Below are 56,745 nucleotides of genomic sequence, written 5' to 3' on the forward strand. Positions count from 1 at the left end.
CGTCGGCATAGGTTTGACCCTTGGTCGAGACTTCGCGCCGTTCACCCAGGTCGATCGCGAAAAATCGACGCACGAGTGCTCGTGCGCGGCGCCGATTCCGAGTTCACCGGGGCCGCGCCCCGGATCGGATCAGGACAGGTCGACCTGCACGACCTTGGCCGCGCCGACGGACTCGGCGATCGCGGCCTGGACGTCGGCGGGCACCTCGCGGGCCACGCGCAGCACCACGGTGGCGCCTTCCTTGTCGACGTCCTGGGTCAGCTGCGCGGCCAGGATGTCGACCTCGGCCTCGCCGAGCTTGGTGCCGATCTTGCCCAGCGCGCCCGGCCGGTCGTCGTAGTTCAGGATGGCCAGGTTGAGGCCCTCGGCGCGCATGTCGTAGTTGCGCCCGTTGACGTTGACGATCTTCTCCACCAGCTGCGGCTCGGTCAGCGTGCCCGCCACGTTCAGGGTGCTGCCGTCGCCGAACACGGCGCGCAGGTCGACGACGCTGCGGTGGCTCGGGCTCTCCGTCGCGGTGGTGACCTCGGCGGTGATGCCCCGCTCCTTGGCCAGCGCGGGCGCGTTGACGAAGGTGACCTGGTCCTCCACCAGCGCGGAGAAGATGCCGCGCAGCGCGGACAGCTCCAGTACGCCGACCTCTTGCGCGGCCAGCTCGCCGCGCACCTGCACCTCCACGCTGACCGGCAGCTCGTTGGACAGCGCGCCGAGCAGGGCGCCCTGCTTGCGGACGATGTCCAGCCAGGGGGCGACCTCTTCGCCGACGGCGCCACCGGTGACGTTCACCGCGCCGGGCACGAACTCACCGGCGAGCGCCAGCAGCACCGACTTGGCGACGTCGGTGCCCGCGCGGTCCTGCGCCTCGGAGGTGGAGGCGCCCAGGTGCGGGGTCACCACGACCTGCGGCAGGTCGAACAGCGGGCTGTCGGTGCACGGCTCGGTCTCGAACACGTCCAGGCCCGCGGCGCGCACGTGGCCGGACTTGATGGCCTCGGCCAGGGCGGCCTCGTCGACCAGGCCACCGCGCGCGGCGTTGACGATGATCACGCCGGGCTTGGTCTTGGCGATGGCCTCCTTGCCGATGATGCCCTTGGTCTCCGGGGTCTTCGGCAGGTGGATCGAGATCAGATCGGCACGCTCGAGCAGTTCGTCCAGGCTGAGCAGCTCGATGCCGAGCTGCGCGGCGCGCGCGGGCGACACGTAGGGGTCGTAGGCGACGATCTTGGTCTCGAAGGCGGCCAGTCGCGCGGCGAACAGCTGACCGATGCGGCCGAGGCCGACGACGCCGACGGTCTTGTCGAAGATCTCGACGCCGTTGAACTTGCTGCGCTGCCAGGTGTGCTCACGCAGAGTGGCGTCCGCGGCCGGGATCTGGCGGGCGGCGGACAGCAAGAGGGTGACCGCGTGCTCGGCGGCGGTGTGGATGTTCGAGGTGGGCGCGTTCACGACCATGACGCCGCGCTCGGTGGCGGCGGGAACGTCGACGTTGTCCAGGCCGACGCCCGCGCGAGCGACGATCTTCAGGTTCTTCCCGGCTTCCAGGACCTCGGCGTCGACCGTGGTCGCCGACCGCACGAGCAGCGCGTCGGCCTCGGGCACCGCGGCCAGCAGGGCCGGGCGGTCCGGTCCGTCCACCCACCGGACCTCGACACCGTCACCGAGCGCGTCGACGGTCGACTGGGCGAGCTTGTCGGCGATCAGAACTACAGGACGGCCTGCTTGGCTCACGTGGAGTACTCCTGGGGAATGGGGTCGGCAATTACCGCCGACCAGCTTAGTGCGCGCGATTTCCGACCCGGCTACCACCTGGTGGGCGGCCGTCGTCAGTCCCGACGCTGGCAAAAATATGCAGACCGGTCTACAGTCACCGCATGGGCGTCAAAGGCACCGAGACTCGCGGCAAACTCGTCGACGCGGCGCGCACGCTGGTGGAGCGGCACGGTTACTACGGCGCCGGGCTCAACCAGATCCTGGCGGCCAGCGGGGCGCCGCGCGGATCGTTGTACTTCCATTTCCCCGGCGGCAAGGACGAATTGGTCGCGACGGCGGTCGCCCAAGCGGGCAAGGAGATCGCCGCGCTGATCGACGCCATCGAGCCCGGCGATGCCGCCGAGGCCGCGAGCAGGCTGCTCCGAGCGTTCGGCGACCGGCTGGAAGCATCCGGCTGGCAACAAGGCTGCCCGGTCGCCACCGTCGCCCTGGACGTCGCGGCGGCGAACGACCCGATCCAGGCCGAGTGCGCCGCCGCCTACGCCGCTTGGGAGCAGGCGCTGCGGATCCGGCTGCGGGCCGACGGCCGCGACGACGCGGACGATCTGGCGGCAGCGGTGCTCGCGATGGTCGAGGGCGCACTGCTGCTGGCACGTGCGCAGCGAAGCCGTGAACCCTTGGAACGGGTCGAACGCACACTGCGCGCCATGATCTGAGGCCGAATCCGCCGATACCGCAAGAAGTTTTCCATATCCACAGAATATGTAGACCGGTCTAGTAAGGAGGACGTCATGTCCCACAGCATCGTTTTCGGAGCCGCCGGGTTCCTCGGCCGCAATGCGGTCGCCCGCCTGCTCCAGCAGGGGCATTCCGTCGCCGCCGCATTGCGTGCGGGCAGTGCGGAGCGGCTCACCAGTTGGCTGCGCAGACAAGGCGTGGACGAGAGCGGGTTGGAGATCCTCACCTGTGACGTGACCGCGCCGGACCTCGGCCTGCCCGCCGAGTTCGATTCGTCCGGCGTGCGCGACGTGTACAACTGCGCGGCCCGCTTCGCCTTCGGGCTCGCCCCCGAGGACGCGTACGCGGTGAACGTCACCGGGGCGCTGCGGGTGTTGGAATGGGCCGCCGCCCTCCCCGAGTTGCGACGCGTCGTGCACATCACCGGGTACCGGATCACCGTGGAGGAATCCGAGGAGCAGCACTACGAGAACGGCGCGTACGGCGCGTCGAAGTTCGAATCGGATCCGCTGCTGCGTCGCCGGGCGGCGGAACTCGGCGTCGCGCTGACCATCGCGAACCCGAGCAGCGTCATCGGTCCCGGTCAATACATCGGGCTGGCGAGCGTCGTCGAGGATCTGTGGAACGGGCGGCTCCCGGCTCTCCCCGGCGGGCCCGAGACCTTCGTGCCCATCGTGGATCTGGGCTACTTCACGGATTTCTTGATCAGCCTGCCCACGCTGCCCGATACCGCGGGCCGGTCCTACACGGTTCTGGATGATCGGACTCCCATGCTGCCGAAGCTTGTTCGGCTACTGGCGGATCACCTGGGCGTCCGTGCGCCCCGGTTCTCGATTCCGGTCGGCGTCATCTCGAAGCTTCCGCCCGCACTCACCGGCGCCGACCCGGAGACGCTCAGCTTCATCGCCGACGACCGCTACGACACATCGGCGGCGCTGGAAGTGGCGCGCCGAGCCGGGCTCACCATGCCGCCGACCGAGGCGACCCTCCTGGGCTGGGCCGACCATCTCGTGGCCACCCGGTTCGGCGCGGTGGCCGATGACCCGACAGCCGGTTTCGCCCACGGTGTCTGGGTCGGCGGCGAGCGCGTCCGCCCCGCTTACGTCCTGGTGCACGGCCTTCCGTTGGACGGCGAGTCGTGGAACGAGGTGCGCGCGGAGCTGGACGGGCCCAGCCTGGTCGTGGACCTGCCCGGCCTCGGGCGTTCGGCGCCCGGGGATCGTGACGCGGTGCTGCCGGGATTGCTCGCTTCGGTGCACACGCGCCCCGTTCTGGTCGGCCACTCGCTCGGCTGCGGCCCGGTGCTGCGGTACGCGGCGCAGCATCCCGACCGAGTCTCCGGCGTGGTGCTGGTCGCGCCCGCCTTCTTGCAGCCGCGGTCGGGCCGGCTGCTGCGCTCGCCACTCGCGACCGCGGCGATGCGCCGGATCTCGGCGGCGGCCTTGTCGAAACGGCTCGGCGTGCCCGAGAGCGACGCCATCGCGAGCGCGGCGGCGAACCTGCGCAGGCCGGGCGTCGCGGGTCGAACGGTCGGCGCGTTACGCGAGGCGAGCGCTCCCGCGCGGCGTGCAGAGTTGCGAACTCTGCTGGAACGGATCGACGTGCCGGTGCGGATCATCGCCGGTTCCGACGACCCGATCACCGCTCCGACCGCGCGAGAGCGGATTTCGATCGAAGGCGCGGGCCACTACCCGCAACTGACCCACCCGGCCCAGGTGGCGGCAGAACTCAGCCGGATCTCCGCCGTCGCGGCGCAAGGCTGATCTCCGACTCCGGCGTCGAGGGCACGGGGCCACACCCACCGCTGACCACGCGGCACGAGGCCGATCCCGACCGCCGACATCCCGGCCGCGCGGCCGATCCCGCCCGTTGCGGGGCGCGGCTTGTCGACGCGCGGCACACGCGGCCGCACTGTGCTTCGACCTTCCCGGCATCGGCGCGGACCTCATCGCGGCGGAACCCGACCACCCCGGCTCGTCCCAACCGCACACAGCGGCGGGCCCCCACACCACCAGGTGCGGGGGCCCGCTCGGTCACGCCATCGGTCGGCGTGCGACCCGGTCGACTCTGCTCGACCGTTACGTCGGTCAGCGGCCGCCGAAGGAACCCGTCCACAGGGTGTCGACAAGACCGTGCAGCGCGGCGCCAAGGGTGCCGAAAAGACCGTTCAGGGCAGCGCTACCGGTGTCGATGATAACGGGGATCATGGAAATACCTCTTCCTCGAAACTTATCCAGTCGAACTGGCTGACACGGGGCATGTCGGCGCCGGATCGGCGACAGTTACAGAATTCGAATGTTTGGTAATGCAGACCACATATCAATCGAAATGTGACTCACGACACTCATCCCCTTGCGAATGAGCTGGGAATCTATACGTTTGTCCAGGTCAAGACACCGAAAGCGCTAGAAGATTTCCCTCGCTAATAGAAGTCGAATGCGACATTCCAGAAAAACTTCGTACGAATCTCGCACCGCATCCGGAAAAGAGGCTGCCGAGTGATTCGAGCCACTTCGACGAACTCGGCAATAGAGATACCAAATAACTTTCGAATACGTCGAAGCGGTAGACGGAGAAATGCTCGGCTCCACGTCGGCGGCCCTGTTCCCGATTCTCCGGGCGCCGCGGCGGCAGACCGTCAGGATGCCCCGACAGTGACCGATCGCACATCTTCGGACGGCTTGGTGGCCGCGACGGCGCGGGAGAACGCGCGCACCCGCGGTGTCTCGCGATACCGGCGCCACACCAATCCGAGCCGGGACTCGGCGATCCCGGTGACCGGCACGAAGGCCACCGGCCGTCTGCGGTGGGAATCCGCGGTGGGATGACACAGCAACATCGCTCCGCGGCCGGCCGCCACCGCGGCGAGACCTTCTTCCAACGTGCCGACCTCGGGCCCGGAGCGCACCCTTCGACCGCCCGGCGTGACGTCGAGCGCCTGAGCTCTGCGCCAATACTCCGGCGCGGGCGCGCGCACTCCTATCAGTGGAAGATCGGCGAGTTCCTCTACCGACAGTTCGGCCCGGCCCGCAAGCGGGTGGGCACTGGCCAGCGCGAGCGTCTGCGGCTGCCCCACGAACACCGAGCCGAGCACGAGATCTCCCTCGCCCATCGGCAGCAGCACGACGGCGGCGTCGACCTCGTCGCGCCGCACCGCACCGAACGGGTCGGCCAGCGGTATTTCGACCAGCTCGGCCGAGCAGTCCGGGTGCCACTGCTGGAACAACTCGACCGCGGCCATCAGGTGATCGTTGCCCGCGCCTTGGAATCCGATGCGCAAGATCCCGTCCGCACCCCGGGCGGCGGCGCGAGCATCGTCGACCGTCGCGCGCAACGCGGCATAGGCGGGCCGCAGCGCGGCGAGGAAATCCGCGCCGAGCGGGGTCAACCGGACGGTGCGACTGGTCCGTTCCACGAGCTGTCCGCCGATGCGCCGCTCCAGCGAGCGCAGTAGCTGGCTCACCCGGCTCTGCGACACATACAGCCGAGCACCGGCCCGCCCGAAGTGCAGTTCCTCGGCGAGCGCGAGAAACGCTTCCAGTTCACGGACCTCCAGCCCACTCATCTGCCTCCCTTCCACGGTCGATGAGTCCAGCTCATAGAACTATGAGACCTTCGCCGTTGTTTCCCCATACCGCGAGCCTTTTGTCTGGAAGACATGACACAGGTTCGAGAAGTCGTTGCTTCGCAGCCGGTTTCGTCGCTACGCGGTTGGCTCGGAGTCGGCGCGGTGGCAGCGGGCACGTTCACGGTGGTCACCGCCGAGATGTTGCCGGTCGGACTGCTCACTCCGATCGGCTCGGCGCTGCGAGTGAGCGAAGGCCGCGCCGGTCTCGCGTTGACGGTGACAGGCCTGGTCGCCGCGCTGGCCGCGCCCTTGGTCACCGCGACGCTGCGCCGAGTCGAGCGCAAGGTGGTGCTGTGCGGATTGCTGGCGCTGCTCGCGCTGGGCAATCTCGGCGCGGCCGCCGCCCCCACCTTCGGCGTGCTGATCGGGGCGCGGGTGCTGGTCGGCGTCGGCATGGGCGGGGTGTGGGCGATCGCGGCGAGCCTGGCCGCGCGGCTGGTGCCCGCGCGATCGGTCGCCGCCGCGACCTCGCTGGTCTTCTCCGGCGTCGCGGTCGCGTCGGTGCTCGGCATTCCGGCGGGAACTTTCTTGGGTGCGCTCGCCGGGTGGCGGATCGCGTTCGTGGCCGCGGCCTGCCTGGCAGTACTGGTGCTCGCGGCTCTGGCGGTGCTGCTGCCGCGTCTGCCCGCGACGGAAACCTCGGCATTGCGTGGCGTGTTGCGACTTTCGCGGCAGCCCGGCTTGCGAATCGCCTTGCTCGTTGTCGCATTCCTGGTAACCGGCCACTTCACCGCCTACACCTATGTGCGGCCTGCGCTCGAGGGAGCGACCGGCGTCGATGCGGAAACGCTCGGTGCGCTGTTGCTCATCTACGGGATCGCCGGTGTCGCAGGCAATTTCGGCGCGGGAGCCGCTGCGGCGCGGGCACCGCGGAAGACCTTGACAGCGATCGGCTCGATTCTCGCCGCGACCACGATCGCCTTGCCCGTGCTGGGCGCCTCCCTGCCGGGGGCTGTCGTGCTGATGATCGTGTGGGGCGTGTCCTACGGCGGGGTCTCGGTGAGCACGCAAAGCTGGGTCTTCGCCGCGGCGCCGCAGGCGAAGGAAGGCGCGTCCGCGCTGTTCGCGGGTGTTTTCAATGCCGCCATCGCGCTGGGGTCGCTGACCGGCGGTCTGGCGGCGGACGCGATCGGCGTGGCCGCCGCCATGTGGCTGGGCGGGACGCTCGCGCTCATGGCCGTGCCGGTCGCCGCGCTCGGAAGGGACGTCCACCCGTCCTGAACGACGAAAACGCAGCTGCGACAACCTCGCTGCGGCACCTACCATCGCTCCATGTCTCTGCGCGCGATACCGGATTCGATGGACCCGACGGTGGTCGGGTCCATCGATCGCGAGCTGGACCGGGTGGAGCTGGACCACGGGGTGTCGATCCGGTTGGCGATCGAAAGCGGTAGCCGCGCGTGGGGCTTTCCGTCTCCCGATTCGGACTACGACTGTCGGTTCGTCTACGTCGCCGCGCTGGAGACCTACCTGTCCCCGTGGCGCACCCGCGACGTGGTGGAGACGCCGCTCACGGATCTGCTCGACGTGAACGGCTGGGATCTGGCCAAAGCGCTGCGCTTGCTGGTGCAGGGCAACGCCGTGCTGATCGAATGGCTGATGTCGCCGATCGTGTACCGCGGCGACCCGCCGTTTCGCGACCGATTGCGCGCGCTGGCCGATGAGGTCGCCGACCGTGACAGGGTCGCCCGGCACTATCTGCACCTGGGCGCCAAGCAGTGGGAGCTGTTCGAGCGCACCGGATCGCTGAAGAAGGTGTTCTACGCGCTGCGTCCGGCGATGGCACTACGCTCGCTGCGCGAGCGTCCCGGGGCGGCGGTGGCGCCGATGCATCTGCCCACACTGTTGCGGCAGTGCGAGCTGCCCGCGGAGTTGTCGGCGGCGGTAACCGAGCTGACCGACCTCAAATCACGAACCCGCGAGATGGGCAGCGGTTCGGTGCCCGCGCCGATCTCCGCGTTCATCGCCGCCGAATTCGCCTGTGCGGAGGATGTTTTCGTTAAATCTCGGGGCCAGGACATCACTCGGGCCAGGGCGATGACCGCGGAGTTCTTCCGCTCCGAGGCACTGGCGGGCTGACGCCTACGAGGCGACTTTCCGATCGTCCTCGGCGACGGCGTCGGCGTAAGCCTGGGCGAGTCGCTGCGTGGCGGTCGGACGGTCCGGATCCGGGCGCGGGATGCCGAGGTGGCCCTCGCGCAATTCGTCCATGAAATCCGCCCATAGCCGCGGACCGCCCGCCTCGAGCAATTCGGCGCGAACCCGGAGACGCTTGGTGGTCGGGCGGTGCCGCAGACCCCACGCGCCGAGCTGCGCCATGATCGGCACCAATTGGATGGCCGCTTCGGTGAGCCGGTATTCGGCCTTCTGGCCGGGCCTGGTGTCCGCACGGCTGAGCAGCCCGGCGGCCACCAGGCGCTTGAGCCGGTCGGACAGGATGTTGGAGGCGATGCCCTCCTCCGATCCGGCCAGCAGTTCGCGGAAGTGCCGCCGGTTGCCGAACATCACGTCACGCAGCACCAGCAGCGTCCACCGATCGCCGATCACCTCGATCGTCGCGTTGATCGGGCATCCCGAACGTCCCTCCTCGCGCATCCGGCACTCCTGTCGGTCGTCAACTACTGCTTGCAATATACAACCAGTTGGACGTACGCTGCCGCATAACCGATTGCGAATTGCAATCACTTAGTGGGAATGAGTGGGCCATGCCGAAGCTGCGCGTACACAACCTGGCGATCTCCCTGGACGGCTATGTCGCCGGTCCGAACCAAGGGCCGGACAATCCGCTGGGCGAAGGCGGCACGCGACTGCACGAGTGGGTCTTCGCGACCCCTTACGCCAACCCGGAGGCCACGAACGATCCCGGCGTCGACGATGAGCATCTGGCCGCGGGCGATCGCGGCATCGGCGCGACCATCATGGGACGCAATATGTTCGGTCCGATTCGCGGAGCATGGCCGAACCACGAATGGACGGGTTGGTGGGGCGACAATCCGCCGTACCACCACGACGTCTTCGTCCTGACGCACCATCCACGCCCATCGTTCGGGATGGAGGGCGGGACCACCTTCCACTTCGTGGACGAAACCCCCGAGGCGGTGCTGCACCGCGCGTTCGACGCGGCGAACGGCCAAGACGTGCGCTTGGGCGGCGGTTGCTCCACGGTGCGGCAGTTCCTGCGGACGCGGCTGGTGGACGAGTTGCATTTGGCCGTCGTCCCGATCCTGCTCGGCGCGGGCGAGCGCCTCTACGACGATCTGGGCGAACTGCCCGGCTACCAGGTCGCCTCGGTGACCCACTCACCCGCCGTCACCCATGTCACCTTCACCCGCTCCGAGGCGTAAGGACCCTCCGAACAAGCGGAAAGGCCCCACACCGTCCCGGTGCGGGGCCTTTCGAAAGTCAAGTCGCGATCAGAGAACGCGGACGTCCTGGGCCTGCGGACCCTTCTGTCCCTGGCCGATCTCGAACTCCACGCGCTGCCCCTCATCGAGGGACCGGAAACCCGAGCCGCTCACAGCCGAGTAGTGCACGAAGACGTCGGGCCCTCCGCCGTCTTGTGCGATGAAGCCGAAGCCCTTCTCGCTGTTGAACCACTTCACAATGCCTTGAGCCATTTCATACTTTCTGTAGACGAGCCAGGTGGTGTTATCGAGATGCCCTGGTCTCGTAGATCAACGATGCCATGATCCGACGAATTACTCACGTTTCGCACCACCAACTGTGAGCTAACGCTCACGAGGACGCTCGGCTCGGTCGTGCGCGAGTGCACTCGTAATGCTCGCTCAGGGGCGGGCTGGTCTGTCACCTCCCACGCTCGGTCGGGTCCCGATCACGCGACATCGCCGGGGCCCGCCCGTCGGGTACCCGTACTTTTCGCCGGATAACGCCCGTCACCCTCCCTGACGAGCATGCTCCACCGACCTGCGCCAGGCAGCGTGGAGCTTCTTTGCGACGCGGCTCGAAACCGATACGGATTCGCTACCAGTTATCTTGTGCCGCAGCGTATTTCAGCGTACCACGCCTAGACTCCTACTTCAGCCTAGGTCCGTCGCCCATCGGGCGCACTGTTCATTAAGTTCTGTTCACGGCCGGAGGTAGCGCACCTGGCGCGGTTTCGCCTCGTCGTAGGCGGCGCGGCCCGGCAGCTGCTCGGGCACGCCGACCTCCCACCAGGCGCCCGCGTCGGTCCACGACGACGGCCGCGTCCGCACAACCAGCACGGCGGGGCGCTGCTCGGCCATCGCCGTCGCCCGCGCCCGCAGGTACGCGTCACGAAATTCGTCCAGGTCGGCGGCGGTGAAAGCGGCACACCCCAGAGCGGCGGCATGGGCGGCGAAATCGACTCGCGGCGGTTGTTCCCGCGTGGTGCGGCAATCGGCATAGAAGTTGTTGAACGGCTCGCCGCCCTGCCCCTCTTGCAGCCTCGCGATCACGGCATAGCCGTCGTTGTCGCAGACCACCGCGACGAACGGATGCCCGGCGAAGGCTGCCGAGAACAACTCCGAGTTCAGCATCAGATACGAGCCGTCGCCGAGCAGCGTCGTCACCACGCCGTCGGTGCGCGCCATGGCCGCGCCCCACGCGCCCGCCAGCTCGTAGCCCATGCAGGAGAAGCCGTATTCCACGTCCATGGTCGGCGCGCCACCGGTCGCCCGCCAGCCGCCGACGAGTTCACCGGGCAGGCCGCCGGAGGCCGTCAGCACATAGTCGCTCGGCCCGCTCAGGTCGTTCACGGCGCCGACCACCTGGGCGTAGCTCGGCGCGCCCGGGGTCGGCGCGCGCAATTCATCGATGTGCGCGTCCCAGGCGCCCCGCTGCTCGGCGGCTCGCGCGGTCCACTCGGCGTCGACTCGCCACTTCCCCATCCGCCCGGCCAGCTCGCACACCGTGGCCTCGGCGTCGCCGACCACCGCTAGCGCGCCGTGCTTGACGGCGTCGAAGCGTGCCACGTTGATGGTGACCAGGCGAACGTCCGGTGCGAAGACCGTCCAGGACGCGGTGGTGAAGTCCTGCAACCGGGTGCCGACCGCGAGGACCAGGTCGGCGTCGGCCGCCATCGCGTTCGCCGACGCCGAGCCGGTGATGCCGAGCGGTCCCGCGTACAGCGGATGCTCGTGCGGCACCAGGGTGCGGCCCGCGGTGGTCTCCACGATCGGAATGCCGTGCTTCTCGGCGAATTCCAGCAGGATGCGTCCCGCGCCCGAATACCGGACGCCGCCGCCGAGGATCAGCAGCGGACGGTGCGCGGCGCGCAGTGCGGCGACGGCTTCGGCGAGTGCCCGGTGGTCGGGACGTGGCCGGGTGAGACGGTGCAGCACCGGCTCGAAAAGCGTGTCAGGGAAGTCGTAGGTCTCGGCCTGGACATCCTGTGGAAGCGCCAGGACGACCGGGCCGGCGTCGGCCGGGTCGGTGAGCACCCCGGCCACCTGGGGCAAAGTGGCGATCAACTGTTCCGGGCGTGTGACGCGGTCGAAGTAGCGGCTCACCGCGCGGAACGCGTCGTTCACGGTGACGGTCGGGTCGCCGAAGTGCTCGACCTGTTGCAGAACCGGGTCCGGCGCGCGTCCGGTGAAGGTGTCGCCAGGAAGGAGGAGGAGCGGGAGGCGATTCGCGTGTGCGACGCCCGCCGCCGTCACCATGTTGAGCGCGCCGGGACCGATCGATGAGGTGGCGACACCGACCTGACGCCGATGAGTGGCCTTCGCATAGCCGACGGCGGCCAGCGCCATCCCCTCTTCGGCGTGCCCGCGCCAGACGGGGAGTTCGGCGCGCCGCTCGTGCAGCGCGGTGCCGAGGCCGAGCACGTTTCCGTGGCCGAAGATCGCGAAGACGGCGGGGAACAACGGCGCCTCGCGGCCGTCGAGTGTCTCCGAGCGCTGGGCGATCAACCAGGCCACCAGCGCCTGCGCCGTGGTGAGCTTCATCCGATCCGTCCTTCGTGGGAAGTGACCGGGCAGCGCGGATCGATCGGCTCGGCGTCCCAGCGCGCCCGCACCCAGCTGTGCGCGGGGTCGTCGCAGAACGCCATCGATCGCTCGGGCGCCGGACCGGCCAGCACGTTGAGGTAGTACATGGGGTAACCAGGCGCGGCGATGCACGGGCCGTGATAACCGCGCGGGATCAGGAAGACGTCACCGTCGCGGGCCACGACGTTCTCGTTCACCGTGCCGTCGGCGGTGTACGTGCGGTGCATACCGAATCCCTCGCGGGACGGGGTGATGCCGTCCCGTCCGGCGATGCGGAAGTAGTAGATCTCCTCGTTGACGACCTCGCAGGCGCTGGCCTCGTCGTGCTTGTGCGGCGGATAGGATGACCAGTTGCCGTCCGGGGTGATCAACTCGCAGGCGTTGAGCTTGTCCGCGTGTTCCCACACACCGGGTATGCCGAAGTTGGTCACCTGACGCGTCGCGCTTCCCGCGCCTCGGATTTCGACCGGCACCTCCTCGGCAGGGCCGTATCTCGGCTCGAGCCGCTTCCCGCATCGCGCCATCGGCAGTGCTACCTCGAGGTCGCCGCCCTCGGCCACGAGTTCCAGTTCGGCGTCGCGCGGGACGTAGGCGAAATCCGTCACTCGGGTGAAGACCGATTCCCGGCCGGTCAGCGCGTAGGTCTCGCCGTCGACGCGTACCGTGCACGCCCCTGACAGCGGCAGGACGAACGCCTCGAACTCCCCCGTCCGAACTGTCCGCGACTCGCCCGCGTCGATCCGCAGCACCCGCAGCCCGGCATAGGTCCATCCGGCGTCGTCGGGAGTCAGCAGGATCGGGTCACCGTCATGACGCAGCGTTCCTTCCGGACGATGCAGTGTCATCGCACCTCCTCCATGCTCGATCCAGAACCGGCAACTCGGTCGCCTCGCCGGGCGAACACATTCGGCCGACCCCTTCGCCGACGACCGTGCCAGTGGTCGGAGACTGTGCCCGTGCTGTACACGGCAGGAACGACGGGAACCGCTCGGATCGGCTCTGTCGGTGAGCGATCGCCGCCGTCTGTGGCACATCGCGAGGCCGGTACCCAGATGCTGTCCCGCCTCATCGGGCTTCTTTCAGCAAGCGGGCGGCGGTTTCGACCGCCCTGGCGACGTCGCCGTCCGGTGGGTACAGCAGGGTGCGGCCGACGACGAGACCGCGAACAACGTCGTGGCCGAGCGCCCCGCCCCACAGCGCTCGATCCACCGCCGGATCTCCGGACGGTGCACCGCCCAGCACGAGAACCGGCAGTGTGGTGGCGTCCAGTACCGAAATATCCTGCGGTGCGGGGATCTTCAGCCAGGTGTAGGCCGAGGTGACACCGAGTCCGGAGGCCACCGTGATCGCCCGCGACAGCGAGACCGCGTCCTTGCTCATCACCAGCGCATCGGAGCCGTCCCGGTGATACGGAAGCGGCTCGACCATCGCCATCAGCTCGTGCGCCGCTAGCTCCGAGACCGCCTCCGCGCAAGCTTGCAGCGTCGGCACGGTGCCCGCGTCGGAGTCGACCAGGCGCAGCAGCATTTTGCCGCCGTCGAGCCGGAACCGCGCGATGGAGTCCGCGTCGTATCCGGTGAAGCGGTCGTCGATCTCCCACTCCGCGCCCGCCAGCCCACCGCGGTTCATCGAACCGATCACGACCTTGTCGTCCAGCGCGTCCAGCAGCAACAGTTCCTCGACCACGTCCGGCGAGCCGAGCACGCCGTCGACATCCGGGTCGGCCAGGGCGATCAGCAGCCGTTCCAGCAACGCGCGCCGATCCGCCATGGCCGTGCGATCCGCGCCGACGCCCAGCGCCCCGCGGGCCGGGTGGTCGGCGGCGACGAGGAACAAGGTCTGCTTGCCCGCCAACAAGTCGGCGCGGCGTACTCGTTTGGCGTAGGCCCGTTCGACCGCGGCGGGGTCCGTCGCGCGCACGTGCAGTAACTCACGCCAGCGTTCGTCGGTCACATGCATGACGGTTACTCCTTCCCGCACTCAGTGCTCAGCCGCGGTCCGCGGCTCGATCACAGATCGGTCCGCGCGCCGCTTCTCGATTGCCGGCCCAGCTCAACCGCACAGCTGAGTCTCCATCGGTCCGGATGCCCCTGATTTCCGGCCCGGCTCGACCACACAGCTGCTCCCCATACGGTGCGGCTGGCCCGGAATTCCAGCCCGGCTCCACAACACGGCCGCTCCCCATACGGTGCGGCTGCCCCGGAATTCCAGCCCGGCTCCACAACACGGCCGCTCCCCATTCGGTGCGGCTGCCTGGCAGATGCTCGATCTCCGGGTCCGTGTGCCATCGCATCCGCCGCACGCCGGGCAAGAAGCGGCCGATGCGCCCATCGTGTCGGCGTTGGTGTCGGTGCACGCGAGGCCGATCCGAAAGCAGACCATGGATCGGATAGCGGCACTTGCGCTTCGCGGGCCACCGAGCTGCCGGAGCCCGTAGCTGCGCTCCGTCCCGACGGGCATCCGTCGCACACACGCGCAGTGACTCGCCCGAGAGCCGTCGGCCACCGGCACGACAGCCGCTTCGCCCCGCCCTCGCGACTTCAGCCGCACAGCAGTTCCTCGATCTCCGCGCCCGTGGGCATCGCGTCGGCGCAGGCCAGGCGCGCGGCGACCAGAGCGCCCGCCGCGTTGGCGTAGGTGGCGATGCGGCGCGGGTCCCAGTCCGAGAGCAGTCCGTGGATCAGCGCCCCGCCGAATCCGTCACCCGCGCCGAGCCCGCACACCACGTCCACGCGGCACGGCGGCACCGTCCAACGTTCCTCGCCGGTGGCCACCAGCACGCCGTCGCCGCCTTGCTTGATCACCGCGAGGCGCACTCCGCGGGCGAGCAACCGATCGGCCGCCGCGTGCGGGTCAGCGGTGCCTACCGCCATCTCTACCTCGGCGCGGTTTCCGACCACTACGTTCACGTGGTCGACCATCCACCCGATCTCGGTCCGCGCGGTCTGGACATCCGGCCAGAACATCGGCCGGTAGTCCAGGTCGAGCACCGTATGCCCGCGTCGTGCACGCCGCAGCAATATGTCCCGCTGCGTGCCGCGCCCCGGCTCCGCGCTCACTCCGGTGCCGGTGACCCACAGCAGGGGCACGGCATCCACGGCTTCCCAGGGCACTTCGTCCGGAGTGATGGTCAGGTCCGGCGCGATCGGCGCGCGGTAGAACAGCAGTGGCGGATCGGACGGCGGCGTGAGCTCGCAGAAGACCACGGGCGTCTGGAGGCCCGGCGCGGTCGTCACATAACGGGACGAGACGCCGAAGTCCTCCAGCGCCGTGCGCACGAAGTCGCCGAAGCCATCGGGGCCCACCTTGGTCAGCACCGCCGTACGGCGACCGAGCCGGGCGGCGGCCACGGCGACGTTGGTCGCGGTGCCGCCCAAGAATTTCGAGAAGCTGCGCACCTGTGCCAAGGCGACGCCGCTTTGTTCGGGATACAGGTCCACCCCGACCCGGCCGATGGTCAACGCCTCCAGCTCGGTCACGAATTCGCCTCCTCGTTCACGGTGTCACCACGCGTCGCAGTTCGTGCTGCAACGCCTCCAGTTCCGCCCCGCCCGCCATCTGGCGGGTCAGTTCCGGCAGGTCGATCTCCGATTTCTCGTACGAGCCGAGCATCGCGCCCCGCTTCAGCAGCAGGAATCGGTCGCCGACCGGATAGGCGTGGTGCGGGTTGTGCGTGATGAGCACGACGCCGAGCCCGCGTTCGCGCGCCCGCACGACGTACTGCAACACCACCCCCGCCTGCTTCACGCCCAACGCGGCGGTCGGCTCGTCGAGAATCAGCACCTTCGCGCCGTAGTGCACGGCCCGCGCGATGGCGACGCACTGCCGCTGCCCACCCGACAGCGTGCCGACCGGCTGTTCCATGTCGCGGATCTCGATACCCATATCCGCCAACGCCGTTCGCGCGATCGCGCAACCTTTCTTGCGGTCCAGCAGCCGGAACGGGCCGAATCCGAATGTCGGCTCCGAGCCCAGCACGAAGTTGCGCCACACGCTCATCAACGGCACCACCGCGAGATCCTGGTACACCGTGGCGATGCCGCGATCCAACGCCTCGCGCGGTGAGGCGAACCGCACCGATTCGCCCTCGACGCGCAGTTCGCCTCGGTCGTGCCGGTGCACTCCGGCGAGGATCTTGATCAGCGTGGATTTGCCCGCGCCGTTGTCGCCGAGCACGCAGGTCACCTCGCCCGCGTTCACCACCGTCGACACCTCGCGCAGGGCGACGACGCCGCCGTAGCTCTTGCCGAGGTCCACGGCCTCGATGAGGGAAGTCATCGGCGCACCCTTTCGGCTCGTTTCTGGAATCGGTTGTTGACCAGCACCGCAGCCAGCAGCAGCACACCGAGGAACAGCATGAACCAGTCGCTGTCCCAGCGGGCGAACACGATGCCTTGGCGCGCCATGCCGAAGATCAGCGCGCCGATCGCGGCCCCCACCGCCGAACCGAAGCCACCGGTGAGCAGGCACCCGCCGACGACGGCGGCGATGATGTAGTGCAGCTCCAGCCCGACGCCCTGGTTGGCCTGCACGCTCGCGAACCGCAGGATGTTGCAGGAGCCGACCACCCAGCCGGCGAACGCCGTGCCCATGAACAGCAGGATCTTGGTGCGATCCGCGGGCACGCCCACCGCGCGGGCGCTGGGCAGCGCGCCGCCGACGGCGAAGATCCAGTTGCCGAACCTCGTGCGGACCAGAACTATCGCGGCGATCGCGGTGAGCACGACCCACCAGACCACCGACGCCTGGAGGTGCGCTTCCCCGATATCGAGTGTCGAGGCGAACACCCAGCCCGCCGACTGGTAGCCGTCCGCGCCGCGCACCCCCGATACTTGCACCGTGTCGGTGACCAGCCGTGTCACGCCGAGATTCAGGCCCTGAAGGGCGAGGAACGTACCCAGGGTGACGATGAAGCTGGGCAGGCCGGTCCGCATCACCACCCAGCCGTTGAACGCGCCGACGACCAGCGCGAACACCAGCGAAGCGAGCAGCGCGAACCACACGTTCCAGCCGGCGTGCACCGCGAGCAGGGCGGTGACCAACGCCGTGGAGGCGGTCATCACGCCCGCCGACAAGTCGAACTCGCCGCCGATCATCAGCAGGGCCACGGCCACCGCCATGATGCCCAGCGTGGAGGCGTCGTCCAGCCAGGTCGCGACGCCGAGCGGACTCAGGAACCGGTCGGTGACGACGGAGAAGAAGACGAACACCAGCAGCGCGCCCAGCGCCGCGCCGATCTCCGGCCGCACGGCCAGGCGTTGCAGCGGTGAGCGGCCCGCGTCTTGGGTCCGGTCGGGTGTCTTTGTGGCAACGGTCATTTCATCCACCTCATCGCGTGCCCTGCGCGACGAGCGCGGCGACGGCGTCCACATTGCTCTTGTCGACGAAACCGGGTCCGGTCTGCACCGGAGCGCCGCCTCCGGCGGTGTTCAGATTCGTCCGGTACAGCTTCAGCAGCACGATCGGCAGATAGCCTTGCTCGTACTGTTGCTGATCCACCGCGAACAGCAGCTTCCCGGCCCGGATCGCTTCCACCACATCGGAATTCAGGTCGAAGGTGGCGACGGTCGCGGCCGAACCGGCTTCCCGCACCGCGTCCACGGCTCGCGCGGCGACTTGCGAGTTCAACGTCAGAACCGCGTCGATGGAGCGGTCGGCCTCCAGCGCTCCTTTGATCCGTGATTGCGCGTCGGTCGGATTGTTGATGTCCACCTGGAGCGTGGTGGCATTGCCGAAGGCCTTGGTCGCGCCCGCGCAGCGCTCGTTCGCGCCGATATTGCCCGCTTCGTGGATGACGCACAGCATCTTCGTGCGCCGCGCCTCGGCGAGCCGTCTGCCCGCGGCCTGCCCGGCCAGCGACTCGCTTTGGCCCACATGGACGAACGCGCCGAACTTCGCGCTCTCGGACTCGCCCGAATTGATGGTCACCACCGGAATGCCAGCGGCGACAGCCTTTTCCACCGACGGCCGCAGCGCCTCGGGATTGGCCATCGAGACGACGAGCCCGTCGACGCCCTGCGCCACCGCGTTGTCGATCAGCTTCGCCTGCTGGCCCGGATCACCGGAAGCGTTGTACTCCACCCGGATTCCGAGGTCCTTGCCCGCCGCTTCCGCACCGTTCTTGACCACATTCCAGAACGCGTCGCCAGGGCTGCCGTGGGTCACCACCGCGACGGATTCCACCGTCCCAGCGGCCATCGGTGTTTGCGAGGGCGCGGGCGCGTCGGCGCCGGGGCCGGTGCACGCGGCCAGGAGCGCGGCCGTGGCGATCCACGGCAGCAGGCGGCTCGAACGCCGCCCCCTCGCGGTGAGGCCGCGCTGTGGTGTCGGAGACATCGTCGCTTCCTTCAGATTCCCGCGGCGGCGAGCGCGATGTCCGCGAGGTGGCGCAGGCTGCGCCCGGTGTCGTCGCTCGCCTGCCGCGCCGACTCGCCCGGCCGCAGCGCGGTGTCCTGCTCCAGCACGTACCAGCCCCGGTAGCCCGCGGCCCGCGCGGTGTGCACGAGTGCCGCGATGTCGACCTCGCCCTCGCCCAGCGGCACATACAGCCCACGGCACACGGCCGAGCTGTAGTCCAGCTTTCCGGCACGGACCTGATCGGCCAGCGCGCCGCGCACGTCTTTGAGATGGATGTGCCCGATCCGCTCCGCGTGCCGTCGCGCGAGCCGGACCGGGTCGGTGCCGCCGATGAGCAGATGCCCGGTGTCCAGGCAGATGTCGAGATCGGAATCGGCGAGGAACCGCTCGACCTCGGCCTCGCTCTCCACATGGGTGCCGACATGCGGGTGCAGCACCGTGCGCAGGCCGTGCGCGGCGGCGACGTCCCGGATCGCGGTGGCCGTGTCGACCAAGGCGCTCCACTCGGAGCCGTCCAGTTGCGGGCGCGCGTCGTACCCGTCGAAACCGGTCGCGGCGGCGAGGACGAGGACTTCAGCGCCCGCGGCGGCCAGCTGGGCGGCGGTGTCCTCGGCGCGGGCGATGGCGTCCTGCCGGTCGCGGTGCAGCACGGCGGCGAGGAATCCGCCGACGGCGGTGAGTCCGAAGGTCTCCAGTAACCGGCGCAGCTCACCTGGGTCGCGTGGCAGATAGCCGGGAGGACCGAGTTCCGTCGCGGTCAGGCCGAGTGCGGCCATCTCCGCCAAGACGGTGTGCGCGTCGAGCATGTGGCCCCAACCGGGGACCTCGCATACTCCCCAGGAGATCGGCGCGGCCGCGATGCGCAGCGGGTAGAGGGATTCGGTCATCGGTGCTCTCCGACCTTCGACGTCGAGGTGAACCGCTCTATTGGAGCGCTCCAACTATGTAACGCAGGTCATAGGGTGTCAAGAGTCGTCAGCGCGTCGCCAAAACGCAGTTACCAGGCGATATTCGGCTGTGAGCGCCTCGCCCGAACCGATACGCTACTCGTGACGTCCCATTAGAGCGCTCTATTGATCAGCCCGCGCGCAGCTTGTATCGTCCGAGCCGAAAAGGCCTGCGAACGCGGAACGGAGGCGACATGGCACGACCGACCATGGAAGACGTCGCCGCCCGCGCCGGCGTCTCCCGCGCCCTCGTCTCGCTGGTCATGCGCAACTCCCCGAAGGTCAGCGAGCACCGTCGCCGCGCCGTGCTCGACGCGGCGAAAGACCTCGGCTACCAACCGCACATCATGGCGCGCTCGCTGGCCAGCCGGACCTCCAACATCGTCGGCGTCATGGTCTCCGACCTGCGCAACGCCTTCTTCGCCGACGTCGTCGAAGGGATGGACGCCGCCGCCCAGGCCGCCGGCCTCGAACTGATCCTCAACACCGGCCGACGCACCGCCGCCCGCGAGCGCACCGCGCTGGAGAGCCTGCTCTCCTTCCGTCCCGGAGGGATCATCCTGCTGTCGCCGATCCTGCCCGCCGCCGCTATTCGCGCAGCGGCGCAGCAGGCTCCGCTGGTGCTGGTATCCCGCACGTCCACCGTCACCGAGATCGACACGGTCAACGACAACGGCGAGGTCGGCACCGGATTGGCCGTCGACCACCTGGTCATGCTCGGACATCGGCGCATCGTGCACCTCGACGGCGGCGGCGCTTTCACCTCGGCCCCACGCCGCAAGGGCTACCGCGCCGCCATGCAGCGCCACGGCCTGGAGCCGATGGTCGTGCCGAGCGAGCACACCGACTCCGCGGGCATGGCCGCGGTGCGCAAACTGCTGAACCTGTTCTCCCACGACAACTTCCCCACCGCCCTGGTCTGCGGCAACGACTTCAACGCCGTGGGGGCGATGTCCGCGCTGGAGGAAGCGGGCCTGCGGGTGCCAGAGGACGTCTCGGTGGTCGGCTACGACAACACCTCGCTTGCCGCGCTGCGTCACGTCGCGCTGACCACCATCGACCAGCCCCGCATCCAGATGGGCCGCCTAGCGATCGACGCGCTCACCGAACGACTCCGCGACGGCCGCACCACCCCAGCGCGCCGCCGGGTGGAACCGTCACTCGTCGTCCGCTCCACCACAGCCGCCCCACGCTGAACCACCGGCGCCCGCCAACACACGTCGCGTCCATATATAAGGAGAGCCGATGTCACCCCACCGACCCGTCACGCTGGGCCTCGCCGGAACCGGCCGCATCGGGACCTCACACGCCGAGACCCTGAAGAAACTCCCGAAAGTCGCCACCGTCGTGGTCGCCGACGCCGACGCCGACCGCGCCCGCACCACCGCCGCCGTCCTCGGCGTCGAATTCGCCCCCGACCTCGACACCCTCTTCGCCGCCGACCTCGACGGCCTGATCATCGCCACCGCCACCGACTCCCACCCGGAACTCATCATCCGCGCCGTCGACGCGGGGATCCCCGTCTTCTGCGAGAAGCCCGTGGCGGCCGACATCACCGGCACGCTCGCCGTCATCGACCACACCCGCAACTCCTCGGTTCCCGTCCAGATCGGCTTCCAACGGCGGTTCGACGCCGGTTATCGGGCGGCGCGCGAAGCGATCCGCTCCGGCAAGCTGGGGTGGCTGCATACCTTGCGGGCGACCACACTCGATCCGGCCCCGCCGCCCGCCGAGTACATTCCGCGGTCGGGTGGGATCTTCCGCGACTGCGGGGTGCATGATTTCGACATCATTCGGTGGGTGACGGGGCGGGAGATCGTCGAGGTGTATGCGCTCGGGGCGAACCGGGGCGCGGCGTTCTTCGCCGAAGCGGATGACGTCGACACGGCGGCGGTGGTGCTGCGTCTGGATGATGGGACGCTGGCCACCGTATCGCTGACCCGGTACAACGGGGCCGGGTACGACGTTCGGCTGGAGGCGTTGGGGTCCAAAGGGAACGCGATTGTCGGCTTGGACGACCGCGCGCCGCTGACTTCCGTCGAACTCGACCACAGCCCCTCCCCCTATCCTCCCTATGCCGGGTTCATGGAACGGTTCCGTCCGGCGTATGCGGAGGAACTGGCAACGTTCGTCGAGGTTGCGACCGGGCGGCTCGACAATCCCTGCACTTCGGCGGATGCCCTGGAGGCGTTCTATGTTGCCGAGGCGTGCGAGCTGTCGCGGCGACAGGGTCGGGCTGTCGAAACAGCAGAAGTAGGGCGCTGAGAGAAAACCGAGGTTGCTGGAATCGAGATTCCGATTCAGTGATCATGTTGTCGGCGGAAACTCGTATGGGCATCGTGGAGTTACACGATGGGCTCGCGCTCGTCCCGCGGGCACACCTGAGCGGCACTGGGTGAGTCAGCTCAACAGCCGGGCCATTTCATCCATAACCGGGGAGTCGGCGAACGGCCGGTCTTCTCCGATCAAACGCCAACCCCATGCCTCGTATGCGGCGCGGGCCGGGTTGCCGACTCGCACCAGCAGGTAGGCCAGTGGTTCCGGCCGCCGCGTCAGCAAGGCGTCGTGGATGGTCCTCGCGAAACCTCGACCTTGGTAGTCGGGATGTACGGCGAACTCGCGAAAGATGTAGACCGGCGCGCCCTCCGTCTCAGCGAGCAATTCCGGGTAGACCCGAACTGCTTTCTTCCACACTGCTTGTGGTCGGCTGTAGGGAGTGCCGAAGGCATAGCCGATCATCCGACCGTCTGTCCGTCCTGCGACCAGCTCGAAGCCTGCTATCGGTGCGTACATCTCTTCGAGACGTTTCCAGAATCGCACTGGGCTGTACCACGGGTTGTCTTGCTGCTCCCGATGGGAGTCGAAGTACAGGGCCTTGAGTTCGTCTTCGAGTTCGAGTGCCTCAGCGGCGTCGTAGTGGGCGAGATCGAGCAGGCGCGAGGTCATGACCCGATGGCCTTCTCACGACAAAAGGCGTCGTCCCGCAGTAGTTCGTGGAGTTCCAGAGCGCTGCGCATGCGCCGCTGACCCTTCGGTACGGCCGCGAGGACTTGTTCCCCCAAACCCATGACAAACCGCGTCCGGTGCTCGATCGGCAAACCCGCCAAGGTGGTAGTTGCATGACCAGCACCCTCAGTTGGGTCTCCTGCCGAGACCAAGCAGATGGCACGCTGCAACTCGATCTGGACCGGCCCGCGCCGACTATTCGGCGGATACAGGTTGAGCGCCGCCGCCTGCGCCTCTTCTGCCCGGCGGCTATCGCCGAGATGGGAGTACACGAAGCTTTCGGTGAATTTGACTCGTTCTTCCGGATATGCCCAGCAGTGCCAGCCGTGATCCTTGGTCATGGAAGACGGCAGATCGGCGAATGTCTCCCGTAGATCGTTCAATGCCGACTCCGCCTCGTCCGCGCGACCCAACAAAGCGAAGGACTGGGCCCGCGCAGCAAGCAGGCTGGGTCTCCCGACTGCCGGACCGTCCGCGATCAGGGGATCGCATTTGCCGATCTCCTCGATGATGGCTTCAGGATCCAGTCCGTCATAGATCCCCCGGATGGCTTTGCGTCCCCGCACGAACATGATGGTGTGGGGATCGCCTGAGCAGTCTGCGGCGTAGCGAGCCGTGCGCCACCACCGTGCCCCTTCGCGTCGGCGGCCGAGGTCTCCGATGGATTGGGCCATGTACTGGCTCAAAAGAGCGCCTATCTTGTACAGCTCGCGGCGCTGGCTAGCGCTCCGCGATAGACCGAGCGCCACCTCGAGGCCCAGGACATCCACCAACAGCATCTCTTGCAACTCGGTGGACGTATGGGTGACGTATGCGGCTCCGTATTCGCGGACTGTCTCGTTCCAGTCCTCCAGATCGATCGGAACACCCTCTGACATGGCGCGATTCAGCCCGTGCCGAGCCGACTCCAATCCGAAGGCCATACCGACACCGGCGGCTGACGTGCTGAGCAGAAAGGTTCGGCGTTGCACGTCGTCAACCTCTTTCCCCGCGCTCGGCAGGAATATCGGTGGATCGTCCGACTCCATGGTATCGCCGCCGATTCCGCCCTCGACCGGGCGAAAACCGAGTTCGGCGTCGGTCGCGACGCCGAGTACGGCCCTCAGCCCGGCGCGGTAGTCCGCGTTCGGCCAGTGGAAGACGCCGCGCTCCAACTTCCCGATGTAGTTGCCCGACAGTTGAACAGCCCGATCTGTTCGTCGATAGACCCAGGCGTTCACCGCGTCGGCGAGCTCTGCGCGAGACAACGGATGCCCCGTGACTTCGGACTTCGTTCGTGCTCGTGCCGCTCTGAGCTGGTGATTCGGTTCAGACAAGCCCCGTCCCCCTCGTTCGGTAACCCGCAGCCAAATCATTGCATCCGCCCCGAGCATCCAGCCCCGAACCAGCCCGACCTCCCCCGATTCTCCCTTGTCCCTCCCTCAAACAGGCGTTCCCGCAATACACCGCCGAGGCGGAATCTGGCCACAGCACTCGACGCGGACTCTTCCGCACCGGGTGCCCGTCTTCGATCGACTGAAGTGAGAGGCCCAACAATGCAATTCGTCTACAGACATGCGGCAGGTAGTGCGACGCGCCAAGCACCATCCGTGCGCGATATACCCGCAGACACATTGATGTCCAGGTGCCGGTTTTATCGGGAGGTCTGCGGCCTGCCCGCACGCGTGCAGCCGCAACTCCGCCAGCTCTTCATCCCCTCTGGCAGCGTCGGGGGAATCACCGTCCCCGCCGAACTCGGCGCAGCCATCAAGGTCCACATGCATAGGCAGGGCGTTCGCCTCGGCCCGATCGTCTCGCACCCCCGATCGAAGCGATGGACGTTCCTCGTCCTGCCGGACGTGCCCGACGACGTGGCTCTATTCGGAGAATTGTTCCGTCTGAACGCCTCCGTCGCCCGTCTCGGCGCACAGATCGCACTCCCATCACCCACCGACCGACCTGGGTTCCGGGTGTGGGTACAACCACCCCGCGACCACTACCGCCCGTCAGGGCTAGACATCGTCGAAGCCATCCGCGCATGTGCCCGGCCCGGTCCGCGTCGAGGACGATAGGGGTAGCCACAGCATGGACACCGCCGAGCGCGACTGCGCGACCACCACTTGTCCCTCGGCCGCAACTGAGGAAGAGAGAATGCGCGGGCGCTTGAACGCTTATCGACACGTAGGAGCGGTCGTGGTCCGAGATCCAGACGGCCCCGTCGATGTACGTGTATTCATCGACGGCGTGGAGGCCTCTATCACCGAATTCACGATCGATGCAGGCGCAGGGTGGTGCTGGGCAGACTGGACGCGCTGCCGAAACCAAAACCTTGCGGCCGCGTTCGCATCGGCAAGACAAGCCTTGCTAGCCGTGTATGCCGACCCGCCAGGAGGCAGCTATATCGCCGATCGCGGCGATGCGCAGTGGCTCGATGGCATCAACAATAGCGACAACCGATGAGGACCAACGATGACTTGGGATCGACTGACGATCGGCAGTTGGGTCAGCACGAGTGAAGGATGCCCTGTCAGAACCGTCATAAGTGAAGGCAGCGACTGTGTGACATTCGTGCTCGGGACGTCAGGCAACGAATTCGAACTTACGATGGACCGCTCAACCCTTGCGGAGGTGCTTCACCTCGGCTCAGCGGCGTTGATCGCGTTGGTGCCAGCCAGCCGTTAGTGGCGAAAGTCGACTATCGGTGCAGAATCGTGCGTGCAATGCTGTCGATCTCTTGCAGTAGCTTTGCTGGATCGGCGCCGAGATCGAGAGCGCGGCAGTGGATAGTGATGCCGGAGCGCACTAATTCGTGAGTCTTGACCGGTCCATTGCCCTTCGCATAGATTAAATGGCCTTCATTGAGTCCGAGCGTCGCACAGTATGCGAGCATCTGATAGATGTCCTCTTCAGGAAATCGTTTGGCCTTCTCAACCTTATACTTCGCATCGATCACTGCGACCGGCCGATTACTCGCGTCGTACCAGACCAAGTCCGGCCTTATATGAATTGTTTCCGCCAGATCCATCCAGATCCGGGCCTGGGTAACCGCGCGCCCGCCATATCGGCGCATAGCCGTACTCAACGCATTTGTCACGAAATTTTCATAGATAATACCCATATCGAACATGAACCCCGTGACAGCCAAGCTTCCGCGACACTGGTCGAAGGAGCTGTTGTCGAGGATGACTTCAGACAACCGGAGCACATCGTGGTACCTGGCGTTCAGCCTTGTCGGACGCCAGACTGGACGGGGAGCGTTTCTCCGAGGAAGGAGCACATCATTCATCTGGTACCGGATACGGCTGAGTTTGTACCGAGCCTCTGCGCTGATCTGCGGCAGAACACTCAAAGTCGACGCAGCCGCCAGAACGATTCTGTTCTCGGCAATATCCGTAGTAAAGTCGTCGTACTCGATCGCGACCGGCAAAGGCAAGCCGTGCCGTCGGGTAATCTGCTCGTTGAAATCTATGCGGCCCCGAACCAGTTGCAGCGACTCACCTTTCTTCTGGTAGCCCTGCAGCAGGCCACCCTCCAAGGCGCGAGACGCCAAACGCACAAAGGACTCGGAGACCGCCGGAAAAAGGCCATCCACCTTGTCCAGATGTATCACTTCCTCACGCCATATTTTCGGGTTAGAGCAGTACCCTATGAAAAAGAGCAGTCGCCTCAGCTCGGCCACCTTCGGCCGTACGTCGATTTGAACCGAACCAACCCGTATAGAACCCACATTCCTACCGGGCTTGAGCGTGTATCGCCCTCGAGCGCTGAAGACGTTGAGGAATTTTGCCTGTTTCAGGGCATCGAATTCTCCCGGCGCGAGGTCGACAGTCTTTGACGCCCCGAACTCGATCAGCTCGATCAATGATTCAATACGGTCCACCTACGCGACACCGTTGAGGTCTACCATCGCGCGCTCAGCGATGGATGCCAACGAATAAACCTCCTGGACGTCGAGGTTCGAATCGCCGAAGTGATACTCCTGAAGTAGAGGGATTATCGAAGTCCGCCACGTCAGATCCATACCTCTCTTGGTGATCGCCTCAGGACGCATGAAATATGAGGGCCCGATCTTGAAGTCTTCGTCTTCAATGGTGTCGTTCAGCATATCGACAAGATCGGCGACCATCGTACTGTGCCCTTTCGCCTTGAGCCAGTTCCGCAGGATGCTGCGAGTTGGCTCGTCGGAGGGATGGAGCGACGTGAATGCGAACCGTCGCCGCATGGCCGAGTCCACCAACGCAATGGACCTGTCCGCCGTATTCATTGTGCCGATGATGACTATGTTCCGCGGCAACGAAAAGGATTCTTTACCATCAGAGTACAACAGGTCGATGCACTCGTTTCGGTATTCGAGGAGGTAGTACAGCTCACCGAATATTTTAGCTAGGTTTCCGCGATTGATCTCATCGATGATCAACGTGTACACCTCTTCGGGATTATCTCGTGCTTCTTTCGCCAACTGACGTAAAGGGCCCTTATGGAGGTGATACGCCAGTTGACCGTCTTTCGACTGGACTGGCCGGAACCCCTCGAAGAAGTCCTCATACGAGTACGCTGGATGGAACTGAACAATCTTGACGTTATCCTTGCCGGATAGATGCTCCGCCAGTGCTTTGGCGAGGTAAGTCTTACCAGTTCCGGGTGGCCCGTAGAAGATCAGCTGCGGCCTATCGCGGAGAAGATCGATGCACTCCTGTAGCCAAGCCTTCGGCACGAACAGTTGTTCGGCCAACTCGTCGGTCGCGTCCGCGAAAGCTGGTTTGACATTCGACTGTCCGACCTGGTTGCGCTTCGGCCGCCACGTAAGGCCGAAAGCGTCAGAAAAAATGTTCATCAACTCAGCGGCGTTCTCGAGAGTGAGTTGCAGCGACTGGCTGCTCTTAGGGTGAGACTCGCGCTGGTCGGAACCGAACGTGGACAGGTGAACCAGAGGCGTGTCGTCGAAGTCCTTGATCACCTTGTATTGGCACGAGACAGAGTTCTCGAGCTTGTGAGGTCGGATCTCCTGTTGGCTCGGTACGATCTCGCGGATACGCGCCATCAGTCAGAACTCCTGTCCGAGCGGCGATACGGAATTATCGATGTTATGTGGCCCAGGCGTCCTGCCAGGCTCGATTCGGGTCTGTCCCGGCGCGCCGCTCGAGTCGGTAGGCAGTTCTCAACCGAGCTGACGACGCGAGACTGTCCCTGCGCTGCCCTCCCCGACCTAGCCATGGCGACCAGAATAGCGCCGTACACCGACACTTTCGCCGAGGCTAGGTCTTTCACCGGCCGAGGTATTGCCCGTGCCCTGCACGACGAACTGCTCGAGGGTCGGTCGCAACGGCGCGCAACTCTGCTGGTACGGCCGGACAACAACCGGGCGTATGACAACTATCGGCGGTGGGTGGTATCGCGTCGGCACACTGCGCCCGGATTGGCCCGACGCGCCGCGATTCGATGTTCTGATGCGCGATCTTCAACAGGCTCACGTGGACCAGAAGGGTGCTGCTGCACGTTGAGGAAGAGCTGCGGCTCAGCGCTTCCATGCAGCGATTCCTGTCCGCCGTGGCCGAGCGGGGTCCGACTCACCCTGCCGGGATCGCGGCGATGCGGCGACGGCGCACCCACCCACGGACGCCGATGGCCAGCGGTACCAGGACGGTGAGAAACCCTGACACCGGCTCGAATACGAGGCCGAACGCGGTGAGCACGGCGATCGCGGTGAGGATCGGCGCTGGTACGTAGCCGCGGGTTCGTTCCGTCTCGATCACGGCGATGCCGAAGCCGACGGCGGCGACTCCGAACGCGGTGAACCAGAAGGCGAGTTCGGTCTCCTCGCGACCGGTCGCCCAGATGACGCCGCCGAGCGCGGTATGTGCCGATCCGATGAATGTGAGAAGACTGCCCGTGATCGGAAACGGAGTTTTTGAATCCATATTCCGAAACATTGCCTTAGGCTGTCCACCATGGCAAGACCCCGGCGCTTCACCGATGAGCAGATCCTCGACGCCGCACGCGACTTGCTGGCCGATCCGGCGACGACCAGGCCGACCATCGCCGCGATCAGTGCCGCTTCCGGCGTCCACACCGGATCGATCTACGTGCGCTTCGCTTCCCGCGAAGAGTTGCTCGCACGACTGTGGCTGCGCTCGATCCAGCGCTTCCATATCGGATTCGTCGCCGCGCTGTCGGGAGCCGACCCACTGCTCGCCGCCGCGATGCACCTGCCGCGATATTGCCGCGAGCATCCCACCGAAGCTCGTGCGATGAAGATGTTCCGGCGCGAGGAACTGCTCGAAGTGGGCTCTGCCGAGTTGCGTGCGGATATCGCAGGAGTCAACGACCGGATGAACGACGCACTGCGTGCCGCCGTCGCGGCGGAATGCGGCGAGGCCGACGAGCATCACATGGCGATCGCGGTGGCTGCCGTCAAGGCGATTCCCTACGGGCTCGTCCGCGAATACATCGCGAACGCGGTGGCCATTCCGGACTGGGTCGACGACGTCACCGCTACCGCGACAGCCGCCGTTATCCACAAGCTGCGCCGGACTGGTGTTCAAGTAGGCGGCCGCAGCGCTGGTGGTAGTTGAGCAGGGCTTGGTGTTGTCGGCGACGCGCCAGCCGACCGAGCCCAGATGTGGTCAGCGGGACGGAGCGGTGGCAGTACCAGCCAGCTGAGCAGGCCAGATAAGACACCGTCGCAGCGGCCGACTCACGCTGGTAACAAACGCGCGATGACCTCGGTCAACTGCTTGACGTTTCGGCACTCGTGCATCGTGACGTTCGCCGCGTACACGTGGGCGGCGGAATCCCCCGTCGACCATGACCGAGACGGCTCGGGATTCAGCCAGTAGGTGTGCTTCGCCCGGTCGGCAATGGTCTGCACCGCAGCGAGATTCGGGTCCGTGCGGTTCGTGCGGCCGTCACCGAGGATGAGGACGGACGTACGCGGACCGAGGGCGTCGGCGTAGTTGTCGAGGAATCCTTGAAAGGCCTCGCCGTAGTTCGAACTACCGAAGCGAGCGACTTTCGTGGAGCGGATGATTCGGGCGGCGGTGCCGGGGGTCGGCGGTTCGCCGGGGGTGAAGAAGTGGGTGATCTCGTCGCAGGTGTCGACGAAGCCGAAGCTGCGGACCTTGCTGAACTGGTCTTGCAGGGCCTGGATCAGCTGAAGGGTGAATTCGGCGAAACCGGTGACCGAGCCGGAGATGTCGGCGAGGACGACCAGGTCGGGGCGGCCGTGTTTGCGGGCGCGCAGGACCGGGTCGATGGGGACGCCTCCGGTGGCCATGGAGCGGCGCAGGGTGCGGCGTAGGTCGATCTGGCCGCGGACGGCTTTGCGGCGGCGGACGGCGAGGCGGGTGGCGAGTTTGCGGGCCAAAGGGTGGACCAGGCGACGCATTTCGGCGAGGTCCTGTTCGCGGGCGCCGAGGAAATCGATCTGGTCGGTGCTGGATTCGACGCCGCGGCGGGCGATGTATTCGGTGCCGCGCAGCTGTGCGGAGCGCAGGCGGGCCTCGGTTTGGACGGCGGTGCGGAAAGCGGCGAGGCGGCGGTTGGCCTCGATGGTGTGGACGGTGGTGTCGAGCTGGGAGGAGCCGTTCATGCCCGCCACGACGCGATCGATGAGTTCGTCCGGGCGTAGGGCTTTCATGGTCAGGTAAGAGGACCAGCCCGCGCCGGATGCGGTGGTGATCGGCGCGGTGGACTGCCCGGCGCCCGCGCCGCCGTAGCCGCCGAGTTCGGTCAGCGCCTGGCGGGCCAGTTCGGCGACCGACTCCGAATCGTCCTGTGCCAGTGTGGCAACGAGACGATCTCGCAGCGCTTCGATGGATTCGGGCGTCGACGGATCGACGGACTGTGGCTGTTGGGCGGTAAGGAAATACAGGTCGAAGAGTTGATCGAACACGGCGCGTTGACCATTGCGGCGCAGCAGGCAGGCGGCCATGCCGGAGCGCAAGCGATTGCGATCATCGATTCCGAGGGCGATCATCGCCTCAGCCGCGTCGATGGTTTCACTCGGCCCCGCGTTGATGCCGTGATCCCGCAGCAGCCCGACGAATTCAACGAGCCGATCGGTCATCGATCCGGTACCCATCTCACCGGCGCGGCTTTCAGCGATGCTCATAACGCCCCAGCCCGGCACTGGGCGCGATGACCGGCCTTGGCCGATAGGCGGTCAGCGGTCGGATGGAACCCCACCTCACCGCCCACCTTGCTCGGCATCCAGATCGAGTCCGAGCCGCTCGATCGCCACGCGGTGGTCGGATTGATATTTCAACAGCACACCGAGCGTCGAGCGGACGACACCACCGGATAGATTGCGCGCACCCAGAGCGACCAGCGTCTTCGCCCAATCGACGGTTTCGGCGATCGACGGCGCTTTGCGCAACGAGAGCTGGCGCAACGCACCGACCACGCGGACCACCGGCTCTCCCAGCGCCTCGTCCAGCTCCGGAACCTTCATCCGCACGATCGCCCGCTCCAATTCCGCCGTCGGGTAATCGATGTGCAGGTACAGGCAGCGCCGCTTGAGCGCTTCGGACAGCTCGCGGTTGGCATTGGAGGTCACGAACACGAACGGCTTGCGCACCGCGGTGACGGTGCCGAGTTCGGGGATGCTCACCTGGTAGTCGCCGAGCACCTCGAGCAGCAGGCCTTCCAACTCCACATCGGCTTTGTCGAGTTCATCGATGGGCAGCACCGTGGAGCGCTGGTTACGGATGGCGGCCAGTAGCGGGCGCGCGAGGAGGAACTCTTCGGTGAAGACATGGTCGCGGGTGCTGTCCCAGCCTTCGTCGTCCGAGGCGGTGATGCGCAGCAGCTGCTTGGCGTGGTTCCACTCGTAGAGGGCGCGGGCCTCGTCGATACCTTCGTAACACTGCAGCCGCACCAGGTCGGACGTGGTCGCCGCGGCGACGGCCTTGGCCAGCTCGGTCTTGCCGACGCCCGCCGGGCCCTCGATCAGCAGGGGCTTGCCGAGGTGGCCCGCGAGGAACACGGCGGTGGCGATATCGAGGGACGGGAGGTACCCGGCCTCGGTGAGACGCCCGGTCACCTCGTCCACCGACGCGAAGAACTTACTCATCGGTAACTAGTCTAGACCGGGCGCTTGGGCCTCAGCTCGGCGCAGGTATGCGGAAATGGCTCGGCTCGGCGTCGGACGGCACGGCGCTCGCCACAGTGAACGGCTCGACCAGCGAGCGCAGTTCGATGAGGTGCCTGGCGTGCGCGTCCAGCGCGCGATCCTCCTCGGAGACCGGCTCCCACTGCGGCACCGGCCGTGCTTTGCCCTCGCCGTCAAGCGCGACGACCACGGCGAGACCGTGCGCGGCGAGCGCGGGCTCGTCGGAGTGGGCGTCGGTGGAGGTCACGTGCACGCTGACGTGCATGCTGCGCGGGCCGGTGTGGATCAGCCGCGCGGTGACCTCGACGACATGGCCGATGACGATCGGCCGGTAGAAACGGATGCCGCCGAAGTACGAAGTGATGACCCGCTGCCCGGCCCAGTCCGCACCGCAGACGTAGGCCGCTTCATCGATCCACCGCATCGTGCGGCCGCCGTGCACCTTGCCGCCCCAGTTGATGTCCGACGGCGCGGCCAGGAACCGCAGTGTGGCGCTCGGCGCGGTGCCCGCCGACGTGTAGCGCTGCGCGGCCATCGCCTCCTCGATCAGCTTGCGCACCGAGACCCGGGCTCGCGCCTGGCGGTGCCGCTGCAATTCCAGCAGCGTGGCGGGATTCCATTGCGGCACTTCCACGGTGCGCCGGTCGTCGTCCACGGCGACGAAGATCGTCAGGCATTGCGCCGACTGCACCGGCTGCACCCTGGTGGGATCGGTCGAATAGACGGTGACCAGGATGTGCATGCTGGTGCGCCCGGTGTGGACCAGATTCGCATGCAATTCGACCAGCTCACCGATCGCGATCGGCCGGTCGAGATGGATATTGCCGACGTAGGCGGTGACGCAGTAGCGACCGCTCCACTGGGCCGCCGCCGCGTAGGCGACCTTGTCGATCCATTCCAGGAGTTTGCCGCCGTCGACCGATCCGACGATGCCCGCGTCGTCGGGCTTCACGAGAAATCGGTGGATCGCCTCGGGTCGGCGGCCGGCCGAGGTCGGGACGGTCACGGTGCGGTCGAGCTTTGTCGAGTGGGCCACGGTGCGGAATCCGTTCGGACAGGGAATCTCCGGGTGTACATTTCTCCGACCTCGTTGTCCGGAAGAACCCTAGGCCCCAGCCGCCGTACGAGCGAGTAACCAGACGGTCGCTACAACGGATGCCTTACCGCGCGGCGGCGGGAGAGCGATCCGCACGGCGCTAAACGGACCCGGGCAACGACCCGGCCCGCCTCAGACCGGGCTCAGACGAACGATCACATACCCGTTCGCCATGGCTCGCCGCAGATCGTCGCGATCGACCGTCCCGTCCGGCTCCAGCTCGATACCCGCGTAGCGCCCGTGGATCGGATTCGCCGACACCACGACCGGAGCGAGCGCGGCGAGCCGGGCCTCGTCGGCGATCACTTCGGCCCTGGCCTGGATCTCGCTGCCGCGCAGCCGAACACGCACGGCTTCACCGTCGCGGAGATTGCGCCGCCATCCGGCCGTCGTGCCGACGAGCAGCGCTCCGTCATGGTCGGCATATCCGACCGGATTGGTGTACTCGCACCCCGATTTCCGCCCGAGCACCGTGACCAGCAGCAACCTGCCGCTGAGCAACCGATGCAGCGGAGACCGGAGCAACGACCTGACGACGGCGTCCCCGGTGCGCTGGATACGCGATTGGGACGGTCGCGCCGAAGCCTGGGTGGACATATCGGTCACCTCCGAGAGATTTACTGAGTATCTACTCAGAAAATACGACCGCGTCGGGCATACTGCAAGGGGTGACGAACGAAAGATCGGAGGATTCGTGACGGCATCCGGCCGGGTCGAAGGCCGCCGCCGTGGGCGTCCCTCGACGGGCGTCCGCGACGCGGTGATCGCCGCCGCGGAGCGAATCCTCGCCGAGGAGGGTGTGGCGCGGCTGTCCACGAAAGGGGTCGCCGACCGCGCCGGGGTCGCCGAGTCGAGCATCTTCTATCACTTCCGCGACCGGACCGGGCTGTTGCAGGCGGTGGTCCAACGGCATCTGCGACCGGTCAAGGACGTCCTCGGCGACATCGACGCGCACCGAGACCTGCGCGCCGATCTCGTCGCCTTGATGGAAGCGCTGGAAGATTTCTTCGTCGCCACGATCCCCGTCGCCGCCGCGATCCAATCCGACGCCGAACTGCGCGCGCGGTACCTCGACCGCGCCCAGGAGACGGACATCGGTCCGCACCGCGCGGTGGACGCGATGCAAGCGCGGCTCGCGGCCGCGCAGCTCTCCGCCTCGAGCGCCGTAAATCTGCGCGCGGCAGCGCTGCTGCTGGTGGGCGCGGCGCATCAGCGCGCGCTGCAACGCCACCTGAGCCCAGCGAGCGCGTTCACGTCACTGCCGTCGCCTGCGGACATAGTGGACACGGTGCTGCCGCTGTTCGGTTGATCCAGGGTGCGGCGATAGGGGAACTCCCTAATACCGCGGTTCGATTTGCCCCGCAGGGGAGAGAACACCCGTGACCTTCGGCGGCGAGTGCGCAAGAGTGTAGCTATGCAGTCGCTGTGCCGTCGGTAAGCGCGACCGCGAAGCAGTGACCGTAGATCCAAGATCTGTCTGCGGGGGTGGGCCGTGGGCGGACCCCGCAACGGGGGATGGCGGGCGGAGACGCTCGCCGCAGACCGAAAGGATTTACGTTGTTCTCGTCAATCAGCGCACGCCGTATCTTTCGCGTGGCCGTCGCCGGTGCGATCGCCGCGATTCCGTTGACCGCGCTGGCGATGCCCGCCTCCGCCACCCCGAGCACACCCGGGGTCACTCCGGCTTACAACCAGTGCGCCTTCGGCCCGTTCCAGGACTGGAGTTGCAACAACAACGTCTTGGTCGACAAACCGCACTACGGCGCACCACCTTATGGCCGCGGTCCTGGCTGGGGCCAGGGTGGTGGATGGGGCGGCGGAGGCTGGAACCAGGGCTGGGGCGACGGAGGCTGGAACCAAGGCTGGGGCGGAGGCTGGAACCAGGGCTGGGGCCAGGGCGGGGGCTGGGGCCAAGGCGGCGGCTGGGGTCAGGGTTTCCCGGGCACAGGCTCGTTCGGCAGCAGTTAGAAACTCCGCGAAAGACGCCGGTGGCCCGCTCCGGAACTCCGGAGCGGGCCACCGCGCGAATCGGCCTGGCTATCAGGCGGTCTCGGTGATCGGGCGATCGACCCAGCTCATCAGGCCGCGCAGCTTGGCGCCGGTGACCTCGATCGGGTGCTCGGCGTTCTTCTTGCGCAGCGCCTCGAGCTCTTTGTTGCCGCCCTCGACGTTGGCGACCAGACGCTTGACGAAGCTGCCGTCCTGGATGTCCTTGAGGATGTCCTGCATGCGCTTCTTGGTGTCGGCGTCGATGACCCGCGGGCCCGACAGGTAGCCGCCGAACTCGGCGGTGTCGGAGACCGAGTAGTTCATCCGCGCGATGCCGCCCTCGTACATCAGGTCGACGATCAGCTTCAGCTCGTGCAGCACCTCGAAGTAGGCCATCTCCGGCGCGTAACCGGCCTCGACCATGACCTCGAAACCGGTCTTCACCAGTTCCTCGGTGCCGCCGCACAGCACGGCCTGCTCACCGAACAGGTCGGTCTCGGTCTCTTCCTTGAAGGTGGTCTTGATGACGCCCGCGCGGGTGCCGCCGATGCCCTTGGCGTAGGACAGCGCCAGCGCCTGGCCCTCGCCCTTCGGGTCCTGGTCGATCGCGATCAGCGCGGGAACGCCCTTGCCGTCGACGAACTGACGACGCACCAGGTGGCCCGGGCCCTTCGGGGCGACCATGCCGATGGTGACGTTGGCGGGCGGCTTGATCAGGCCGAAGTGGATGTTGAGGCCGTGGCCGAAGAACAGCGCGTCGCCGTCCTTCAGGTTCGGCTCGATGTCGTTGGTGAAGATCGACGCCTGCGCGGTGTCGGGCGCGAGCACCATGATGACGTCCGCCCACTCCGAGACCTCGGCGGGCGTGCCGACGGTCAGGCCCGCCTCCTCGGCCTTCGGACGCGACTTCGAACCCTCGGCCAGACCGACGCGGACCTCGACGCCCGAGTCGCGCAGGCTCAGCGAGTGCGCGTGACCCTGGCTGCCGTAGCCGATGACAGCGACCTTGCGGCCCTGGATGATCGACAGGTCGGCATCGTCGTCGTAGAACATCTCGACTGCCACTGTGGTTCCTTCCGGGATCATCCCCGCGCGAGGCGGGGCACACCGGCTTGCGCCGGTGCGGATTTACGTTGTTCTGGATCGGATCACCCCCGCAGCCGCGGGAGGGGATCATTCCCGCGTGAGCGGGGAGGCGGCACGCCAACCGTCGATCGCAGAAAGACTAGCGTGTGGCCGCCGCTGTGCGGTCGGCCCCATCGGTATGCCGCTCGTCAGCTCATCGGGTGGCGGTGATGGACTTCGGTCCACGCCCCACCGCGACGACACCGGACTGCACGATCTCCCGGATGCCGTACGGTTCGAGCATCCGCAGCAGCGCGTCGAGCTTGGACCGGGTTCCGGTCGCCTCGACGGTGAGCGCGTCCGGCGACACGTCGATGACCTTCGCGCGGAACAGCCCCACGGCCTCGATCACCTGGGTCCGCACGCTGGCGTCGGCGCGCACCTTCACCAGGATCAGTTCGCGGGCCACCGAGCTGTCGGAATCCTGCTCCACGATCTTGATGACGTTCACCAGCTTGTTGAGCTGCTTGGTGACCTGCTCCAGCGGCAGGTCTTCGACGGTGACGACGATGGTCATGCGCGAGATCTCGGGGAGCTCGGTGCCACCGACCGCCAGCGACTCGATGTTGAAGCCGCGGCGGGAGAACAGCGCCGCGACCCGTGCCAGCACGCCCGGTTTGTCCTCGACGAGAACGCTGAGGGTATGCGTGGTACTCATCCGTTGTTCACCTTGTTCTGTTCGTGCGACATCGCCGTGTGGATGACCGCGGGCTCGGAGGCCTGCTCGTCGTCGTCGAACAGCGGGCGGATGCCGCGAGCGGCCATGATCTCGTCGTTGCTGGTGCCCGCGGCGACCATCGGCCACACCTGGGCGTCCTTGCCGACGATGAAGTCGATCACCACGGGACGGTCGTTGATGGACTGCGCCTCGCGGATCGCGGCCTCCACGTCCTCCTCGCGCTCCACCCGGATGCCGTGGCAGCCGAGGGCTTCGGCGAGCTTCACGAAGTCGGGGATGCGCAGGGTGTGCGTGCCCAGGTCGGTGTTGGAGTAACGCTCCTGGTAGAACAGCGTCTGCCACTGGCGCACCATGCCGAGGTTGCCGTTGTTGATCAGCGCGACCTTGATCGGGACGCCCTCGACGGCGCAGGTGGCCAGCTCCTGGTTGGTCATCTGGAAGCAGCCGTCACCGTCGACCGCCCACACCTCTTTGTCCGGCGCGCCCATCTTGGCGCCCATGGCCGCCGGGACGGCGTAGCCCATGGTGCCCAGGCCACCGGAGTTCAGCCAGGTGCGCGGCTTCTCGTACTTGATGAACTGGGCAGCCCACATCTGGTGCTGGCCGACGCCCGCGCAGTAGATCGCGTCGGGTCCGGCCAGGCGGCCGAGCGCCTCGATGACGAACTCCGGCGACAGCGAACCGTCCGCGGGCGGGGTCCAGCCCAGCGGGTAGGCGTCGCGCACGCCGTCGAGGTAGGTCCACCAGTCGGTCAGCGCCAGCGGCAGCGCGTCGCCCGCCGAAGGGTCGGCCTTCAGTGTCTCGATGAGCTCGACGATCACCTCGCGGCAGTCGCCCACGATCGGGACGTCGGCGTGGCGGTTCTTGCCGATCTCGGCCGGGTCGATGTCGGCGTGGATGACCTTGGCGCCGGGCGCGAAGGAGTCCAGCTGACCGGTGACGCGGTCGTCGAACCGCGCGCCCAGGGTGATCAGCAGATCCGACCGCTGCAACGCGGCGACCGCGCCCACGGTGCCGTGCATGCCGGGCATGCCCATGTTCAGGCGGTGGCTGTCGGGGAACGCGCCGCGCGCCATCAGCGTGGTGACCACGGGGATGCCGGTGAGCTCGGCCAGTTGCAGCAGCTCGGCAGAGGCGTCGGCCTTGATCACGCCGCCGCCGACGTAGAGCACGGGAGCCTTGGCTTCCATGATCATCCGCGCGGCCTCGCGCACCTGCTTGCCGTGCGGCTTGGTGACCGGACGGTAGCCGGGCAGCCGCATCTCCGGCGGCCAGGTGAAGGTGGTCTGCGCCTGCAGCACGTCCTTCGGGATGTCGACCAGCACGGCGCCGGGACGGCCCGAGGCGGCGAGGTAGAACGCTTCCGCGATGATGCGCGGGATGTCGACGCCCTCGGTGATCAGGAAGTTGTGCTTGGTGATCGGCATGGTGATGCCGGAGATATCGGCTTCCTGGAACGCGTCGGTGCCGATCAGGCCGCGGCCGACCTGGCCGGTGATGGCGACGATCGGGACGGAGTCCATCTGCGCGTCGGCGATCGGGGTGACCAGGTTCGTCGCGCCGGGGCCGGATGTGGCCATACACACACCGACCTTGCCGGTCGCCTGGGCGTAACCGGTGGCGGCGTGGCCCGCGCCCTGCTCGTGGCGGACGAGCACATGGCGCACCTTGGTGGAATCGAAAAGCGGGTCGTAGACGGGAAGGATCGCGCCGCCCGGAATGCCGAATACGGTGTCGACGCCGAGCTCCTCGAGCGACCGGATGACCGACTGCGCGCCGGTGACCCGCTCGGGCGGGAGCTGGCGGCGGTTGGCCGCGGACGTCGCGTTGGCAGCGGGCGTGGCCTGCTGATTCGCCGAAGGCGCTGGCCTACGGGCCGAAGGCCCGGGCCGTGCGGTAGGTGCGCTCACCGTCTTCGTTCCTTACTGGTTGTGGTTCCGACCCCGGATGTTGTGTCAGCGGTGTCTTGCGCTTCGCCATGCCGGACATTAGTCCGAACATAAAAAAGCCCCCGACAGCGCAGGGCTGATCGAGGGTGGCGCGTCGCAACGCGAGCTGACGTATTCGACTCAGTGTGTCAGGCTCAACGCTGGACGCGCCGGCCGATTACGAGCAACTCGTTTCGATTCACGCGCACGACGTTAAGCGGGTGTGAACCGAAGAGTCAAACAGATGACCCCGTGTGTCCCATTATGTGGGAGAGTGCGGTTGCTTGTGTCCGTTCATCAGGATGCGAGGATGGTGGTGTGTCATCACCGCATCAGTCCGTGCCACCGTCTGAATCGTCCCACACACCCGCGGGGACGACGGATACGGGTGGCGCCTCGGACGCCCATGTGATCCGCATCCCACGGCTGGCGTTCCTGGGCGTATTCATCCTGCTGATGTGCGTGTTCTTCCCCTTCGTCGGCTGGCCCGCCGGACTGTGGTGGCTGCTGCTGATCCCCGTCGCGGTGCTGGCTTGGGTGCTGCGGACGCAGACCGGCGTCTCGGACGCGGGGCTGGATTTGCGGACGCTGTTCGGCTCCCGCCACCTCGACTGGGCACAGGTGAAGGGTGTGCGAATCCCGAAGCGTGGATACGTGCGCGCCGACCTGACCGACGGCAGCGAAGTGAAGTTGCCCGCGGTGAGTTATGACCGGCTGCGCGATCTGGCCGCCTTCTCCGGCGGACGGATTCCGGACCCGTTCGCGGAGCCGAGGGAACCCGCGACGGGAGAGTCCCCCGCCGAACCCTCGGACGCGAGTAGCGGGACCTCGAATACCGAGGGCGATCCGGCGACCAATGGCTTGGCGAAGTCCGGCGAGAACGCCGAAGAAGGCACGCGACGCGACAGCGCGACGTAGCGAGTTCGGTCACACCGACCGACGCTCCAGTTGCCCGGCTCGAGCCCCATCGCGCCGAAGCGGAACATTCGCCGCCGTTGGGAGGTTGCGGTCGAGTGATGGGATGATTTCCCCGGAGCACTGATCCTCCTCGTCCCCACCCCGACGTTCCGGTACCTCCGGCGTCACCGTCGTCGCCCGCGACACCACGCACCGGCGACACACCCGACCCGGCCGACCGCGATGAGACGCCACACCACCCAGCAGGTGGGCACGCCCACCGGGAGTAACGTGGTGCTCCGCCGAGCACGCTCTGCGCCGTCGCACGTCAGCCCCCGCGACCCGAGGACCATCGAAATGCCACCGCTTCGTTCACGAACCACGACCATCGGCCGCAATGCCGCAGGCGCACGCGCACTCTGGCGCGCCACCGGCATGACCGACACCGACTTCGGCAAGCCGATCGTCGCCATCGCGAACTCCTACACCCAGTTCGTCCCCGGCCATGTGCATCTGAAGAACGTCGGCGAGATCGTGGCCGACGCGGTGCGCGCCGCCGGTGGCGTGCCGCGCGAATTCCACACCATCGCCGTCGACGACGGCATCGCCATGGGTCACGGCGGCATGCTCTACTCGCTGCCCTCGCGCGAGATCATCGCCGACTCCGTCGAGTACATGGTCAACGCGCACACCGCCGACGCGCTGGTCTGCATCTCCAACTGCGACAAGATCACCCCGGGCATGCTCAATGCGGCCATGCGGCTGAACATTCCGGCGGTGTTCGTCTCCGGCGGGCCGATGGAAGCGGGCAAGGCCGTCGTCGTCGGCGGGGTCGCGCAGGCGCCGACCGACCTGATCACCGCGATCTCCGCGAGCGCGAATCAGGCGGTGTCGGAGGAGGGTCTGTCCGAGGTCGAGCGCTCCGCGTGCCCGACCTGCGGTTCCTGCTCCGGCATGTTCACCGCGAACTCGATGAACTGCCTCACCGAGGCACTGGGTCTGGCGCTGCCCGGCAACGGCTCCACCCTCGCGACGCACGCCGCGCGCCGGGCGCTGTTCGAGCGGGCGGGCACCGTGGTGGTGGACATCGCCAACCGCTGGTACCGCGAGGACGACGCGTCCGTGCTGCCGCGCAACGTCGCCGACGCCAAGGCGTTCCGCAACGCGATGGCGCTGGACGTGGCGATGGGCGGTTCGACCAACACCGTGCTGCACACGCTCGCCGCCGCGCGGGAAGGCGAGGTCGACTTCGATCTGCACACCATCGAGGAGATCAGCCGCCGGGTGCCCACGCTGTCGAAGGTGTCGCCCAACTCCGACTACCACATGGAGGACGTGCACCGCGCAGGCGGCATCCCCGCGATCCTCGGCGAGCTGCGCCGGGCGGGCCTGCTGGAGACCGACGTCACCACGGTGCACACCGCGAGCCTCGACGAATGGCTCGACACCTGGGACATCCGCTCGGGCAAGGCCTCTCAGGAAGCCATCGAACTCTTCCACGCCGCCCCGGGCGGGGTGCGCACCACCGAGCCGTTCTCCACCGACAACCGCTGGTCGTCGCTGGACACCGACGCCGAGGGCGGCTGCATCCGCGACCTCGAGCACGCCTACACCAAGGAAGGCGGCCTGGTCGTGCTGCGCGGCAACATCGCGCCCGACGGCGCGGTGCTCAAGACCGCGGGCATCGACGAGGAGTTGTTCTCCTTCCAGGGCCCCGCGGTGGTGGTGGACTCGCAGGAGGAGGCCGTGTCGGTCATCCTCGGCAAGAAGATCAAGCCGGGCGACGTGATCGTGGTCCGCTATGAAGGGCCAGCGGGCGGCCCCGGCATGCAGGAGATGCTGCACCCGACCGCCTTCCTGAAAGGCTCCGGCCTCGGCAAGGAGTGCGCGCTGATCACCGACGGCCGCTTCTCCGGCGGCACTTCGGGCCTGTCGATCGGGCACATCTCCCCCGAGGCGGCCAGCGGCGGTGTCATCGGCCTGATCGAGAACGGCGACCAGATCCGCATCGACGTGACCACCCGCACGCTCGAGGTCCTCGTCGACGATGCGGCGCTCGCCGAGCGCCGCGCGAAGATGGAAGCCTCCGAACGGCCCTGGCAACCGGTCAACCGCGATCGTCCGGTGACGACCGCGCTGCGGGCGTACGCCGCGATGGCGACCTCAGCCGACAAGGGCGCTGTCCGCCACGTGCCTTAGGCTCCCCCGCCTCTCGGGGTCTCGAGGCCGTACGAGTTCGGTGCGACAGGACCTGGTCTCAGGTCCTGCGTCAGGTGGGTCACGGTTTTTGGGCGTACCCGGCGAGTTACCCATGTCCATGCGAAATCAGTTGTCAGGGGCAGCCTCAGGTGGCGAACGACGGAGGCCCTTCATCCCGTTACGGGATGAAGGGCCTCTTGTTCGTCCTGATCAGTCGAAGGGGCCGATGCCCGTCAGTGGGTTGCCGCCGTGCAGGTACCAGTACGCGCCGACCGCGGCCGCCACAGCGAGAAGCAGGATGACGAAGGAGCCGGAGGCGGGGCGGATGGCCCAGCCACGGTTGCGGTCGAAGGACAGGCGACCGGGGCCGGTCAGGATGATGACGGCCGAGACGCCCGCGAGGACGCTCTCGTATTCCACCGCTCCCGGACCGGCTTTGTACTGGAACCCGGGGGCCATGCCCTGCTTCCAGGCCCAGGCGTCCAGGATGACCGCGAGCACCGCACCGGCCGCCAGCGGAGTCAGCAGGCCGAGGATCAGCAGCGCACCGCCGCCGACCTCGCCCGCTGTCACCAGGAGGGCGGACACGCTCGGGTGGTCCCAGCCGCCGCGCTCCATCATGTCGCGGGTGCCGTCCAGGCCGGGGCCGTGGAACCAGCCGGTCAGCTTCTGCAGGCCGTGGTAGAGGAAAGTGGCGCCGACGACCAAGCGGAGCAGCAACAATCCGAGATCGAGCGTGCCGCGGCGGACCTCGCCGTTGCGGCGACGTAGACGCGCGGTGTCGCTCGGCGGGGCCGGGGCGGGTGGGATGCTGGCGTAGTCGTAGGTGGGCGCCGCTGTCGCGCCCGCAGCGGTTCTGTTCGCGCCGGTGGTGGGAACCTCGGGCTCGAGCCCGAGTTCTTCCTCGGTGCGCGGGACGTCCTTGGACAGCTGCGGCCGCTGGGCCGGATCCACCCGCTCGAACTGCTCGGTCGGCGAATCGTACGGGCTGGTCACTCCCCGACCGGTGGACGACACCGCCGCCTGCTCGGCCGTGGAAGGAGCGGCGTTCCCGGCCTCGGATTCGGGCGTGTCTTTCGGCTTGTCGGTCACGGCCAATACCCTATGCCGCACCGCACCGGGGCGGGCAAGTACAGCGCGGCGTGTCAGTGCGCGCGCGACACCCCCACCCGGAAGGGCGCGGGCGACGGAATTTCCGTAACGTCTGGGCTATGAGTTTGGTTGTCGTGGGCCGCGTCGCGGCGAGCTTGGCGCTCGGCTCCGTCCTGCTGGTCGGCTGCGCCCGGTTCGACGATTCGGCGTCCAGTCCGTTCACTCCGGAACCGACCCTGCACGGAGCCAACATCGACCCGAAGAAACCGAGCCAGCCGCCCACCTCGACCACCCGGCCGAGCGGCCCGTGCATCGATCCCGACCCCGCGGTGGTGGCCACCTGCCTGGACACCACCGGCGGCTTGGTCGCGCTTCCCGACGGCGCGCTGGTCGCCGAGCGCAGGACCGGGCGGATCCTGAAGGTGGTGCCCGACCAGCCGCCGGTCGAGATCGCCCGCCTGGACGTGGACGGCTCCGGCGACGGCGGCCTCAGCGACATCGCGCTGTCCCCGACCTACAACGAAGACGGCCTGATGTACGCGTACATCACCACCGGCAGCGACAACCGGGTGGTCCGCATCGCCGAAGGCGGCTCACCGAAGGACGTGCTCACCGGAATCCCGAAGGGCTCCAGCGGAAATCACGGCGCGATCGAATTCGCCTCGTCCGACCAGATGCTCGTGCTGACCGGCGACGCGGGCAATCCCGGCGCGGCCGCCTCGGCCGGCTCCCTCGCGGGCAAGCTGCTGCGCGTGAACTCCCCGGTGCCCGGCCGCACACTCACGCCGGAAGTCGCCGTCTCGGGCATCGGGACCGCCGGGGACGTGTGCCGGGACAGCAAGGACAGCATCTGGATCACCGACCGCACCGCCGCCGAGGACCGGCTGCAGCGACTCGGCGGCGATGGCGTGGTCACCACCATGTGGACCTGGCCGGATCGGCCCGGCGTCGCCGGGTGCGCCGCCGCCTCGGACGGTGTCGCGATCTCGATGACCCGCGCGAAGGCCCTCGCCATCGCCGCCGCCGACCCCACCACCCACGCGGTCACCGCGACGCCGACGCTGACCGCGCAGGACAAGTACGGGCAACTCGGCGGCGCGGCGGTCGGCGCCGACGGAACCATCTGGGTGACCACGGTGAACAAGACCGACGGCCAGCCGGGACCGTTCGACGACCGCGTCGTCCGCATCCCGCCGCCCCAGGCCGGAGGCGGCGGACCGGACTGAGTTGTCGGCCGCGACTTCGTCGCGGCGCCGTTCGCGGCCCCCTCTTGGCTCGCGTCCGAGCGACCGCCGCTGGCGACTGCGTCGCGGACACGGCGGCCGCTCGGACGCGAGCCGGGCCGCGAACGGCGCATGCTCGGTCTCGCTTCGCTCGAAACCCGTGGTCGAGGTGCGCTGGGCGCGGACGGCGGTAACCGCGTGGCCTCAGGCTCCGCCTTGGCAAGATGTGCTGGGCCCGCGCTGCGGTAACCGTGCGATCTGAGGCTTTGCCTCGGCCAGTGGGCGGTGGCTGCCGCTCACTCTTTCCGCACGAACGAACAGCCGCCCCCAACTGAGCCGAGCGCGCAACGGCATGCGCGCCGATCTCGCTGTCGGAACCGGCGCCGACCGCCCTCGGAAGCGACGGACGGACCCAGGTTTTCGCTCGTGCCACTCGACACCGACACATCCGGCAGAGTCCGATCAGGTCAGGGGGCGAAGAAGGTCAGGATGTCACTCCACAGCATCTCTCCCGGTGCGGCGCTCGGGCCGAAATGAGGCGAGATTCTTCAGGAGTCGTCCGAGGTCTGCGCGGCGATGCCGAGAACGGTGAGGAACGCGGTGGCCGCCGGTGTGCGGCTGCGGCTCCAGATGACGTATTCGACTCGGGCGGGGGCGTCGGTGACCTCGATGGTGGTCACGCCCTCTAGTTGGGGCACGTAAGTGGACGGGAGCATGGCGATGGCGAGGCCGGGGCGGACGAGTCGGGCGATGTAGTCCGCGCTGGTCACTTCGAAAGCGACGTCGCGGTCCAGACCGGCGGCAGTGAAGGCTTGGTCGGACTGGAGACGTCCCGCGGTCCCGGCCGGGAGATCCACGAAGACCTCGGCGGACAGCGTGCGCAGGTCGATCGACCGCTCTCCGGCGAGCGGATGGTCCAGCGCGACGACGGCTACGTGCCGGTCGCGGGCGAGTTCGTGCGCGACCACGCCTCGGGGTCGTGCCGTCGTCGGCAATCCGAGGAATGCGACATCGATGGCTCCTTGCTCGACCTTCTCCACCAGCTCCTCGCTCGCACCCACGCGCAGGCTGATGCGCACGTGCGGGTGGCGGCGGCGGAAATCGCGCAGCGCCTCCGGGATGTCCACCGCGGCGACGGTGGGGATCAGCCCGACGGCGAGCCGCCCGCGCACCTCGCCGACCGCCGCGGCCACCTCGGCGGCGGCGCGCTCGGCGGCGTCGAGGCACTGCCGGGCGGCGGGGAGGAACGCCGCGCCGGCCGGTGTGAGGCGCACCCGGCGGCTGGTGCGCTCGAAGAGTCGCGCGCCCAATTCCCGTTCCAGACGTGCGATCTGATGGCTGAGGGCGGACTGCACGACGAGGCATCGTTCGGCGGCCCGGGTGAAGCTGTTCGTCTCGGCCACGGCGATGACGTAGCGCATCTGCTGGAGCTCCATGGATTGATCTTTGAACACGATTGATGAATTGACAAACATGTGTTGGACTCATTGATCACTTCCGCGCGAGACTGCGAAGGTGAAAAGTCCAGCAACACAGGCGGTTTTCGGCGGAACTGCGCCACTGGGAACCCTGCCGCGCACCGTCCTGACGGCGCTCGCTCCCGCGTCATGGGGCACCACCTATGTCGTCACCACCGAGCTGCTCCCACCGGGACACCCGCTGTTCGCCGGTCTCCTGCGGGCCTTGCCTGCGGGTCTGATCGCGCTGGCGATCACGCGGACGCTGCCGCGCGGAGCCTGGTGGGGCAAAGCCGCGGTGCTGGGTGTGCTCAACATCGGGCTGCTGTTCCCGATGCTGTTCCTCGCCGCCGAACGCTTGCCGGGCGGCGTGGCCGCGACCTTGGCGGCGGCCCAGCCGCTCGTCGTGGCCGTCTTGGCCGTGGTGATCTTGGGCGAAAGCCCCTCCGCTTGGCGCCTGGTCTGGGGAGCGATAGGCCTTGTCGGCGTCGGCTTGGTGGTGATCGGGCCGGACGCGGCCTTGGACCTCATCGGGGTTGTCGCCGGTCTTGCCGCCGCGGCTTCCATGGCGCTCGGCCTGACCCTCACGAAGAAGTGGGGGCGGCCTGCCGAGGCCGGTCCCACGGCGTTCGCGGGCTGGCAACTCACCGCCGGTGGGCTGTTCCTGCTGCCTCTCACGTTCTTCGTCGAAGGGCCGCCTCCCGCGATCGACCCGCCCGCCGTTCTCGGATACCTATGGCTGGGGCTGGTCGGGGGTCTGCTCGCGTATGTCCTGTGGTTCCGCGGCATCGGCTCCTTGCCCGTCACCTCCGTCGCGGTTCTGGTTCTGCTCTCGCCGCTGGTCGCGGCGGTTCTCGGCGCCGTTCTGCTCGGCCAGACACTAGGCCCGGTCCAACTCGCGGGGTTCGGGCTCGCGCTCGCCGCGATCGTCGCGGGACAGCTTCCCGCGCCCACCCGCTTCTCCGCTCCTCTCGCAGCACCCGAAGGGATATCGAAATGAAGATCGCCGTTGTCGGAGCCGCAGGCATGGTCGGCTCGTGCGTCGTCGACGAGGCCGCCGGCCGCGGCCACGAGATCGTCGCCGTCTTCCGGACAGGGCCGCGGATCGCCCTGCCGCCCATGGTGACCGTTGTCGAGGGCGACGCGAACGACAGGGTCCTTATGAGCGAATTGTTCGACGGCGCCGACGCTATCGTGGCCGCGACCCGTGCGGCCGCTGGGCAGGAACACACCGTCACGACGACTACAACAGCCCTGCTCGACGCGGCCGCGGCCACCGGGACGCGCATCCTCGTCGTCGGCGGCGCCGCGCCGCTACGGGTTCCGGGACACCCCGAGCAGCTGGTACTCGACAGTCCGGAATACGTACCGGCGTCGATCCGCACCATCGCCGCCGCGAGCGTCGCGCAATGGGAGACCTGCCGGGCGCATCCGGCCGACTCGGTCTATCTCAGCCCACCCGCCCTCCTCGAACCCGGACAACGCACCGGGAAGTACCGGCGGGGCACCACGACGCTCATCACCAGCGCTGACGGCACGTCCCGGATCTCGGCGGAAGACCTTGCCGTAGCCGTCCTGGACGAGCTCGAAAATCCCTGCGGGAATGGTCATTTCACGGTCGGTTACGGAGACGTCGAAACGCTCGGCACTCCCTGAACGTCTCGGCCCGATGCCGCAGGCCCCGCGACCACCGAAACAGAGGAGCAATGAGATGAAGCGAGTCCTGGCGATCTCGGCCGCGCTCGGCTGTCTCGGCGTCGCGGCGTCGGCGCCCGGGGACCGGACGGCGGCATACCCTCCGGTCCTCGCCGCCGGGATCGACCTGCCCGCCGGGTTCCAGCCGGAAGGCATCGCCATCGGTTCACGGCCGGTGGCCTACTTCGGTTCGCGAGTCGACGGCTCCATCTACCGCGCCGACCTGGTGACCGGGCGAGGCGAGATCCTGAGCCAGGGGCCGGGGACGCCCGCGCTCGGACTCCAGGTCGACCACCACGGTCGGCTGTTCGTCGCCGGTGGCACCGGAGGCGACGCACGCGTCGTGGACACCGGCACGGGCGCGGTATTGGCGAGCTACCCCCTCGGCATCTCGCCGGACACGTTCGTCAACGATGTCGTGCTCACGCCCACGGGCGCGTGGTTCACCGACTCGCGCACGCCCGTGCTCTACCATCTGCCCGTCGGTGACCAGGACGCTCTGCCCTCACCCACGGCGGTGGTGCGACGCCCGTTGACCGGCGACATCCGCTACGAGCCCGGAGCGATCAACGCCAACGGGATCGTGCGCACACCCGACGGCACCGGCTTGATCATCATGCAGTCGGTGACCGGCCGGTTGTTCCGCGTCGACCCGGCGACGGGCACGACGCGGCGGATCGACCTCGGCGCCGAGACGCTGCCCAACGGGGACGGACTGCTGCTGCGCGGCGACACACTTCTGGTCGTGCAGAACCGGTCCAACACGATCGCGGTGGTCGCGCTCGACCACGCGGGCATTACAGGATCGGTCGTAGGACGCGTCACGGACCCGCGCTTCGACGTACCGACCACCGTCGCGGCGTACGAGGAGCGGCTCTACCTGCCGAACGCGCGCTACACCACGCCACCGACCCCGACCACGTCATACAGCGCGGTCGGGGTCGACCGCCGAACCTAGCTGCAGGCAGCCAGGACCAGTTCGCGGACGCGCGCCGCGTCGGCCTGACCGCGGGTCGCCTTCATGACGTCGCCGACGATCTTGCCCGCGGCCTGCACCTTGCCGGAGCGGATCTTGTCGGCGATGTCGGGATTCGCGGCCAGGGCCTTCTCCACCTCCGACTGCAAGGCGCTGTCGTCGCTGACCATGCCGAGGCCCTTGGCCTCGACGATCTGCGCCGGGTCGCCCTCGCCTGCCAGCACGTGGTCGACGACCTGCTTGGCCACCTTGTTGTTGATCGTCTTCGCGTCGACCAGCTTGATCACCTCGGCGACCTGGGCCGGGCTGATCGGCAGCTCCTCCAGCGCGACCTCGCGCTCCTTGGCCTTCTCGGTGAGGTAGGCGACCCACCAGGAGCGCGCCTCGTTGGCCGGTGCGCCCGCGTCGACGGTGGCGATGATCAGGTCCAGCGCGCCCGCGTTGACCAGGTCGCGCATCACCTCGTCGGACAGGCCCCAGTCGGACTGGATGCGCGCGCGGCGCAGCCAGGGGTACTCGGGGATCGTGCCGCGCAACTGCTCGACCCACTCCGCCGCGGGCGCGACGGGCTCGAGGTCCGGCTCGGGGAAGTAGCGGTAGTCCTCGGCGGTCTCCTTGCGGCGACCGGGCGAAGTGGTGCCGTCGGCCTCGTGGAAGTGCCTGGTCTCCTGGACTATCGTGCCGCCGCCCGCGAGCACAGCGGCCTGCCTGCGCATCTCGAAGCGCACCGCGACCTCGACGCTGCGCAGCGAGTTGACGTTCTTGGTCTCCGTGCGGGTGCCGAATTCCGTTGCGCCGATGGGCATCAGGGAGACGTTCGCGTCGCAGCGCAGCGAACCCTGCTCCATCTTCACGTCGGACACCCCGAGCGACTTCAGCAGATCCCGCAGCGCTGTCACGTACGCCCGCGCCACCTCGGGGGCGCGCTCCCCCGCGCCGGTGATCGGCTTGGTGACGATCTCGATCAGCGGCACCCCCGCCCGGTTGTAATCGAGCAGGGAGTGGCTCGCGCCGTGGATGCGGCCGGTCGCACCGCCGATGTGCACCGACTTGCCGGTGTCCTCCTCCATGTGCGCGCGCTCGATGTCGACACGGAAGATGCTGCCGTCGTCGAGCACCACGTCCAGGTGCCCGTTCGTGGCGATCGGCTCGTCGTACTGGCTGATCTGGTAGTTCTTCGGCTGATCGGGGTAGAAGTAGTTCTTCCGCGCGAACCGGCCCCACGGCGTGATCGAGCAGTTCAGCGCCAGCCCGATCCGGATGGCCGATTCGACGGCCTTCTGGTTGACCACCGGGAGCGAACCGGGCAAGCCGAGGCACACGGGGCACACCTGGGTGTTCGGCTCGGCGCCGAACTCGGTCGGGCAACCGCAGAACATCTTCGTCGCGGTGTTCAGCTCGACGTGGACCTCCATGCCGAGCACCGGCTCGAACCGGGCGATGACATCCGAGTAATCCATCAGGTCGACCGTGGGTGCGCTCATGGCCATCAGTTTAGGTAAGCGCTCCCGTCGCAGCGCAGCGGCTCTCGCGTCCCGCGGCGCGGTGTTACTTCACCGGGACCCGCTGCCGCAGCCAGCCGGTGACGTAGTCGAGCACCTCGGGAGAAATGGTCGTTTCGATGGCGCCGTACTCGCGGGGAAGGCCGGTCTCGGTGTGCTGCATCAGGTGGTTGAGACCCGGGAAGACGTGAACGGTCGCATCGGGATCGGCGGCGAGGTGGTCGCGCATCGGCTGCTCGCTCTGCGCCGGGGGCACCTGGAGATCCTTGCCGCCGAAGAACGCGAACACCGGAATCCGCAGGGCGGAGAGCGCGGGCGCCGGATCGTAGGCGACCAGGGCGGCCAGATACGGCGTGATCTGCGCGGCCGCCTGATCGTCGGGCACGCGCTGGTCGGCGGGCAGGGCCTGGTTCTGCCGAACGGCCAGTTGTCTCGCTCCGTCGAGGTCGCCCGCCTTCAGCAGGGCGGACAGTTCGGCCATGTCGCGGACCTGGGTCTCCACCTGGTCGGGAGGTGTTCCGTTCGCGGTGGCGAGCAAGCGGGTCTGTTCGACGAGCACGTCCGAGCCAGGGACGCCGGGTCCGGCCATCAGGACGGCGAACGCGACGCCGCTGTCGGGGCGCGCGGCGACCAGCGGCGCGAGGTAGCCGCCCTCGCTGTGGCCGAAGAGCCCGACCCGCGCCGGGTCGATCTCGGAGCGGGCCCGCAAGAAGCGGACGCCCGCGGCGGCGTCCTCGGCCAGGTCGGTGTAGTTCGCGTCGTCCAGCTTGCCGCCGGTGCCACCGACGCCTCGGTCGTCGGTGCGCAGCACGGCGTAGCCCGCGCGGGTGAAGGTGTCGGCCAGCAGCAGGAACGGCTTGTGCCCCATCAGTTCCTCGTCGCGGTTCTGGGCGCCGCTTCCGGTGATCATGAGGATGGCCGGGAACGGGCCAGGGCCCTGCGGTTCGGTCAACGTGCCCGCGATAGTGATGCCGCCGTTGCCGTAGGTGACATCCTCGGTCTTGTACGGGAACGGTGGCTTCGGTTCCTGCGGATGGGCCGGCGGTACGACCTTGCCCCGGCTCAGCGCCAGCGGGAATTTCTGCCCCGCCTGGGTGAGATCTCCGGTGATCCGGTCGGTTCCGGACTCGTACTTGCCGTGGAACACCGGATCGCCAGGGACGTCGGGGACCGCGAAAGACACGCCGTTGCGGTCGGTGCTGACGTCTTTGAGTTGCACGCCGCTCATGCCCTGCGCCGGGATGTCGACGGTGGCCGTGCCGTCGTCGTGGAAACTCACGCCGACCTGCACCGGCTGGCCGGGGACCTCGACGGCGCCGTGCCAGTCACCCGTGGTCGGCTCGGGCGGATTCGACTCCGAGCACCCGGCCGCCACTGCCGTGATCACCAACAGTGCCAACGCGATCAGTCGCCCACTGCGCATGCGACTCACAGTACCGACGACGCGGGCCGGCCCCGGCCTATTCGCCGCGCGCGTACCGCACGGCCGCGGCGATCTCCGCCATGTCGAGTCGCGGACTCGGATCCCGTTCCTGCACCTCGCGGAACTCCAGCAACGCGTCCTCGACGGTGCTGCGCCGCGCCAGCCGCACCAGTTCGCGACGCGCATACTCCCCCAGCGGAACACCCGCGGAGCGAGCGCGGCGACCCAGAACGTCGAGCGCCTCGATCGAAAGGTCGTACCGCCGTACCAGAGCCACCGCGTCATCATCTATTTGCGGGGCCAGGTCGCGTCCTTCGGACTCCAAGAACTCGACGACCGCGTCGTCCGCCGTGCGTCGACCGGCCAGCGCGACCAGCTCGCGCCCGATGTACCGCGACAGCGGCAACCCGGCCGCGCGCGCTCGGCGGCGCAGGACGTCGACGGCGGTATCCGGCAGATCGTGCACAGGGAGTTCGGCCATACCGGCCAGCGTATCCGGACATATGCACATCCGCGTCGAAGCGACCGGCGCGGTCGCCCCGGAGACGATCACCACGCCTCGAGGCCCTCATCGAGCCGATCTCGGCCGAACATCGCGTCCACCTGATCACGTTCCTCAGCGCTGCTACCGGCGCGGGGTAGCCGGGCAAGCCGTCGCTTCAGTTCGACGGTATGGATCCCCGACAGCGGCGGTAACCACAGCTCACCGCTGAGTTCATCTGCCATATGCGACGCCCTTAACCGAAGAACGCCTCCGCCTCGCGGTAGCGCTCCGAAGGCACCCGCTTGAGCTGCTTGGTGGCCTCCGACAGCGGGACCAGGTCGATGGTGGTGCCGTGCAACGCGACCATCTGGCCGAACTTGCCCGCGTGCACCGCCTCGGCGGCGTGCAGGCCGAAGCGCGTGGCCAGCACCCGGTCGTAGGGCGTGGGGCTGCCGCCGCGCTGCACGTGACCGAGCACGGTGGTGCGGACCTCTTTGCCGATGCGCCGCTCGATCTCCACGCCGAGCTGCTGGGCGACGCCGGTGAACCGCTCGTGGCCGAACTCGTCGATGCCGCCCTCGCGCAAGGTGAACCCGGAGTCCGGCGCGGGGTGCGATCCCTCGGCGACGACGCAGATGAAGTGCTTGTCACCGCGCTGGAAACGCCGCTTGATCATGGCGCACACCTCGTCGACCTCGAAGGGGACCTCCGGCACGAGCGTCAGATGGGCGCCCGCCGCCATGCCGGCGCCGACCGCGATCCAGCCCGCGTGGCGGCCCATCACCTCGATGAGCATGACGCGCTGGTGCGATTCGGCGGTGGTGTGCAGCCGGTCGATCGCCTCGGTGGCGATGTTCAAGGCGGTGTCGTGGCCGAAAGTGACGTCGGTGCAATCGATGTCGTTGTCGATGGTCTTCGGGACGCCGACCACCGGTACGCCTTCGTCGGACAACCAGCTCGCGGCGGTGAGCGTGCCCTCGCCGCCGATCGGGATCAGGGCTTCGATGCCGTTGTCGTCCAGGGTCTGCTTGATCCGGCCGAGGCCCGCGCGCAGCACGTCGGGGTTGGTGCGGGCGGTGCCGAGGATGGTGCCGCCCTTGGTGAGGATCCGGTCGGTGCGGTCGTCGTTGCGGATCTGGATCTTTCGGTCCTCCAATAGGCCGCGCCAACCGTCCTCGAAGCCGACGATCGCGTCTCCGTAACGGCCGTTCGCGGTGCGAACGACGGCGCGGATGACCGCGTTCAGTCCTGGGCAGTCTCCGCCTCCGGTCAGAACTCCGATGCGCATGGCCGCTATCTTGCCCCCCATGTCCGATCTCGGCAGCCCCGCCCCCGTGAACGTCGCGTAACACTGACCTGGACAGATGACCTCACGCGGCCGCGCAATGACCCCCGGCCAGCTCGCCGAGATGCTGGGAGACGACGGTGGCCAGTTTGTCCAGAACGTTCATGCCGTCGCTGAGCGATCCCGACTCCGGCTGCACCGCGACCGCGATCGCGATCTGCCCCGAGGGGACGTTGATGATCCCGAACTGCCGCACCAGGTAGTTGCCCGACACGTCCGGCCCCCAGCCGCCCTTGAACTCGGCGCCGCCGAACTCGCCGAGACCCCAGCGCTGGCTGGCGATGACCTGTTCCATCAGCGAAGTAACGCGGTCGGTCTGGGGCAGACACGGCAAATGTGAAGCGAACCGCACCTGGTCGATCAGCGACCACTCCGCCTGACCGAAGGCCGAGTGTTCGGCACGGGCACGGGTGGCGGGCACGACGGTCTTGCTGTCCCCACCTTCGCGCAGCACCGCCTGCACGGCCTGCGCCGCCTCCTGCGGCGTGCCCAGCGACTGCCACAGCACGTCGGCGGCGGCGTTGTCGGATTGCGTGATCGCGGCCGACGCGGCGTAGTTCGAGCTGCTCGGACTGCGCCGCAGCGCGGCGACGGTCAGCGGCACCTTCATCGTCGACCAGGCCGGACCGCTGGTCCATTCGCCGAAGGTGATCGGCTGCTCGCCGCCGACCGGCACGATGGCCATGCCCATCTTCCCGCGCACGCCCGCGGCGAGCTCGGCATAGCTCGCTGCCAAGGTGCCCGGCACGATGATGGACAGGCCCTTCTGGTCGGTGCGTGCCGCGGCCTCGGTGATGGTCGGCTCGCTCGACGAATCCTCGGCGCGGTTGGTACTACACCCGGCTACCAGAGCCGCGGCAAGCGCCGCACAACCCAGGACGTTTCGAACTCTGCGGAATCGATCAGTAGACATTTTCGGCACATTCTTCTCGCGAACTCCCCCGGCTCGCCGACCGGCGACCGCGACGACAGGGGCGCGGCCTCGGGTCGACTGACTCTTGTCTCCCCGCCAGATGACGACGGCGCGGTCAACAAGCATGGACACCTCCACCTACCCGCCCGATGTCGCCGAGCGGCCGGGTTCGGAACCGACGTTCGCCGTCGGCCTCACCCGAGAACTGCTTCTCGTTATCCCGGAGAACGTACTAGATGAATTGATTACGCCCCAGTTCACCGAAAACCTCTGACCGCCACGGCCACTGCCGAACAGGTCTGCGCACCCCGGTCGCGCTCAATAGCATTCGAGTATTACCGCAGGACTTTTTGGGTGCCGGAGGTATGCCCCCGAGGGCAAGGCTTCCCGCGAGCGCGTTTGGCGGGCTTCACCACGAGATGCACCCGCCTTGGCGGAAAGCACATCGAGGCGGTCGACGCAAGCCCTCCTCGTCGTCGTCGGAGGGCCGCACCAGCGGCGACATCCGCCGCGCGGCGGGCGAGGCCGCAACGACCACCGCCATGCCGTTCGGCAGCCACGATCGGATCGAGCCCGGCCGACGCTCCCCGCCGCAAGCACGGTCACCGCCGATTCGCCAGAGTGACGCCACTGCCCGGACGTGATCTTCCGATCCGCGGGCATTCCCGCGCCAGACCACCCCGGAGCATCGCCGTTCCGATCCAGCGCAAATGTCTAGCACACTTATTCGCAATCTCTCAGCAATCACCACTGGAGCAGGAGGGGCGCACTCTCCAGTCGGCGTCGAAATTTTTTACCTATCGGTACATTATTGGTTGCCGCGCGGCCGTAGCGCGCCTAGTTTACTACCAAACGGTACAGAACTAGGAGTCCTCATGACCGGTAGCACCACCCCGCTCGGTGTCGGCGTCGTCGGCGCGAATCCCACCGGAAGCTGGGCCGCCGCGACCCACCTGCCCGCGCTGGCCGCACTGCCCGAGTTCCGCGTCGCGGCGGTGGCGACGACCAACCCCGCCTCGGCCGCCGCCGCGGCCGAGGCCACCGGCGCCACGCACGCGTTCACCGACGCGGCCGAGTTGGCCGCGCATCCCGAGGTGGACCTGGTTGTGGCGACAGTGAAGTCACCGGGGCACGCCGCGGTGGTGCGCGCGGCGCTCGCGGCGGGCAAGCACGTCGTCTGCGAGTGGCCGATGGGCGCGAGCGCGGCCGAGAGCGCCGAGCTGACCGCGGCGGCGACAGCGGCGGATGTAGTGCACGCGGTGGTCTTGCAGGGCTACCACTCGCCGTCGGTGAACTTCGTCCGCGATCTGCTCGCGGCGGGCCGGATCGGCGCCGTTTCCGCGGTCACCGTCATCGCCGCCGGAGATCCGTTCGGCGGCGGTTCGATTCGGCCGGAATTGGCTTGGACCACCGATCCCGCCCAGGGCACCGGTCTGCTGACGATCATGGCCGGGCACGTGCTCGCGGTGCTCGAACACCTGGCCGGTGAACTCGCCGAAGTGTCCGCCGTCGTCGCCACACCGCACGACGAATTGACCGTCGTCGGCACCGGCCGGACCGTCCCGAATCGGCAGCCGGAGCAGTTGGTCCTGGCCGGTCGCCTGAAGAGCGGCGCGGTCGCCGCGGTGACCGTGCACGGCGGAAACGCGGACGCTCCGTCCGGATTCGCGCTGCACATTCGCGGTACGGAGGGGGCTCTTGCGATCAGCCCGGTGCAGGCCGGGATGTATCCGCACTGGGCCGACTGGCGCATCGAACTGCGCACCGATCAGGGGTTGATCAGCGAACTCCCGGTCCCGGAGCGCTACCGCCTGGTGCCGTCCACACTGCCCCCAGGTCCCGTCGCCCACGTCGCGGGCGTCTACCGCGAGACCGCGAGCGCCATCGCCGAGGGCAGGACCGCTCGGCCCGACTTCACCGTGGGCCTGCGCCAGCGCCGCCTCGTCGACGCCATCGCCGAAGCCGCGGAAACCGGTGTGCGCAGACCGGTCGGCGACCTGTGAGCGCGCACCGCGGCGGCCTAAGGTACCGATAGGCAAACAGCAGTGGGAGGTGCCCATGCCGGGAGGCAGGCCCCGGAGCTTCGACATCGACAGCGCGCTGGACCGCGCGCTGGAGGTGTTCTGGCGGTACGGCTACGAGGGCGCCGCGTTGTCGGATCTCACCGCGGCGATGGGCATCAACCGTCCCAGCTTGTACGCCGCCTTCGGCAGCAAAGCGGAACTGTTCGACCGAGCGCTCGAACGCTATGTCGACGGACCCGGGCGCTACCTCACCGAAGCCATCGAACTCCCGACCGCCCGCGCGGTCGCGGCCGCGTACCTCGCCGGCGCGATCGAGCTGACCACCGGGCACGACAGCCCCGGCTGCCTATCGGTGCGCAGCGCGCAAGCCTGCGGGCCGGAAGCCGAGCACAGCCGCAAGAGCGCGGTGGCGGTGCGCCTCGCGGGCGAGGCCGCGCTGCGGCGGCGCTTGGAGCGAGCACGCGCCGACGGCGACCTCCCCGAGGACAGCAAACCCGCCGACCTCGCCCGCTACCTCATGACGGTCTCCGACGGGATCGCGGTCCAAGCGGCCTCGGGCGCGAAACCGTCGCACCTGCGCCGGACCGTGGACATCGCACTGCGGTCGTGGCCACAGCCCTGAAACCAGCCTCGACGCCCTGGAACGTCATCTCGACGCCATGCCCGACGAGAAAGGACACCGATGAGCGAGCCCCGAGCACGACTGCGCACCGTCGACGGCGCGCCCACCCTGCGGTTCGAACGCAGGCTGGCCCATCCCCCGGAAGAAGTGTGGCGCGCGATCAGCGATCCGAGCCAGATGTCCGCCTGGTTCCCCGCCGCTGTCACGACCGAACCGCGGCTCGGCGCAGCGATGCGATTCACCTTCGCCGACGCACCGGAGACAGCCGACAGCATGTCCCACGGCGAGGTGCTCGAATTCGACCCACCCAAGGTCTACATGTTCCGATGGAACCGGGACGTGCTGCGCTTCGAGCTGGTGGCCGATGGGGACGCAACGCTGCTGATCTTCACCCATGTCCTCGGCGGCGGGCCCGGCGCGCGGCTCGGCGCCGCGCGGTCAGCGGTCGGCTGGGACCGCTGCCTGGCGGCACTCACGGCCGCGCTCGACGGTGGCCACACCGAACCGGACACCACCTGGCTCGCCGATATCGAGTACTACACAGCGGAATTCGGGCTGGACACGGGCGACTGCGCCGAGGTCGCCGACGGCTATGCGCTGCGCTTCGCTCGCGACCTGGTGTGGCAGCCGCGG

At 67.9% G+C, this 56,745-nt stretch carries 53 protein-coding genes (1 of these 53 only partly in view); 21 read left to right on the forward strand and 32 right to left on the reverse strand.

Going from position 1 to position 56,745, the window contains the following annotated elements; all coding sequences use genetic code 11:
- Positions 1-129 precede the first annotated feature (129 nt).
- A complete protein-coding gene (serA, locus tag AB0L97_RS14415) occupies positions 130-1,728 on the reverse strand; it encodes a phosphoglycerate dehydrogenase (protein ID WP_355080573.1) in 1,599 nt (532 codons plus the stop codon).
- Positions 1,729-1,871: 143 nt separating this feature from the next.
- Here serA and AB0L97_RS14420 point away from each other — a divergent pair, with 143 nt between their 5' ends.
- Together AB0L97_RS14420 and AB0L97_RS14425 are read left to right on the forward strand one after the other, a co-directional pair.
- A complete protein-coding gene (locus tag AB0L97_RS14420) occupies positions 1,872-2,426 on the forward strand; it encodes a TetR/AcrR family transcriptional regulator (RefSeq protein WP_364429145.1) in 555 nt (184 codons plus the stop codon).
- Between the two features lie 75 nt (positions 2,427-2,501).
- Positions 2,502-4,211 carry an alpha/beta fold hydrolase gene (locus AB0L97_RS14425; protein WP_364429148.1) on the forward strand — a complete coding sequence of 570 codons (1,710 nt, stop codon included), beginning with the start codon at positions 2,502-2,504 and terminating at the stop codon, positions 4,209-4,211.
- A gap of 875 nt (positions 4,212-5,086) precedes the next feature.
- On the opposite strand, the gene AB0L97_RS14430 is transcribed toward AB0L97_RS14425, so the two are convergent.
- Positions 5,087-6,013, reverse strand: a complete 927-nt coding sequence (locus tag AB0L97_RS14430) for a LysR family transcriptional regulator (protein ID WP_364429151.1) — start codon at positions 6,011-6,013, stop codon at positions 5,087-5,089.
- Positions 6,014-6,106: 93 nt separating this feature from the next.
- Between AB0L97_RS14430 and AB0L97_RS14435 the strand changes: the two genes are divergently transcribed.
- A complete protein-coding gene (locus AB0L97_RS14435) occupies positions 6,107-7,297 on the forward strand; it encodes an MFS transporter (RefSeq protein WP_364429154.1) in 1,191 nt (396 codons plus the stop codon).
- A gap of 51 nt (positions 7,298-7,348) precedes the next feature.
- Positions 7,349-8,155: a nucleotidyltransferase domain-containing protein gene (locus tag AB0L97_RS14440; RefSeq protein WP_364429157.1), complete on the forward strand. Its 807-nt coding sequence runs from the start codon at positions 7,349-7,351 to the stop codon at positions 8,153-8,155.
- Positions 8,156-8,158: 3 nt separating this feature from the next.
- On the opposite strand, the gene AB0L97_RS14445 is transcribed toward AB0L97_RS14440, so the two are convergent.
- Entirely contained in the window at positions 8,159-8,671 is a 513-nt protein-coding gene (locus tag AB0L97_RS14445; protein ID WP_356961224.1) for a helix-turn-helix domain-containing protein, read from the reverse strand.
- A gap of 110 nt (positions 8,672-8,781) precedes the next feature.
- On the opposite strand from AB0L97_RS14445, the gene AB0L97_RS14450 reads away from it, so the two are divergent.
- A complete protein-coding gene (locus tag AB0L97_RS14450) occupies positions 8,782-9,420 on the forward strand; it encodes a dihydrofolate reductase family protein (RefSeq protein ID WP_356961223.1) in 639 nt (212 codons plus the stop codon).
- Positions 9,421-9,489: 69 nt separating this feature from the next.
- Here AB0L97_RS14450 and AB0L97_RS14455 read toward each other — a convergent pair whose 3' ends face one another.
- The 9 genes from AB0L97_RS14455 to AB0L97_RS14495 all read right to left on the reverse strand — a co-directional run bounded on the left by AB0L97_RS14455 (position 9,490) and on the right by AB0L97_RS14495 (position 19,289).
- Positions 9,490-9,693 carry a cold-shock protein gene (locus AB0L97_RS14455; protein ID WP_014987157.1) on the reverse strand — a complete coding sequence of 68 codons (204 nt, stop codon included), beginning with the start codon at positions 9,691-9,693 and terminating at the stop codon, positions 9,490-9,492.
- A 468-nt stretch (positions 9,694-10,161) separates the two neighbouring features.
- Complete coding sequence (iolD, locus tag AB0L97_RS14460; protein ID WP_364429162.1) at positions 10,162-12,003, reverse strand: 3D-(3,5/4)-trihydroxycyclohexane-1,2-dione acylhydrolase (decyclizing); 1,842 nt, start codon at positions 12,001-12,003, stop codon at positions 10,162-10,164.
- The gene (iolB, locus tag AB0L97_RS14465; RefSeq protein ID WP_364429165.1) at positions 12,000-12,890 is read right to left on the reverse strand and encodes a 5-deoxy-glucuronate isomerase; all 891 of its coding nucleotides are present in this window, start codon (positions 12,888-12,890) and stop codon (positions 12,000-12,002) included. Before iolB ends, iolD begins: the two co-directional genes overlap by 4 nt.
- A 220-nt stretch (positions 12,891-13,110) precedes the next feature.
- Complete coding sequence (locus AB0L97_RS14470; RefSeq protein WP_364429169.1) at positions 13,111-14,004, reverse strand: aldolase; 894 nt, start codon at positions 14,002-14,004, stop codon at positions 13,111-13,113.
- Between the two features lie 581 nt (positions 14,005-14,585).
- Complete coding sequence (gene iolC, locus AB0L97_RS14475) at positions 14,586-15,524, reverse strand: 5-dehydro-2-deoxygluconokinase (protein ID WP_364429173.1); 939 nt, start codon at positions 15,522-15,524, stop codon at positions 14,586-14,588.
- Positions 15,525-15,540: 16 nt separating this feature from the next.
- Positions 15,541-16,323 carry an ATP-binding cassette domain-containing protein gene (locus AB0L97_RS14480; protein WP_355080596.1) on the reverse strand — a complete coding sequence of 261 codons (783 nt, stop codon included), beginning with the start codon at positions 16,321-16,323 and terminating at the stop codon, positions 15,541-15,543.
- Positions 16,320-17,363: an ABC transporter permease gene (locus AB0L97_RS14485; protein WP_364429178.1), complete on the reverse strand. Its 1,044-nt coding sequence runs from the start codon at positions 17,361-17,363 to the stop codon at positions 16,320-16,322. The genes AB0L97_RS14480 and AB0L97_RS14485 overlap by 4 nt, the downstream gene beginning before the upstream one ends.
- A gap of 10 nt (positions 17,364-17,373) precedes the next feature.
- Positions 17,374-18,381, reverse strand: coding sequence for a sugar ABC transporter substrate-binding protein (locus AB0L97_RS14490; RefSeq protein WP_364429181.1), 1,008 nt, complete (start codon positions 18,379-18,381; stop codon positions 17,374-17,376).
- 11 nt (positions 18,382-18,392) lie between these two features.
- Complete coding sequence (locus AB0L97_RS14495) at positions 18,393-19,289, reverse strand: TIM barrel protein (RefSeq protein ID WP_364429184.1); 897 nt, start codon at positions 19,287-19,289, stop codon at positions 18,393-18,395.
- Positions 19,290-19,543: 254 nt separating this feature from the next.
- On the opposite strand from AB0L97_RS14495, the gene AB0L97_RS14500 reads away from it, so the two are divergent.
- Positions 19,544-20,545, forward strand: coding sequence for a LacI family DNA-binding transcriptional regulator (locus tag AB0L97_RS14500; RefSeq protein WP_355080602.1), 1,002 nt, complete (start codon positions 19,544-19,546; stop codon positions 20,543-20,545).
- 49 nt (positions 20,546-20,594) lie between these two features.
- The gene (locus AB0L97_RS14505; RefSeq protein WP_364429189.1) at positions 20,595-21,614 is read left to right on the forward strand and encodes a Gfo/Idh/MocA family oxidoreductase; all 1,020 of its coding nucleotides are present in this window, start codon (positions 20,595-20,597) and stop codon (positions 21,612-21,614) included.
- A 135-nt stretch (positions 21,615-21,749) separates the two neighbouring features.
- On the opposite strand, the gene AB0L97_RS14510 is transcribed toward AB0L97_RS14505, so the two are convergent.
- Together AB0L97_RS14510 and AB0L97_RS14515 are read right to left on the reverse strand one after the other, a co-directional pair.
- Positions 21,750-22,295: a GNAT family N-acetyltransferase gene (locus AB0L97_RS14510; protein ID WP_364429192.1), complete on the reverse strand. Its 546-nt coding sequence runs from the start codon at positions 22,293-22,295 to the stop codon at positions 21,750-21,752.
- Positions 22,292-23,602: a hypothetical protein gene (locus tag AB0L97_RS14515; protein ID WP_364429195.1), complete on the reverse strand. Its 1,311-nt coding sequence runs from the start codon at positions 23,600-23,602 to the stop codon at positions 22,292-22,294. Before AB0L97_RS14515 ends, AB0L97_RS14510 begins: the two co-directional genes overlap by 4 nt.
- Before the next feature lie 925 nt (positions 23,603-24,527).
- Here AB0L97_RS14515 and AB0L97_RS14520 point away from each other — a divergent pair.
- The gene (locus AB0L97_RS14520; protein ID WP_364429198.1) at positions 24,528-24,794 is read left to right on the forward strand and encodes a hypothetical protein; all 267 of its coding nucleotides are present in this window, start codon (positions 24,528-24,530) and stop codon (positions 24,792-24,794) included.
- Between the two features lie 235 nt (positions 24,795-25,029).
- On the opposite strand, the gene AB0L97_RS14525 is transcribed toward AB0L97_RS14520, so the two are convergent.
- The 3 genes from AB0L97_RS14525 to AB0L97_RS14535 all read right to left on the reverse strand — a co-directional run bounded on the left by AB0L97_RS14525 (position 25,030) and on the right by AB0L97_RS14535 (position 28,252).
- Positions 25,030-26,214: a restriction endonuclease gene (locus AB0L97_RS14525; protein ID WP_364429201.1), complete on the reverse strand. Its 1,185-nt coding sequence runs from the start codon at positions 26,212-26,214 to the stop codon at positions 25,030-25,032.
- Positions 26,215-27,375, reverse strand: a complete 1,161-nt coding sequence (locus AB0L97_RS14530; RefSeq protein WP_364429204.1) for an AAA family ATPase — start codon at positions 27,373-27,375, stop codon at positions 26,215-26,217.
- A gap of 526 nt (positions 27,376-27,901) precedes the next feature.
- Positions 27,902-28,252: a DUF6463 family protein gene (locus AB0L97_RS14535; protein ID WP_364429207.1), complete on the reverse strand. Its 351-nt coding sequence runs from the start codon at positions 28,250-28,252 to the stop codon at positions 27,902-27,904.
- A 30-nt stretch (positions 28,253-28,282) separates the two neighbouring features.
- Here AB0L97_RS14535 and AB0L97_RS14540 point away from each other — a divergent pair, with 30 nt between their 5' ends.
- Positions 28,283-28,906 carry a TetR/AcrR family transcriptional regulator gene (locus tag AB0L97_RS14540; RefSeq protein ID WP_364429210.1) on the forward strand — a complete coding sequence of 208 codons (624 nt, stop codon included), beginning with the start codon at positions 28,283-28,285 and terminating at the stop codon, positions 28,904-28,906.
- A gap of 122 nt (positions 28,907-29,028) precedes the next feature.
- On the opposite strand, the gene AB0L97_RS14545 is transcribed toward AB0L97_RS14540, so the two are convergent.
- The 4 genes from AB0L97_RS14545 to AB0L97_RS14560 form a co-directional block, all read right to left on the reverse strand.
- Entirely contained in the window at positions 29,029-30,444 is a 1,416-nt protein-coding gene (locus tag AB0L97_RS14545) for a VWA domain-containing protein (RefSeq protein WP_364429213.1), read from the reverse strand.
- 75 nt (positions 30,445-30,519) lie between these two features.
- Entirely contained in the window at positions 30,520-31,404 is an 885-nt protein-coding gene (locus tag AB0L97_RS14550; protein WP_364429216.1) for a MoxR family ATPase, read from the reverse strand.
- A gap of 31 nt (positions 31,405-31,435) precedes the next feature.
- Positions 31,436-32,479, reverse strand: coding sequence for an acyl-CoA thioesterase (locus AB0L97_RS14555; protein ID WP_364429219.1), 1,044 nt, complete (start codon positions 32,477-32,479; stop codon positions 31,436-31,438).
- A 192-nt stretch (positions 32,480-32,671) separates the two neighbouring features.
- The gene (locus tag AB0L97_RS14560; protein ID WP_364429222.1) at positions 32,672-33,136 is read right to left on the reverse strand and encodes a nitroreductase family deazaflavin-dependent oxidoreductase; all 465 of its coding nucleotides are present in this window, start codon (positions 33,134-33,136) and stop codon (positions 32,672-32,674) included.
- Positions 33,137-33,233: 97 nt separating this feature from the next.
- On the opposite strand from AB0L97_RS14560, the gene AB0L97_RS14565 reads away from it, so the two are divergent.
- Entirely contained in the window at positions 33,234-33,848 is a 615-nt protein-coding gene (locus AB0L97_RS14565; protein ID WP_364429225.1) for a helix-turn-helix domain-containing protein, read from the forward strand.
- A 248-nt stretch (positions 33,849-34,096) separates the two neighbouring features.
- The gene (locus AB0L97_RS14570) at positions 34,097-34,507 is read left to right on the forward strand and encodes a hypothetical protein (RefSeq protein WP_364429228.1); all 411 of its coding nucleotides are present in this window, start codon (positions 34,097-34,099) and stop codon (positions 34,505-34,507) included.
- A 72-nt stretch (positions 34,508-34,579) separates the two neighbouring features.
- Here AB0L97_RS14570 and ilvC read toward each other — a convergent pair whose 3' ends face one another.
- From ilvC to AB0L97_RS14585, 3 genes are all read right to left on the reverse strand, one after another.
- Positions 34,580-35,581, reverse strand: a complete 1,002-nt coding sequence (gene ilvC, locus AB0L97_RS14575) for a ketol-acid reductoisomerase (protein ID WP_174372187.1) — start codon at positions 35,579-35,581, stop codon at positions 34,580-34,582.
- A 226-nt stretch (positions 35,582-35,807) separates the two neighbouring features.
- Positions 35,808-36,311, reverse strand: a complete 504-nt coding sequence (gene ilvN, locus AB0L97_RS14580; RefSeq protein WP_039799659.1) for an acetolactate synthase small subunit — start codon at positions 36,309-36,311, stop codon at positions 35,808-35,810.
- The gene (locus tag AB0L97_RS14585; protein ID WP_364429231.1) at positions 36,308-38,242 is read right to left on the reverse strand and encodes an acetolactate synthase large subunit; all 1,935 of its coding nucleotides are present in this window, start codon (positions 38,240-38,242) and stop codon (positions 36,308-36,310) included. Before AB0L97_RS14585 ends, ilvN begins: the two co-directional genes overlap by 4 nt.
- Before the next feature lie 426 nt (positions 38,243-38,668).
- Between AB0L97_RS14585 and AB0L97_RS14590 the strand changes: the two genes are divergently transcribed.
- Positions 38,669-39,178, forward strand: coding sequence for a PH domain-containing protein (locus tag AB0L97_RS14590; protein WP_355080632.1), 510 nt, complete (start codon positions 38,669-38,671; stop codon positions 39,176-39,178).
- Between the two features lie 336 nt (positions 39,179-39,514).
- On the forward strand, positions 39,515-41,356 hold the full coding sequence (ilvD, locus tag AB0L97_RS14595; RefSeq protein WP_364429234.1) for a dihydroxy-acid dehydratase: 1,842 nt from the start codon (positions 39,515-39,517) through the stop codon (positions 41,354-41,356).
- Between the two features lie 210 nt (positions 41,357-41,566).
- Here ilvD and AB0L97_RS14600 read toward each other — a convergent pair whose 3' ends face one another.
- Positions 41,567-42,448, reverse strand: coding sequence for a DoxX family protein (locus AB0L97_RS14600; RefSeq protein WP_355080636.1), 882 nt, complete (start codon positions 42,446-42,448; stop codon positions 41,567-41,569).
- 119 nt (positions 42,449-42,567) lie between these two features.
- Between AB0L97_RS14600 and AB0L97_RS14605 the strand changes: the two genes are divergently transcribed.
- Complete coding sequence (locus AB0L97_RS14605) at positions 42,568-43,674, forward strand: PQQ-dependent sugar dehydrogenase (RefSeq protein WP_356961177.1); 1,107 nt, start codon at positions 42,568-42,570, stop codon at positions 43,672-43,674.
- A 545-nt stretch (positions 43,675-44,219) separates the two neighbouring features.
- Here AB0L97_RS14605 and AB0L97_RS14610 read toward each other — a convergent pair.
- Positions 44,220-45,107, reverse strand: coding sequence for a LysR substrate-binding domain-containing protein (locus AB0L97_RS14610; protein WP_364429239.1), 888 nt, complete (start codon positions 45,105-45,107; stop codon positions 44,220-44,222).
- Positions 45,108-45,255: 148 nt separating this feature from the next.
- Between AB0L97_RS14610 and AB0L97_RS14615 the strand changes: the two genes are divergently transcribed.
- The 3 genes from AB0L97_RS14615 to AB0L97_RS14625 are packed head-to-tail and all read left to right on the forward strand — an operon-like array spanning position 45,256 to position 47,781.
- Complete coding sequence (locus AB0L97_RS14615; protein ID WP_364429607.1) at positions 45,256-46,128, forward strand: EamA family transporter; 873 nt, start codon at positions 45,256-45,258, stop codon at positions 46,126-46,128.
- Complete coding sequence (locus AB0L97_RS14620; RefSeq protein WP_364429242.1) at positions 46,125-46,784, forward strand: NAD(P)H-binding protein; 660 nt, start codon at positions 46,125-46,127, stop codon at positions 46,782-46,784. The genes AB0L97_RS14615 and AB0L97_RS14620 overlap by 4 nt, the downstream gene beginning before the upstream one ends.
- Before the next feature lie 55 nt (positions 46,785-46,839).
- Positions 46,840-47,781: a superoxide dismutase gene (locus AB0L97_RS14625; RefSeq protein ID WP_364429245.1), complete on the forward strand. Its 942-nt coding sequence runs from the start codon at positions 46,840-46,842 to the stop codon at positions 47,779-47,781.
- On the opposite strand, the gene gatB is transcribed toward AB0L97_RS14625, so the two are convergent.
- The 6 genes from gatB to AB0L97_RS14655 form a co-directional block, all read right to left on the reverse strand.
- On the reverse strand, positions 47,778-49,283 hold the full coding sequence (gatB, locus tag AB0L97_RS14630) for an Asp-tRNA(Asn)/Glu-tRNA(Gln) amidotransferase subunit GatB (protein WP_355078825.1): 1,506 nt from the start codon (positions 49,281-49,283) through the stop codon (positions 47,778-47,780). The genes AB0L97_RS14625 and gatB overlap by 4 nt on opposite strands.
- A gap of 64 nt (positions 49,284-49,347) precedes the next feature.
- A complete protein-coding gene (locus tag AB0L97_RS14635; RefSeq protein ID WP_364429249.1) occupies positions 49,348-50,724 on the reverse strand; it encodes an alpha/beta fold hydrolase in 1,377 nt (458 codons plus the stop codon).
- Positions 50,725-50,761: 37 nt separating this feature from the next.
- The gene (locus AB0L97_RS14640) at positions 50,762-51,205 is read right to left on the reverse strand and encodes a hypothetical protein (RefSeq protein ID WP_355078823.1); all 444 of its coding nucleotides are present in this window, start codon (positions 51,203-51,205) and stop codon (positions 50,762-50,764) included.
- Between the two features lie 68 nt (positions 51,206-51,273).
- Positions 51,274-51,450, reverse strand: coding sequence for a hypothetical protein (locus tag AB0L97_RS14645; RefSeq protein ID WP_355078822.1), 177 nt, complete (start codon positions 51,448-51,450; stop codon positions 51,274-51,276).
- Between the two features lie 11 nt (positions 51,451-51,461).
- Positions 51,462-52,496, reverse strand: a complete 1,035-nt coding sequence (locus AB0L97_RS14650; RefSeq protein WP_355078821.1) for an ATP-dependent 6-phosphofructokinase — start codon at positions 52,494-52,496, stop codon at positions 51,462-51,464.
- A gap of 82 nt (positions 52,497-52,578) precedes the next feature.
- On the reverse strand, positions 52,579-53,466 hold the full coding sequence (locus AB0L97_RS14655; RefSeq protein WP_355078820.1) for a hypothetical protein: 888 nt from the start codon (positions 53,464-53,466) through the stop codon (positions 52,579-52,581).
- Positions 53,467-53,590: 124 nt separating this feature from the next.
- Here AB0L97_RS14655 and AB0L97_RS14660 point away from each other — a divergent pair, with 124 nt between their 5' ends.
- The 4 genes from AB0L97_RS14660 to AB0L97_RS14675 all read left to right on the forward strand — a co-directional run.
- Complete coding sequence (locus AB0L97_RS14660) at positions 53,591-53,740, forward strand: hypothetical protein (RefSeq protein ID WP_355078819.1); 150 nt, start codon at positions 53,591-53,593, stop codon at positions 53,738-53,740.
- 601 nt (positions 53,741-54,341) lie between these two features.
- On the forward strand, positions 54,342-55,469 hold the full coding sequence (locus AB0L97_RS14665) for a Gfo/Idh/MocA family oxidoreductase (protein ID WP_364429255.1): 1,128 nt from the start codon (positions 54,342-54,344) through the stop codon (positions 55,467-55,469).
- A 55-nt stretch (positions 55,470-55,524) separates the two neighbouring features.
- Positions 55,525-56,112 (forward strand): TetR/AcrR family transcriptional regulator, encoded by a 588-nt coding sequence (locus AB0L97_RS14670; protein WP_364429258.1) that lies wholly within the window; start codon positions 55,525-55,527, stop codon positions 56,110-56,112.
- Between the two features lie 60 nt (positions 56,113-56,172).
- Positions 56,173-56,745, forward strand: partial view of an SRPBCC family protein gene (locus AB0L97_RS14675; protein ID WP_364429261.1) — the 5' portion only. Its footprint extends 387 nt past the window's final position; 573 of the gene's 960 nt are visible here — the first part of the coding sequence; it begins with the start codon at positions 56,173-56,175; its stop codon lies off the right edge, out of view.

The organism is Nocardia sp. NPDC051911, assembly GCF_040681035.1.
Classification (GTDB): domain Bacteria; phylum Actinomycetota; class Actinomycetes; order Mycobacteriales; family Mycobacteriaceae; genus Nocardia; species Nocardia sichangensis.

Bases quoted from the DNA above. Each gene is read 5' to 3' on its own strand.
- AB0L97_RS14635 (WP_364429249.1), bottom strand. From the start codon at position 50,724: ATGCGCAGTGGGCGACTGATCGCGTTGGCACTGTTGGTGATCACGGCA.
- AB0L97_RS14620 (WP_364429242.1), top strand. From the start codon at position 46,125: ATGAAGATCGCCGTTGTCGGAGCCGCAGGCATGGTCGGCTCGTGCGTC.
- AB0L97_RS14655 (WP_355078820.1), bottom strand. From the start codon at position 53,466: ATGTCTACTGATCGATTCCGCAGAGTTCGAAACGTCCTGGGTTGTGCG.
- ilvC (WP_174372187.1), bottom strand. From the start codon at position 35,581: ATGTTCTACGACGACGATGCCGACCTGTCGATCATCCAGGGCCGCAAG.
- AB0L97_RS14490 (WP_364429181.1), bottom strand. From the start codon at position 18,381: ATGTCTCCGACACCACAGCGCGGCCTCACCGCGAGGGGGCGGCGTTCG.
- AB0L97_RS14480 (WP_355080596.1), bottom strand. From the start codon at position 16,323: ATGACTTCCCTCATCGAGGCCGTGGACCTCGGCAAGAGCTACGGCGGC.
- AB0L97_RS14660 (WP_355078819.1), top strand. From the start codon at position 53,591: ATGGACACCTCCACCTACCCGCCCGATGTCGCCGAGCGGCCGGGTTCG.
- AB0L97_RS14500 (WP_355080602.1), top strand. From the start codon at position 19,544: ATGGCACGACCGACCATGGAAGACGTCGCCGCCCGCGCCGGCGTCTCC.
- AB0L97_RS14445 (WP_356961224.1), bottom strand. From the start codon at position 8,671: ATGCGCGAGGAGGGACGTTCGGGATGCCCGATCAACGCGACGATCGAG.
- iolD (WP_364429162.1), bottom strand. From the start codon at position 12,003: ATGAAGCTCACCACGGCGCAGGCGCTGGTGGCCTGGTTGATCGCCCAG.
- AB0L97_RS14650 (WP_355078821.1), bottom strand. From the start codon at position 52,496: ATGCGCATCGGAGTTCTGACCGGAGGCGGAGACTGCCCAGGACTGAAC.
- gatB (WP_355078825.1), bottom strand. From the start codon at position 49,283: ATGAGCGCACCCACGGTCGACCTGATGGATTACTCGGATGTCATCGCC.
- AB0L97_RS14510 (WP_364429192.1), bottom strand. From the start codon at position 22,295: ATGACCTCGCGCCTGCTCGATCTCGCCCACTACGACGCCGCTGAGGCA.
- AB0L97_RS14530 (WP_364429204.1), bottom strand. From the start codon at position 27,375: ATGGCGCGTATCCGCGAGATCGTACCGAGCCAACAGGAGATCCGACCT.
- AB0L97_RS14665 (WP_364429255.1), top strand. From the start codon at position 54,342: ATGACCGGTAGCACCACCCCGCTCGGTGTCGGCGTCGTCGGCGCGAAT.
- AB0L97_RS14440 (WP_364429157.1), top strand. From the start codon at position 7,349: ATGTCTCTGCGCGCGATACCGGATTCGATGGACCCGACGGTGGTCGGG.
- iolB (WP_364429165.1), bottom strand. From the start codon at position 12,890: ATGACACTGCATCGTCCGGAAGGAACGCTGCGTCATGACGGTGACCCG.
- AB0L97_RS14425 (WP_364429148.1), top strand. From the start codon at position 2,502: ATGTCCCACAGCATCGTTTTCGGAGCCGCCGGGTTCCTCGGCCGCAAT.
- AB0L97_RS14545 (WP_364429213.1), bottom strand. From the start codon at position 30,444: ATGAGCATCGCTGAAAGCCGCGCCGGTGAGATGGGTACCGGATCGATG.
- AB0L97_RS14645 (WP_355078822.1), bottom strand. From the start codon at position 51,450: ATGGCAGATGAACTCAGCGGTGAGCTGTGGTTACCGCCGCTGTCGGGG.
- AB0L97_RS14670 (WP_364429258.1), top strand. From the start codon at position 55,525: ATGCCGGGAGGCAGGCCCCGGAGCTTCGACATCGACAGCGCGCTGGAC.
- AB0L97_RS14435 (WP_364429154.1), top strand. From the start codon at position 6,107: ATGACACAGGTTCGAGAAGTCGTTGCTTCGCAGCCGGTTTCGTCGCTA.
- ilvD (WP_364429234.1), top strand. From the start codon at position 39,515: ATGCCACCGCTTCGTTCACGAACCACGACCATCGGCCGCAATGCCGCA.
- AB0L97_RS14625 (WP_364429245.1), top strand. From the start codon at position 46,840: ATGAAGCGAGTCCTGGCGATCTCGGCCGCGCTCGGCTGTCTCGGCGTC.
- AB0L97_RS14610 (WP_364429239.1), bottom strand. From the start codon at position 45,107: ATGGAGCTCCAGCAGATGCGCTACGTCATCGCCGTGGCCGAGACGAAC.
- AB0L97_RS14535 (WP_364429207.1), bottom strand. From the start codon at position 28,252: ATGGATTCAAAAACTCCGTTTCCGATCACGGGCAGTCTTCTCACATTC.
- ilvN (WP_039799659.1), bottom strand. From the start codon at position 36,311: ATGAGTACCACGCATACCCTCAGCGTTCTCGTCGAGGACAAACCGGGC.
- AB0L97_RS14470 (WP_364429169.1), bottom strand. From the start codon at position 14,004: ATGCATGTGACCGACGAACGCTGGCGTGAGTTACTGCACGTGCGCGCG.
- AB0L97_RS14605 (WP_356961177.1), top strand. From the start codon at position 42,568: ATGAGTTTGGTTGTCGTGGGCCGCGTCGCGGCGAGCTTGGCGCTCGGC.
- AB0L97_RS14550 (WP_364429216.1), bottom strand. From the start codon at position 31,404: ATGAGTAAGTTCTTCGCGTCGGTGGACGAGGTGACCGGGCGTCTCACC.
- AB0L97_RS14495 (WP_364429184.1), bottom strand. From the start codon at position 19,289: ATGACCGAATCCCTCTACCCGCTGCGCATCGCGGCCGCGCCGATCTCC.
- AB0L97_RS14455 (WP_014987157.1), bottom strand. From the start codon at position 9,693: ATGGCTCAAGGCATTGTGAAGTGGTTCAACAGCGAGAAGGGCTTCGGC.
- AB0L97_RS14540 (WP_364429210.1), top strand. From the start codon at position 28,283: ATGGCAAGACCCCGGCGCTTCACCGATGAGCAGATCCTCGACGCCGCA.
- AB0L97_RS14485 (WP_364429178.1), bottom strand. From the start codon at position 17,363: ATGACCGTTGCCACAAAGACACCCGACCGGACCCAAGACGCGGGCCGC.
- AB0L97_RS14560 (WP_364429222.1), bottom strand. From the start codon at position 33,136: ATGTCCACCCAGGCTTCGGCGCGACCGTCCCAATCGCGTATCCAGCGC.
- AB0L97_RS14640 (WP_355078823.1), bottom strand. From the start codon at position 51,205: ATGGCCGAACTCCCTGTGCACGATCTGCCGGATACCGCCGTCGACGTC.
- AB0L97_RS14505 (WP_364429189.1), top strand. From the start codon at position 20,595: ATGTCACCCCACCGACCCGTCACGCTGGGCCTCGCCGGAACCGGCCGC.
- AB0L97_RS14450 (WP_356961223.1), top strand. From the start codon at position 8,782: ATGCCGAAGCTGCGCGTACACAACCTGGCGATCTCCCTGGACGGCTAT.
- AB0L97_RS14430 (WP_364429151.1), bottom strand. From the start codon at position 6,013: ATGAGTGGGCTGGAGGTCCGTGAACTGGAAGCGTTTCTCGCGCTCGCC.
- AB0L97_RS14420 (WP_364429145.1), top strand. From the start codon at position 1,872: ATGGGCGTCAAAGGCACCGAGACTCGCGGCAAACTCGTCGACGCGGCG.